Origin of the sequence: Acidicapsa acidisoli, from assembly GCF_025685625.1 — a bacterium.
Classification (GTDB): domain Bacteria; phylum Acidobacteriota; class Terriglobia; order Terriglobales; family Acidobacteriaceae; genus Acidicapsa; species Acidicapsa acidisoli.
This window is the reverse complement of the sequence record NZ_JAGSYI010000006.1, coordinates 57672-115342: the sequence shown is the minus strand read 5'-3', so window position 1 is coordinate 115342 and position 57671 is coordinate 57672. Positions and strand designations below refer to the sequence as shown.

The following is a 57671-nucleotide window of genomic DNA, read 5'->3' as shown; positions in this document are numbered from 1 at the left end:
ACGCCATCTGGTCGCCACAAACCGGGCTCCAGTCGGCGGGATAAAAGGCTAGAATGACCGGGCGTCCGCGCAAGTCGCTGAGGGAAAGCTTCTGGTCAGGCGTAACTCGCAGGGAGAAATCGGGCGCTGGTGTTCCCGGGCTCAAAACTGTGGACATGGTAATCTCCGTTCGATTTCTGACTGATGGGTGCAGCCTTATTAGAAGCTGCCGGATGTGGCGTCGGCAAGACTCGTAGCCTGATTTATTTCGACAGCCTGTCCGCAGGCCATCGCGCGGGTGGGAGCCCGGGTGGGAGTAAGATCACTGAGGTGCTTCGCCAAGTCCGAGTCAAGTCCGAGAGGTTAACTGTCAATTCGAATGACAATATTGAAGCCTCCGCGTTACCTCTCTGGAACGATCATTTACCTCAGCTTTGCCGCCACAGGGGTAGGGATGGCCCTGCCAGGTTCTGTCTTGCCGATCCTACTGGCGCAATGGTCTCTTGCTGACCGTCAGGCCGGATTATTGCTTTTCCTCGGCTGGCTCGGCTCGTCGCTCGGGGCATTGGTGGTTAGACCCTCCCGGGTGCGTTCACTGGCTGCGGGAGCATTCCTCGCGGCAATCGGCGCAGTCGGCATGGCCTACAGTTCCAGTTGGAGCTGCTTCTTGTGCATGGCAGTCTTTGGCCTGGGACTGGGCTTGACGATGACATCGACAAGCCTGCTTCAGGCAAGCCGTCATCCTCTGCGCCGCGGGGCTGAACTGAACCGCCTCAACCTGGTCTGGGCGCTCGGGGCCTGTATCTGCCCCACCCTGGCGACGCATTCGCTACGGATTGCCAGTGCGAGAGCCATCTTTTCATTCCTGGGCCTGTTTTTTGCTCTCGTTGGCCTGTGGACTCTGCTCTTTGAACCGGATTCGATCGCGGATTCCACGAATCGAACGCCATTGAGGAGCAAATGGAGCCTGGCCCTCTGGCCGCTAACGCTGGTGCTCGCGATAGGTCTGCCAACGGGCATTGAAAGCTCAATGGGTGGATGGATCGCAGCCTATGTACAACGTACGCAGCAGACGATTTCCACAACAGTAACAGCGGGCTCCTGCTTCTGGGTAGGGTTGATGCTGAGCAGGATGCTTGCGTCGTCAATTCTGATGCGGCGGCGGTCGGAGCGGCTGGTTCTGATCCAGAGCCTGTGCACAGTTGTAGCGGGAACGCTCATGCTCATCGCCAGCAAAGCGAGTCTTGGAATGCTGGCAGGGGTCTTCCTGGTGGGCTTCGGACTGGGCCCGGTTTACCCACTGCTGCTCGCCATCGCGCTGCAGTTCTCCGACAACTCGGCGATTTTTTTTGTCGCCGGCCTTGGGTCAGCTTTCTTTCCCTGGCTCACGGGGATTGTCTCCAGTTCGACGTCCTCGCTTCGGACCGGTCTGGTTGTGCCGTTGACCGCCTCGGTGCTGATGCTCATTCTAGGTCTGCGTCTGGCCCGGCTTACTGACCCGGTTGGCTTACAAAAATGAATTAATTCAACCGCAACCCAGACCTGCCCGATTGCTAATTTTTCTATTAGAAGAGTAGTGCAATTCAGGATATCGAATTCATTGTTTAGCCCTCTACGATTGGCTTTTCCCGGCTCTTTGCCGGAGCGGTGAAAGTGCTCAAAGCGTTGAACTTGACGATCGTTATTCGGGGATGGTATCACTTATAGCCGTTGCGCAATCGCTTGCGCAAGGTAGTTGTCGCAAACTCCGCAGCGAGGAACTCTGGCGGCAGCGATGCGAATGAAAAAGACCAAAAACGAGAAATTGCACGAGCAATTCCTGCACCGAATTCACGGAGGACAGATGCAACGCACAGATGCAACACAAGTAGAGACGAAATCCAGCGCCATATTAGCGCGCGAAATTCTGAACGAGACAGGTCGAAACGGAACAGCCTGGGCCGCATGGATAGCCATCACGCTACTCCTTCTCCTCGCGCCCATGGCTCAGGCCCAATATCGAGCTTCGATTCAAGGGGTGGTGAGTGATAGCACCGGCGCCGTGATTCCAGGGGCAAAACTCACGCTCACCGACATTGGAACCAAGGAGACTCAAGTCCGTACCAGCAATGCCGATGGAATCTTCAATTTCAACGCGCTGCCACCTGATACATTTACGCTGGTCGTCGAAAAGGATGGATTTCAAAAGAAGGTTCTCGACCAACTGGTACTGATCCCGGAACAGGCCAATGCGGTCAATGTAGCCTTGGAAGTCGGCGGAGCAGCACAGACAGTGACCGTAAATGCCTCCACTGAATCCGCGATCGATACCGAGACTGCGAACAACGGAGCGAGCATTTCCGAGAACGAAGTCCAGCACATGCCGACCTATGAGCGCGACGTCACCAGCCTCATCCAGTTGGCTCCCGGAGTCCTGGCCGATGGTTCGCAATCGGCGGGCGGCGGCGGCTTTCAGTCTCCTGGCACGCAGACCGGAGCCTCATCCGGCGGCGGCGGCAATCTGGGACACTCAAGCAGCATCTTTGCCACAGAGAATGGCGCCTCGGCCAGCGCCAACGGCGGCCAGTTTGAAACCAACGGCTACACCGTCGACGGCATCAGCACGGTGAGCGCCGTCTGGGGCGGAGCGACCATTGTTACCCCGAGCGAGGACTCGGTGAGCAACGTGAAGATCGTCACGAATGCTTACGACGCCGAAAATGGCCGCTTCTCAGGTGCGCTTACCGAAATCACCTCGAAGAGTGGTACCAACGATCTTCATGGAAGCTTTTTCGTGCAGGTCAATCGCCCGGGGCTGAACGCTTATCAGCGTTGGAATGGTCCTCAGTCGGTAGATGCGTATAACGCCAGCGGACAGAAGCTTACACCCGCGGCACGCGGCCTGCTCCGGGATGAAGACCGTTACAACCAACTCGGTGGCAGTATCGGCGGTCCAATCTGGAAAAACAAGATCTTTGCCTTCTTCAACTACGAGGGCCAAAGCCAGACCGTTCCTCAGACAAGCACCCAATGGTTTCCAACCTCTCAACTTGTAGGATTGGCCCCCGCAAACAGCATTGCCTCCACTTACCTCAATTTCAAGGGTGCGGCTGTTCTGGGAACAGTCATCGCCTCTGCAAACTGCGCGGACGCCAACCTCACTGAGGGAGTCAACTGCAGAACCATTGCGGGACAAGGCTTGAATATCGGTTCGCCGCTCACCACCGCACTCGGCACGCAGGATCTGACCTACGTCAGCGCCAGCACTCCCGGCGTCGGCAGCGGACTCTCGAACATCCCCGATATTGCGCAATACAGCATCAGCAACCCGACGAGCAGCGACTTCAAACAGTACAACGGACGTCTCGATGCTGACGTAACCCAAAAAGATCACGCCAGTTTCGCGATCTACTGGGTTCCGGCGAGCACAACGACGTACAACGGCGGTCTGGGGTATCAGCTCTTCAACCATGACCAGGTCAACGATGCCTTCTCGGTCATCTGGAATCACATCTTCTCGCCGACCTTTCTTAACGAGGCCCGCGCCAATGCCGCCGGCTGGCGTTACAACGAGCTTGCGAGCAATCCCCAGGCCCCGTTTGGCTTGCCCCAGGACCAAATCACTGCGATTGGCAGCATAACCTTGGGCAATCTCGGCGTGTCGGCCCCGGCTCATTACGATCAGTGGACCTACGGCTACAAGGACGTGGCCACCAAGGTTCTGCGTACACAGACCATGAAATTCGGCTTCGATCTCACCCGGCTCTACTATCTGAATGATCCCATCGGAGCGCCGAATTACACCTTCTACAACATCTGGGACTTCCTGAACGATGCCCCCGAAGCGGAAGGCGGTCCGTTTCAGGCAAAGACCGGCATCCCCGGCGGATACCGCAATGACAACCGCGAGACTCTGTACGGCATCTTCTTCCAGGACGACTGGAAGGCTCGTCCCAACCTTACTCTGAGCGCCGGACTGCGTTACAACTATTTCGGACCGCTCACCGATAAGGACAACAACATGGGAGTCCTGAGCTTCGGCAGCGGTTCCGACCTTTTGACCGGGATCAACATACGCACGGGAATCAACGCCTGGCAGGCGCAGAAGCTAAACTTCGGACCGCAGGTCGGCTTCAACTGGAGTCCCACGGCCTCTCATGGCAGGATCGTATTTCGCGGCGGTTACGGCCTGAACTATAACCAGCAGCAGATCGCAACCGCCAACAACTATGACGGCAACCCGCCCGGAACCAGCTCTGTTCCGGGCTCGAGCAAGAACCCGGCCGAGATCAATCCGAATATCCTCTACGCGGTTTCGAGCAGCCCGACCGATATCTTCGGCTTTCCACCGAACCCGAGCGCGATTACTACATTTAACTCCGCCGGCCTGCCGACGGTGGGTAACGCGAACCTCGGCGGCCTGCCCGGCACAATGCCCACCGAGTATTCGCATCACTACTCAGTCGACATGGAAATAGACCTGACCCACTCGTGGGTCGCGAATCTCGGGTACGAGGGCAGCTCCAGCCACCACACGCTGTACAACTACGATGCGAACGCCCTCGGAGATATCCTGGGCGCTCCGCTGAATCCCCTCGTCAACAGCGTCAATACCTTCGGCAGTCAGGGTAAGTCGAATAACAACATGATGCTCGCAGGGCTCAAGCATCAGTTCTCGCATACCTTCTCTGCAGAGGCTCAATATACCTGGGCGCACAGCATGGATACCGACTCCGGCCCGTACTTCCGCGATCCCTATCTGTACAACCCCAAGTACTCCTACGGACGGTCGGATTTTGACATCAACAGTGCGTTCAAGCTCTTTGGCGTCTGGGAACCTGTGATCTTCCACGGAAGCAATAACTGGGCTGAGAAGTTCGCTGGTGGTTGGTCGCTCAGCGGCATCCTGACCCTTCACACAGGCTACGGCTGGACGCCGGTCTATCAGGAGCCGCACCAGATCTACTGCAATACCTGTAACTACGGGTACCAGAACCTGCGTCCCACCTATCTTGGAGGAGGCGGCGTCAGCACAGGCAACAATGCCTTCAAAACCGGCAGCAATTTCACGAATCCGGGCACTGCGATTACAGGCACCAACAACGACCAATTCAACAACAACTACTTCTCGGTTCCGAACTACTCGGCCGCCATCACGGACACTGCCGGACAAGCGACAACGAACTTCATTCCTCCGCCGGGAATCGATCGTAACTCCTTCTCCGGCCCCGGATACCGGAATGTTGATATCACAGCGGCCAAAGCATTCGGTCTGCCCAACATACGTGTTCTGGGGGAACACGCGCAGGTTGAAATCAAGGCCAACATATTCAACCTCTTCAATTTCCTGAACATCAACCCCAGCAGCCTCTCGACCAACATCGCAAACTCAGGCCTCGGTCAGGCGCATAGTGCGCTTGGCTCACGCACTATCGATTTCCAGGCTCGCTTCAGCTTCTAACCTCCAAAACTCAAAACGCTAAGAAGATGGTCCGGAAGTCTCCGGACCATCTTTCATTTGGAACGCCGCCTTTGCGCGGAATTACGCTTGATTCATTCACAATGAAAGCAGTGGCCCAATCAAATTTCGAGGAAGGCGGAAGCTGAAGGGTGCAAAACAGATGCAAATAAATGTACAAAAATGCCCTAAAAACAGCACTTTTTCGCACTTGACAATCGGATCAAGCTATTTAGAATCTGCAATTTATCAGAGATTTCGATGTACCCCCCCCCGGGGGGGGGTATTTTTTCGCCTTCGCAGACTGCGAATTTTCGATTCGTTCTTCGTTGCAGGATCCACAGTGTTGCACGCTTAATGCGACAATCGGGCCGTGGATTTGCGAACCACGAGCTCCGAGTACACCGTGATCACAGAACCCGGAGCCATCCTTCCATCTCCTTGAATCAGGCCAAGGAGCGTAGTAGCAGCCATCTGCCCCATCTGCCGCAGCGGTTGCCGTACTGTAGTCAGCGGTGGATGACTCGTTGCCGCAAATAGCACGTCATCGAATCCGACAATCGAAACATCGCGTGGAACCTGCATTCCAGCCTCGCGAAGCGCGGTGATTGCGCCGATGGCCGAGACATCGTTGAAACTGAAGATAGCGGTGAACGGGCTCTTACGGTTGATCAGCTCCTGCGTAGCCAGATGACCTGGCTCGGGACTAGGGTCCGCGCTCCGCAATTGCACAACTAAATCCGGATACAGCGTGATACCGAGCTTACCTGCGACCTCGCGGATGGCCTTCCAGCGGTGGCTCGTGTCCGAACTGAAAGCCTGGCCCTTGATGAAGGCGATGCGTTGGTGTCCCAGTTTTTGCAGGTGTTCGAGAGCTTGGTGTGCTGCCAGCCGGTGGTCCAGCTCAACGCTGATCATGTGCTGACTGTGCCTGTGCCCCGAGATTGCAACGACCGGCACAGGGATGTTTTCGCTGACCTTGGTGTCAACCGCAATGATGCCATCCACGGCGCGTGAGATCAGCAGGCGCGGATAAGCCTCCAATAACTCGGCATGATGCCGGTGGCTGGCGACAAAATAAAACAAGCCTTCTTTGAGGAGCGCATCTTCGATACCGCTGAGTACAGCCGTCGAATAGCCCTCGCTGATTTCCGGCACCAGCACGCCAATGGTAAATGTCCGCTTTTGGCGTAGGCTGCGGGCAATGACGTTCGCTTCATAACCAAACTCAGCGGCTGCGGCGAGCACGCGGCGCTGCGTCTCTTCTGAGATTCGGTGTGCCTTGGCTCCTCCGTTGATAACGCGCGAAACAGTTGACTGGGAGAGCTCGAGATAAGCCGAGAGTTCCTTGAGCGCGATCGATTTTCGTCCGAAAGAGTCGTCGATCATCGCTGGGGATTTTGGTTTGGCGAGGTTGGCATTCGGCTTCTTGTTCATCGTCGCAGTCAGCTCTGAGAATTGTGTCGTCCGCGCAAGCCTGATCATCAAGCAAGCGCGGAGACAGCAATTCCGCAGAGAGAATCTCCAGGGCTTTCAATGCCCAGTCCAGCCAGTTCCGTGAGTGTCGGTTGCTGGGCCAATTTTATCCCAGACTTAGTCGAATCATGTTGTCATTCGTCCGGGAACAAAACCTGCTTTCTTCATAGCGTTCTCAGCTTCGGGATTGCGCATAAAGGTTTCCCAGATCAGACCACTGCGCAGATTCTCTGCCATGATGACAGAGATCCCCTGATCGATCCCTAGCACATCCGGGTCATACCAGTTGGCGGCGGGATGGAAAGCATCAACAAAACCGTAACGTCCCCATGCCTGCTTGCCCCATTTCTCTTTCATCGCACGCAACACATGCAGGCAATCTGCGGGAACAAATGCGAGCGAGCCTGCGGCCGCGTTCGGAACAACAGTTCCGTCGATAGGGCCTTGCGGCGGCGGTCCGCCCCACGCGGTATAGCCACCTTGATAGTCAGAGGCGCTGATGCCCCAATAGTCTTCGGAATACCACTTGGGCATTGAGAGGCAGAATGCCTTGTGGGCGCGTGTCGCCGTCATCGAGTTTTCAAAGTAGTCGGCGTAGCGGTCATGTTTGGAACGGAAATCGAACCACGCGTGCGAGTACTGGTGCGTAAAGATCGGATCATGGCCGCTAATGTAGTGGAAACCTGCGTAGTCAACGGTCGGGCGCGTCCATGCATCCCAGGCGCTGGGCGCAACAGGATGCGTTGGCGAGCCGATCGCGAGGAGATATATCATCATCAATTCGCAGAAATGCACCCAGCGTGCTTCGAGGAAGCCTTTGTTTGGAAACCATCCCATCGAGAAAGTGGGACCGCCATTCAGCATCCAGGGCCAGTCAACCCGCTCGTAGATCTGAGTGGCAAGCGCGTGGATCTTTTCGTCCTTGAAATAGGCGCGGGCTGTGAGTACTCCGCAAAGCAGCAGCGCCGTGTCGATCGAGGAAACCTCAGAGCCAGGGAAGGGAACTCCGGTCTCGATATCCGTAAAGTGGTAGTAGAAGCCGTGCTCGTGGTGAAAATGGTTGAGGTGCCAGTCGAGCGTGTTTTTGACGCGCTCGACGATCTGCGCATGCGGCAGGTAGCCGCGGCGATCGGCAATGCAGAGCGCAGTCAAACCGAAGCCCGTCGCCGCAATGCTGGCCATTTTGCGTGGATCACGCGTACCGCCTAGATCGTTGCGTGCGCGGTCCAATACCTGCCCGGTCACCGGGCTGGCCTGCTCCCAGAAGAAGAGACATGCGCGCTTTTCGAAATCATCCAGAAACAGCTCATCTTCGTGCGTGAGCGAATACTTGCCTGACGATGCGGCGGCGCGGGCGATGTGGGCCGGAATAAGAGGAGCGATGGCGGCGCCACCCAGGAGTGCAAGCATCCGGCGGCGGCTCATGGATGACTCCGAGTCTGGCGCGCCGGAATAAATCGGAGGATTGTCATACTGCATAACTCGTGTCCTACTTTCTTTGATTGCCAATATTCTGACCAGGACTTTACCTGGTAGGTATCGTGATGATTGCCAGGCCGTTCACTGGAAGTGTGATTTTTAGAGTTCTGCCGCTCAGTTTTTCCTTGGTAGGGGCAGGTAGCGCCGATGCCTCGTTCAGCTTTGCAATCTGCGTTTGCGTCGGATAGCGAGGGCTGCCCATTGCGAGGTACGCAGGCAATGGGTTGCCGTGTTCCGCGTCGATTCGCTGCACGGTAGCCGTGCGGCCAGAGTCTATGCCTTCGAAGTTCAGTTGCACAGTCTTGGCTGAGCCTTGAGCTGCGTGATCGAGATCGACGAGGTTCCAGGCTGCGATCACAATCGCCCCGTCTTTGCGCCGGGTTACGAGGATGTCGTCGGCTTTATTGGCCAATCTCTCATCGCCCAACTCGTGAAGGAGGGAAAAACCATAGAAACTAGGTTTCTTAATTCCTCCGGCGGCAATCAATCCGAAGCCGCCATGGAATGGATCTTGGACCACGCCGCCTTCCTCGAAGACATCATCAAAGGTCCAGTAAGACATCATGTTTACCTGTCCGTCGCAGTCATGAATATCCTTCGCCAAGGCTGCTCCGACGTACCAGTTGTCCCGCGCATTGAGGTCGCCGTACGAAGGAACATTCCATTCGGTCCAGAAAAGCGGAAGCGAGGGCGACGGTGAATTGGCGATCTCTCCATGCACCTTTTGGATTGCGCGGCAGACGCGGTCCCGCATCGGGATATCCTCGTGAGTGCCGAACATGTCTTCCACCGAGTCATCGGCATAGCCGTGTGTGGAAACGAAGTCTACGGGTACATGCTCCTGCGATGTATGGGCGAGAAACTCGGGAATCCAATGCGCAGCGGCAGTTGCTGGGCCGCCGACTCTGAGGCGCGGATTTACAGCTTTGAGACTGCGCGCCGTGTGATCGTAGAGTTCGAAGTAAGTTGCCTGCTTAGGATTGCCAGCCCAGAAGTCGATGTTCGGCTCATTCCATACTTCGAAATACCACTGACTGACCTCATCGATTCCGTAACGATCGATCAGATGCTGCGCAAACGCGTGAATCAGCGCGTCCCACTTCGCATAATCCTTGGGCGGGGAGACATTCTGCTTGTACCAGAAAGGATGGATTGCGTCCTTATTGGAGGCAAGCTTTCGCGGCATGAAACTGATTTCGACAAACGGGCGAACGCCACGTTCCAGCAGTCCGTCGTAAATCTGATCCACGTAGGAAAAGTTATAGACAGCCTGGCCCTTTTCATCTTCGTCATAGACGCCGACTTCATCGTGGAGAATGGCGTGGAAGCGGACATAGCGCATTCCTACCTGATCGTGAACGTCGCGCAGGTCTTTCCGATAGCCGTCGCGAAGTGAAAGAATTGCGCGGCCTGAGCCGAACATGGTTTCCCAGAAGTGCGGCAGAGGTGTTACCGCGGCGTGTGTGTCGATTGGCAGGACTTCGGCGGGAGTCTGTGTAGGTGCAGAGCTGACAAGAGCGAAAGAAAGTATAGCGAAGGTAAGTTTCGATAGCAGTGACATAGGGAGCTTCCTGATTGAATGTTTAAGGGCCTGGCGACAAAAGCATGAGCCGGTTGGAGACGCACGGCACATAATGCGCAATCGTTTGCGCACAGAGTGTTGATACCACCTGCAACGTATTGATGTCAAACAGTAATCCTCCAGGGTAGCGCAGGTACCCTGGAGGATTTGTTGCTGCTCGCATGAGCGGAAATCTAAGGCAGAGAGAATGCCACGTATTCGCCACCCGACGGGGATTTGGGATCTCTGCCGCCGCCAGTGGCAATCACCACATACTGCTTGCCGTCGATCATGTACGTTGCCGGCGTGGCAACCCCGGCGTAGGGAAGGGTTGTTTCCCAGAGCAGCTTTCCGGTATGGCTGTCGAATGCGCGCATTTTTTTGTCAAAGACCGTTGCTCCGATAAAGAGCACACCGCCAGCGGTAACGATGGGACCGCCATAGTTCTCCGAGCCTGTGTTCTTCATGCCCGCAGCCGCCAACTCGGGATACTCACCGAGAGGAATCTTCCATAGATATTTGCCGGTGTTTAGATCGACGGCATTCAGGGTTCCCCACGGCGGGCTGATGGCGGGATATCCATCCTGATCGAGGAACTTCCGGTAGCCGGTGAACTGATATCGCAATTCGCTGCTGTCTGCGCTGGCCGCGGAATCGATGGTTGGGACAGATCCAGTCGCCGAGACACCCATGTACTTCAGAAGCGAGTCGAGATCCGGATCAGTAAGTCTGGTGAAACCGGGCATTCGTCCCTTACCTTTTTGAATGATCTCGATTGCTTGCTGCTTTGTCATGCGGTTGCCAAGTCCGAGGAGCGCGGGGAAGGATGGGGTAATGCCTTCCCTGTGGTCGCCGTGGCAGATGGAACAGTGTGCCTGATAGGTTGCCGCTCCTGCTGGATTCTCTTCCGCGACTCTCTTCGCCTCCGGCGTCGCGCCGCTCATCTCCTGCTTGTCTCCGCTTGCGACAGCCGCCTCAGTGCTCTTGAGATAGGCAAGAAGCGATGGCATGAGAGTGTCGTCGATGTTTGGAAATCCGGGCATTCTTCCCTTGCCCTGGTGGATTGCAAGAGCAATGTCCTTGTCCGAGAGACGCTTGTCGATTCCAGTCAAGGCCGGAAACGCAGGCGGCGCTCCTTCGCGGTGTACTCCGTGGCAGACGCTGCATAGATTCCGATAGGCTCGCTCGCCGGGAGTGCCACCGGTTTGCGTCGCGGTGAGACTTGCAAGCCACGCCATCTCATTTTCATTGACGTATAGGACATCCGTCGACGGATCCAGAGCAGAGCCGCCCCATTCCGCGCCACCGTCGAATCCCGGGAAGATCACTGTCTCCTTGTCGACCGTGAAAGGCTGGAATTGGCCGTTGCTGCGAGCGGCTTTGAATTTATTGAGGACAAACTGGTGCGCCTCGGCGGTGCGATTGGTCAGCATGTCCTGTGTAAGAATTTGTCGACCGAAGGGCTCCGGCGCAAGAGGCAGTGGCTGGGTTGGTGAGGTCACTTCGCCGGGAACGTCGCTTGGCGGATATGGCCGCTCTTGGATCGGAAACAGTGGTTTGCCCGTGACGCGATCAAAGAGGTAAATGTATGCCTGCTTGGTGGTCTGAGCCACGGCGTCCACTTGCTTTCCGTCCCGTGTTACGGTTACGAGAGTTGGCGGGGATGGAAAATCGCGATCCCAAATGTCGTGATGGACGCCTTGAAAATGCCAGATGCGCTTGCCTGTGTTTGCGTCGAGCGCGAGCAATGTGTTGGCGTAGAGATCGTCGCCGATGCGATCGGCTCCGTAGAAATCGAATACCGCCGAACCGGTGGGTGCATAGACAATCCCACGTTCCACATCGACGGTCATTCCCGCCCAGTTATTCGCCGCACCGGTCTTCTTCCATGCATCGGCAGGCCATGTGCTGTAGCCTTCTTCGCCTGGATGCGGGATGGTATGAAAGCTCCAGCGCATTGCGCCTGTGTGAACGTCAAAGGCGCGAATATCGCCTGGCGGAGCAGGATGAGTTTCCGGGTTGCGGCCGCCTACTATGATGAGATCCTTGTAGATCACTCCCGGCGTGGTGAGGGCAATCGATTGCTTTTGATAATCTCCGCGCAGTTGCTTGCGAAGATCGATTTTGCCGCCTTCGCCAAAGCCTGGGATGGGTTGACCGGTCGCTGGATCGAGAGCGTAGAGGTAGTTCATGACGCCGGCAAAGAGGCGGCTCTCTTTGTCGGTGTGCCAGTAGGTGAGTCCGCGCGCTGGCTGCGTTCCCGCGATGCCGGAGTCGAAGGTCCAAAGGAGCTTGCCTGTAACGGCATCGATGGCAATTACCTTTTGTGTCGGTGTATATCCGTACAGAGTGCGTCCGACGATCAGCGGGCTGCACTGCATGCCGCCTTTTTCGCGCGTATCGAAGGTCCATGCGACTTGCAGCTTGCCGACGTTGGAACGGTTGATCTGCGTGAGCGCGGAATAGTGATCGTTTGCGGCTTCTCCGCCGTAGATGGGCCAGTCTGCATCCCGCTTGTTGGTTTCTGCGTGCTTTTCAGCTTTGGCCTTCTCGGCTGCTCGCACCGCGGCAGGCGGATTGCGCCAGAGGAGTGCTGCTACTGGCAGGGCGCAGGCTATCGCGATCGCTATTGGTTTCATCACCAGGCTTTACTCGATCTAAAATTTCATTGCGTTTACGGCGAGGAATCTATCCTCTGATCCATGCGCCGTTGATTGAGCGCCAGGTATTGGGATTCTGAAGCGTGTTGCGCAGAACGGAAGGAAGGCGATCTTCCCGCACGCCATCGTAACACTGCAGCATGGCAAACCGTGTGATGGAACCAGGAATGCCGACAGCAGTGAATCCAGGATGCGATGTTGCAGGGAAGGGACCGCCATGCTGCATTGCGGGGCTTACGGCAACGCCGGTAGGCATCTTGTCATTCAACAGACGGCCGACTTTGTGCCGTAGCAGGGGTTCAATTCTCTTATATAGATCATCGTCGACCCCCGATTTCGCGGAGTAAATTGATCCAGTGAGATTGCCTTCGAGCAGTTCCAGGATGGTAATGAGTTCTTCCGTATCATCCAGCGTGACGGCCATGGTTGCGTTGCCGAAGACTTCGCGTTCCAACTCGTCGGGCTTGTTGAGGAACTGCCTGCTTGTGACGCGAAGAACGGTGTGAGCGTAGCGGTAGCCCGGCCCCTCGACGGGATGCCCACCTGTAACCAACTGAGCTCCAGCGTCGATGAGAGATGTTACTCCGGATTGCAGATGGTGTTGCCCTGCGAGCGAGAACAGAGGTTGCGGATTGCGCTGGTCAAAGATGTTGGCGAGATTCGTCAGAAGGCTCTCTGCTTTGGGACCTTGCCAGAGGAAAAACAGGTTGGGGCTGGTGCATTGCTGGCCCGCTGCCGCAAGACAGCTATCGGCCAGGTCGCGCGTCAGGCGATCCTCCTCTTCGGCCAGGGCGCCGGGAAGAAAGATGACGGGATTGATGCTGGACATTTCCAGATAGATTGGCTTCCCAGCGCTGTCTGCGGCTCGCTTGAGATTCAGGCCAGCGGCGCGGCTTCCCGTGAAAGCGATTGCGCCAACGCGGGGATCGCTTACGAGTCGGAGACCGTTTTCGTTGCTGATGTGATAGATCATCTGCACCGTGCCGCTGGGCATTCGTGTTTCAGCTACCGCCTTGCGCGCCTCTTCCGCGAGCAGGCGCGAGGTGTTGGGATGCAGAGGATGCGCTTTGGCGATCACGGGATTGCCGGCTGCGATCGCGGAGACAAAATCCCCGCCGCTGATGCCGTTGAAAGCCAGCGGAAAGTTGTTGGGACCGAAGACGACGACCGGTCCGATGGGGCCAAAGCACGAGCGAATATTGCGCTCCAGATCGAGCGTTGGCCGCTTCCACGATTCTTCCCGCACCTCGGACGCCGCCAGACGCAGTTGCAGCACGGTCCGCGGCAGTTCATTGTCCTTGAGGCGCGGAGAAACGGCCAGCCCCGTCTCTTCGTTGGCTGCCGTCACGATGACCTGCGAAGCCGCTTCGAGATTGGAAGCGTAGGTATCCAGGAATGCGGCGATCTGTTCCGGCTCGAGCCTGCGCATTTCATCGGCAGCCAAGGCTGCGGCGGAAAGCGCAAGGTCGCAGTCGCGCCATTCGCTGATCGGGAAAGGCGTTGGCAGAGTTTCCCCGGTTGCGGGATTGGACGCATGAAAGGTAGCTTCCCCGGATGCTTTTTGCCATTTGCCGTCAATCAATATCAGAGCGGTTTCCATAATCCACCCCTCCAGGAGTCTTGTATTCAAGTTAGCAAAGCCGGGTTATTCGACGTGGTTGACCAGCGTGCCGATGCCGGTAATCGAGATGCGAATTTCATCGCCGCTCTGCAGGGTGAAGGAGTCAGGAGGAATGATGCCGGTGCCGGTCAACAGGAAGCATCCGAGGGGAAAACTCTGATCGCGATAGAGGTAGTCGACGAGAGTCTGCGGGTCGCGCTTCATCTCGCTGAGACTGATTGCCGCAGAGAATTGTTGAGCGCCGGAGCGGATGATTTCCATCGCAATCTCTGTGGACGGAGGCATCGGCTCTTTGCGAATCAGGATTCCGGGACCGAGTGCGCAGCTGCGGTCGTACACCTTGGCCTGCGGCAGATAGAGGGGATTGGCTCCTTCGATATCGCGTGAACTCATGTCATTGCCAATCGTATATCCGACGATCTGTCCACGGGGATTGATGACCAGAGTCAGCTCGGGTTCGGGAACGGACCACTTCGCATCGCTGCGGATTCGCACCTCTGAGTCAGGGCCTGCCACTTTGTGGGCCACAGCCTTGAAGAAAAGCTCAGGGCGCTCGGCGGAATAAACGCGGTCATAGAAGTCGCCGCCTCCGGCGTCCTTGGACTCTTCAATGCGGGCGCTGCGGCTGCGGTAATAGGTGACACCGGAGGCCCAAACTTCCTGATGCTCAATCGGCGCTTCGAGCAGCGATGAGTCGATTGGTTCCTGCGGAGTTCCGATGCTGGTGATGGAAGCAAGATAGCCTTCCAAATCTTGGCGCGCAAGGAGCGCGTTCAACGAATGTTCGCCGATGCGGTAGAACTGATTGTCCTTTTCTACGATGAGGCCGCTTTGGGTACGATACAGGATCAAGGAACTGCTCCTTTCAGAGGTGCATGCTGCCTGTGTTGATTGAGAGTGATTCTTCGGGCTGGCGTCCGCGATTAAGGAGCGAAATAATTGCATCTGCGTCGTAGACACAGCCGCCCCAGATGCCACCACTCGCTTGCACGAGCGCTGCCCAGAGCCGGGTGTCGTCGGGCAGATCGGGGTGTGGTTGCAGGTCCTTGCGAGGTTCCCGTTCAAGCAGAACCCGGTTGCCCTGTTCTGCTCCCATCCTTTGCGTCGATGTTCCGACGAAGTTGACGGCGCCGGTTAGATTTGTTCTGTCGATGACGATTTCGATTTGATCGCCGTCCTGAAGCTTGCCGATTTGGCCGCCTGCGAGCGCTTCGGGAGAGATGTGTCCGATACATGCGCCGGTTGAGACGCCGCTGAAACGGGCATCGGTCAGGACCGCGACATGCTTGCCGAATGGCAAGGTTTTCAGTGCAGCCGTAATCTGATAAATTTCCTGCATCCCTGCTCCGGCGGGTCCGCTGCAGATAAGCACCAACACGTCGCCCGTTACGATTCTGCCGGTCTTGATAGCTTGAATAGCCGCTGCCTCGGTGACGAATATCTTTGCTGGGCCGACGTGCCGATACTGGCCTCTCTCGTCGATCAGGGTTGGATCGATCGAGGTGCTCTTGATCACCGACCCTTCAGGCGCGAGATTGCCTATCGGAAAACAGACGGTCGAGGTCAACCCGCGCGAACGTGCGCGATCCGGGCTCATCACGACGTCATCGGGATCGATGCCGTCCAGATCGATCAGATTCTTCCTCAGCGCTCGCCTTCGCGAGCTTTGTTCCCACCAATCGAGACTCTGGTTGAGCGATTCGCCGGTGACGGTGGTGACGCTGGTATTCAGCAATCCGGCGCGGCGCAAATGCAGCATGACCTCAGGCGCGCCGCCTGCCAGGAATACCTGCACGGTTGCATAGTTGCGTGGACCGTTGGGCAGCGCATCGACGAGGCGCGGCACCTGACGATTGATGTGAGCCCAGTCCGCGGCAACAGGACGCTTCAGCCGGGCCGCGTGGGCGATGGCGGGAAGATGCAGCAGAAGATTGGTAGAGCCCCCAAACGCGGCGTGGACTACCATGGCGTTCTCTATTGCGGCCTGGGACAAGATATCGGCGGTTCCTAATTCAAGCTGGCGCAGCCGCAGAACGGCCCGGGCCGAGCGTCGCGCCGCGTCCAGCCAGATAGGCTGGCCAGAGGGCGCAAGGGCGCTGTGCGGCAGCGCGAGGCCAAGAGCTTCGGCAACGACCTGGGATGTTGCGGCAGTGCCGAGGAACTGGCATCCGCCGCCGGGCGTGGCGCATGCGCGGCATCCCATCTCTGCGGCGTATTCGAGCGTGATCTGCTGCTGCGCGTAACGGGCGCCTATGGTCTGAACCTTGCCCGCGTCCTCGCCGTTTTCGGGAAGCAGCGTTACGCCGCCGGGGATGAGCACTGTCGGAATCCTGCCTGCGGAAGCCAGAGCCATCATCATCGCCGGCAGGCCTTTATCGCAGGTGGCAACGCCGAGCACGCCTGCTCTGGTTGGCAACGAGCGCATCAGTCTGCGAAGTACGATTGCCGCGTCGTTGCGGTAGGGCAGAGAATCAAGCATGCCGGTCGTGCCCTGGGTTCGACCATCGCAGGGGTCAGTGCATGCGCCGGCGAATGGGACGCCTTGCAGCGCGGTGAGTTCACGCGCCGCCTCGGCTACGAGCAGGCCTACTTCCCAGTGGCCGGTATGGAAACCCAAAGCGATTGGGGTTCCGTCCGGGGCGCGAACGCCTCCGTGTGTGCTCAGGATCAGCACCTCCGGACCCAATACGCGTGCCGGATCCCAACCCATGCCGACATTCATGCTCAGACCAAAGAGATTCCCGGACGGCTGTGCCAACAGCATCTCGGGAGTGATAGGCAGTTGACCGGTGGGGCCTGGAGCGTGAGTCGCCACAGCGCTCAAATGCAGGTCTTCCGATTCAAGAACGGATGTAATGGTTATCGGCTGAATGGAAGCGATCCTCATCCCAAAGTGTAGTCGAAGGTGGCAGCCATAGTTGGCCTCCAACTGCGAAAAGTCGCATGTCATTCCTCCCGTAGATTCAGGGGAAGAGTTGAGAGCGTGTTGCTCGAAACAGTATGCAGGCAGAAGATGAGGATGCCCGAGAGCACGAGCGATATGGACATCAGAAGAAATCCAGCGCGCGAATTGCCGGTGCGGGCTTCGAGCAATCCTACGAACCAGGTTCCGGCGAATCCGCCGAGCGCGCCGCAACTATTGACGAGAGCCGTAACTTCCCCGGCTACGTTCTTGGGTAGTATCTCCGGAACAATGGCAAAGAATGGACCGTACGGTGCATACATCGTGCTTCCAGCCACGATCAAAAAAACATAGGACCACCAGAAGCTTTGGCCAGCAACCAGGTACGAGCCGAAAAGAGCGATGCCGGAGATGGTTAAGAAAGGCCAGATGAATCGCTTCCGCCGGAAGCTTCTGTCGGAGAAGTAGCCAACGAGCAGCATCAGGAAGACGGCGAAGACGTACGGCACTCCGCTGAGCAGGCCGGTGATCGCGATGCCTTTGGCCGCGCCCTTTTGGATGACGGTCGGAAGCCAGAGGACGAAGCCGTAGACGCCGACGCTCCAGAAGAAATACTGGATTGACAGGAGAATCACGCTGGGATGGCGGAGCGCCGAGGTCATGTCCGCGACCTTGGGCAGTAACCATTGCTCGCGCTCCAACTGGTCGTTCAGGGCGCGGCAGCTTTCGTGTGGCATCCACGGCGCTTGATGTGGATGGTCGCGAATTACTACGAGCCAGACGACGCCCCAGAGGATGGATGGTATGCCCTCCAGAACAAAGGTCATCTGCCATCCGAAGGCTCGGATGAGGTACCCGGTTGCAATTGACATCCAGACGACCGTAACGGGGTTACCGAGAATGAGAAGCGTGTTGGTGCGCGAGCGTTCGGCCCGCGTAAACCAGTTGGTGAGCAGGATCAACATCGCCGGGAGTATGAAGCTTTCCGCAACTCCCAGAACAAGTCGGTCTGCGGCAAGCAACCAGAAGTTTCTGATCACTCCTGTCAACGAAGCAAGAACTCCCCAACTGACGAGGGCGAAAAACACGAGGATGCGTGCACTCTTTCGACGGGCAAACGCCGCACCGGGAATCTGAAAGAGAAAGTATCCAAGAAAGAAGAGCGAACCCAGCAATGCGGAACGCGATCCGCTGATGTTCAGGGTCTTTGCCAGTCCCGCCGCCGCACCGAATCCGTAATTTGCCCGATCGAGATATGCGAGGCTATAGGTCACAAAGACAGACGGCAGGATGTAGAGCCATCGTTTCGCCGACGCTGTGTCTGCGCGGAAAGAGTCTTGCGAAGTTTCTGCCGCGGTCGAATTGAGGGTGCTCTTCATGGGTCCGGGATCGATCCTCATCGAAGTACTTACGGCTCGTTACGCTAAGTCGCCATTGCGATGCGTTCCGTTTGATCGGGTTGACACAGCTTCAACCCAAACTTTATCTTTCTCTCGAACTCAGACAAGGGGATTCGATGCAAACCGCGAAGCGGAAATGGATTGTGGCCACATGCCTGTGCGCCATTCTGATGTTGGGCGTTGCCCACGCGCAACAAGTCGATCATTACACTCCCGGCTCGCTGCTGGAGCAGGCGAAACCATTGCAAGAGAAAGCCGAAACCTCGACAGGATCGGCCAGCGAGACGCTGCAAAAGTATGGCGTCGATTTCACCATGCTGAGCTTTCGCAGCAAGGACGGGCTTCCGGAACTTCATGAGAAATTCGCGGATATCTTCGTCGTCGTTGACGGCAGCGCGACACTGCTCTCCGGAGGCGAACTCGCTAATCCCACAACGATCGGCCCCGGCGAGATGCATGGAACGGCCATTCTCCACGCCACAACGACCGCGCTTGCCAAAGGAGATATTGTTCATATTCCAGCGAACACACCGCATCAGTTGATTATTCCGAAAGACAGTACTTTTACTTACTTTGTCGTGAAAGTAAAAGAGAAGGATTAGTGCGAATCCTGAGTGATTTGAGACCGCGAGACAACGGAGCCACAATCGATCCCGGGGAATCGGCTTTTGGATGCTGTGATGCGTCTCATTCCGCTGTCTACGCATAAATCGCTTTATTTTAGAGAAAAGCAAGCGAAAATCAATGTAGCTGGCGAGGCTATGAGTTGTAAACAGATTTCGCGGCGCGCAGCCAGGCTGTCAGGAATTCGCGCAACTCCGCAGGGGGACGGAGCCATGCCTGCGCGACGCTCGGGCGCCAATTGCGCCGAACAAGGACCGTCAACCCTCTGCCATTCAGAGCCTGAAAGGCATCCTCGTCGGTTACGTCGTCACCGAGATAAGCGACCGGCGCAGTTGAAGGAATCTCAGCCAGGATCATGCGGACCGCGTCGCCCTTGTCGCACCCGATTCGCAGCTCAATACCTCCGTCAAATTGCAAGAGCCTCACGCCGTTCGTATTTGTAAATGGGAGGAGGGCGTTCAAAGCGCGGCTTTGTATTGACTGTATGAAGCGAACTGGCTTGCCGCGCCAGTGTACGACAACGCCATTCCGCTTTTCCTCGACTCGCGCATCTGGAAGTGCTATGCGTACCCGCAATCTCGCGGCTTCAAGCAAAGACTGATCGCTGGCTGGAAGCTCTTCCCGCACCCAGCTGCCATCAACACTGAGCCTCTCGGCACCGTGCAGTCCCCATATTTCGGGTGCATCGCGCATTCCTAACTGCAGTACGACCTCATTCGCCGACCTGCCAGTGATGATGGAAAGCCGAGTGCGTCCCGATTCCTGAATCTCCTGGAGCAGGCGAACGACCCCTGCCCATGGGCGTACCTTCGATGGATCGACCCGCATGGGTGCAAGGGTTCCATCAAAGTCCAGCAATAATGCCGACTGGTTTGCTGTGGCCAGCGATTGGAAGAACGGCGCGAGACGGTTTAAGGATCGATCCATTCCCGAGTCGATCTGAATTGCAGGGAGTTCCAGCCTGCTTGCCATTTGACCCACCGCCTTGTCAAAGTTCTTCCTAGGCGAGCGTTCGCATTCGGAAACTGTCGTGACGCGTATCATGGCGCGACCATCCATATGCGCTACGTTCGCGAACCATGCGCGAGGACCTCATCTTCGATGCGCACGGCGCACACATCGGTAAGAACATTCGACGCCCATCGGTAAACATTGTGTTCTTTCACCTGAAGCCTCATGCGCTCCATGCGCAGTCGGCGCTCTCCCGGACTCATTTCAAGGCCAGTCCGGATTGCTTCAGCGACTTGCCGAATATCATAGGGATTTACCAACAGCGCATCTCTCAATTCCTGCGCTGCCCCCGTAAATCGACTCAGGATGAGCACGCCGTCGCTGTCTCTGCGGGCGGCTAGATACTCCTTTGCAACGAGGTTCATGCCGTCGTGAAGCGATGTTACGAGACATATGCCGGCGGCGCGGTAGTACCGCGACACTTCCTCATGACTGCATTGCCGTTCAATCAGGATCACCGGGCTCCAGCCCGATTTTTCAAACCGTCGATTGATACGCTCCACCGTTTCCTGCACTTGAACGCGCAAGGCGGCGTAGCTCGGAATGTGCGTGCGGCTTGGAGCGGCGATCTGTGCGAATACAACTTTCTCGATATACCACGGATGTTCCTCGAGCAGATGCTCAAACGCAAGCAGCCGCTCGACGATGCCCTTGGTGTAGTCCATTCGATCCACGCCTACTATGAGTTGTTTACCTTCGATGCCGAGTTCTCGATGCAACTCGGTGGCCGTGTTGTCGATGTTTTTGCTTTGTTCCTGTTCTGCGCTTGTCTCAGAGGAAGGCCGAACGGTGCCGTTGAATCGTTCTTCGACCGAGTTAGGAGTGTCGATGGAGTGTTCATCCCAGGCAACGCTGATGGGGAAGGGGCGAACCAGAGAAACGTGGCCATGCCGCCGAATGCTGAAATGTTCACGATCGGTTCTGGCTTCCAGCACACGGTCTACGGTGTCGAGGAAGTTGTTGCAGTGCGACTGGATGTGAAAGCCGATCACATCCGCCCCCAACAAACCATCCAGTAACTCGGCCTGCCACGGACATATCCCAAATGCCTCGGCATTGGGCCATGGTATATGCCAGAAGATGGCCACTCTGGCATCTGGCCGCGCCATCTTCACCAACCTTGGCAGCAACGCAAAGTGGTAGTCCTGAATGAAGACGATGGGATGCTCGGTCTCGCGCATTTCTTCAATCAGCACTTCCGCAAATTTTGCATTGACGCGCTGATAGTAGTCCCAGTCATTTGTGCGAAAGATCGGGCGTGTATGCGCGATATGGCAGAGCGGCCATATTCCTTCGTTTGCAAAGCCCTCGTAATAGCCTGCTTCTTCTTCAGGGCTAAGCCAGACCCGGCGCAGAGTATAGCGCGGGTCGTCAGGAGGGACGCGCAACCGGTCATATGCATCCACGAAAGCGGCGTCTTCATTGCCACTACCGTGTGCGATCCAGGTGCCGTCGCAGGCCTGGAGAACTGGCTCCAGAGCAGTGACAAGACCGCTGGGCGGCACAACGCATTCAATTGCTGATCCCTGTCGAACATGAATATAAGGCTCACGGTTGGATACAGCGAAGAGCTTGCCATTACCCAGGCGCTCACGAACATGTACCGCAAGCCGATGCGCGGTCCAGACGTGTTCCCCGGCGTCTCGCAGCTGTGCCTCGGTTTCCGCCGCTGCACGCGCGCGTGTGAGGTGTTCGGCAAGCGAAGTTACCTCATTGGCCAACGGAATGAGGAATCCAAACTCCTTCGCGCCGTCGCTCACCTCAGCTTTCCCTTGTCGCAGACGACGCAGCCACTCCGCGGCTCGGGTTACAGGCTGGAGGAGAAACCAGCGCACCATCAGCAACGTGACGACTGCAACCAGAACAACCATCGCGGCGATATTGAAAAAGCTGCGACGCCAGACGTCGACACCATCCCTGCGAATGTATTCGGCATCGGCCACCATGACCAATGCCCCTACGGTCCGCTGTCCGTTGTGCAGCGGGATAGCGTCCTCGTACCAAAGCCTTGCCGCCGCACCGGGCTGCGCAGGAGTTCGACCAGTGCTATTTGCTTCGCTACCTGTCGCTTGAGTGTCCGGAACCCTTACGAAGGCTGTGGCTTCTTTGCCTTCGATGATTGGGCGTTTCAGGAAATTTACCGGGAGGTTCCTTAATGCGAGGACATTACCCGTTTCTGCGAGTATCGTTCCGTTTGTGTCGTAGACCGCCAAGCCTGGTTGATCGGGATATTGGCGCAGGCGTGTGAGGAATTGTGGCAGTACCTCAGGATGATCGAGGGCCATCTGCTGTTCAACCTGCGGTTGCAAGCCGGCCCCCAGCCACTGCATGCGCCGCGCCAGATCGCTCCGCAACATATGTTTGTGCGCCAGAACATCAAAATAAGTAGACCCAACCGAAATGAGGGTAATGCCCACCAGAAGCGCAGCGACAAGGCGGATACGAAAGAAGTGCATAAATAAATTCTCCTTCTAGAGGGGAAGAGGGCAGGGGACGCGCGGCTCTCCATGAGAGTCTTCGGATCGCCAAGTCGATCTGCCCATTCACACATACCGAGGCACGCGGGTGGCCATTCAGGATCTAGTCTTTCAGATGCAAAGTAACCCGTATTCAACTCATCAAAAGGGTCATTTTTGCACACTTCGGTAAAATTTACACACCCCCTCCAGGGGCAACCGATGTGATCCCGCTGGTTGTTGAAGAAGGCATTTCTCCCAGCGTTGACTGTTAGGATAGCTTCAATCTCTGCTTCGGGAGCATCGAATGAAGGTCTGTCTCACATTTGCCGCACTCTTTTGGGGGCAAATTGTCCTTGGCCAAGCGCCTAATGCAACCCTGCCGGCGTCTCCTTCCACTGTCGTCTGGGGTTATTATTCTGCTAAGGCAAAACCAGTTCTTATCGTGCATTCGGGAGATACTGTTCGCATTCAGACCCTCTCCACATGCGGTTCTACGGAGCGGTTGGTCGGCGAGGGCGTCGCACCAACCGATATCCCCTCGTACAACGCCGACATTTATCGCGAAGTAAAGGACAAAGGCCCCGGCGGGCACATCCTCACCGGACCGCTGGATATTGCCGAAGCGGAACCGGGAGATGTGCTCGAGGTGCAGATTCTCAAAATTGACATCGATGTTCCATTTGCCTGTAACGGCTTCGGGACCGGGCGCGGATTTCTGCCCAACGATTACCCATACAGCCGATCGAAGATCATCCCGCTTGATCGCGACAAGATGGTTGCGCATTTTGCACCGGGCATTGATATTCCTTTGCATCCGTTCTTCGGCAGCATGGGTGTTGCCCCGCCTGATTCCGCAGGTCGTCTTGATAGCGCTCCGCCGTGGATGCATGCTGGTAACATGGACAACAAGGAACTCGTGGCTGGAACTACCCTTTACATTCCTGTTCATGCCAAAGGCGCATTATTCGAAGTCGGCGATGGTCACGCTGGCCAGGGCAATGGCGAGGTCGATATCACCGCAATGGAGACGTTCCTGACGGGAACATTTCGATTCATTATACACAAGGACCAACATCTGCTTTGGCCGCGCGCCGAGACTCCGACAAGTTACATCAGTATGGGCTTTAGTCCTGATCTGAAAGAAGCCACGACGCTCGCTGTGCGCGACATGATCAATTTTCTGGTGGAACAAAAGCACTTAAGCCGTGACGAAGCGTACATGCTCACAAGCGTGGCTGTCGACGTGGATATCACGCAACTTGTGGATGGCAATGTAGGTGTCCACGCCATGTGCCCGAAGAATATTTTTACCAAATAGCCGGTCTGCAACGAAGGATGAGTAGGCGAAACCCTCATCGCGGAAGAGCTTCGAGAGTTAACACCTGAAATGGTGCTAGATGGAATCGGTAAAGACTCCCGGCGGCTAGGTCGATGGATGACTGAGAAGCATCCTCAGTCCATGGGCTATGTGCTGAGTAGTGCAGCGCTGAGCCCATGGGCAGTTCGAATGCCTGGCTAATATCGACTGAAAAATCCTGCGGCCTGTCACTTGGATTGCGCAATGTCAGGATTCCTTTTTGCGGCGACCATGCAGCCCATCCATAGACAGAGAGCCAGCGCGGATCACCTCCGATCCAGTGAGTGTCTACCAGTGTAGAAGCATTTCGGCGCGACCATTTTGCCGCTTCCGCAAGAGTATCCCAATTTGCTTGCGAAAGTAGAGGTGGCGTGATGTAGAGTTCCTGCAACTGAGTTCCGGAGCCGAAGTAGGAGCGCACTTCATTGCGAAAGTCTCCATCGGGATCGGTCGAAAGATGAGGAGCCTTCTGTGCATAGACAATGCCATGCAGCATCAGAGAATTGAGAGGAAACAAACGGCCTGCCTTTACGACCTCGTCATAGGTGTCAGCATCGCGATATGTGATCCAACGTTCGCGGCTGGAACCGACACCGGCAAACTCCGTGTCATCTCCTCCACGCCAGATCGAGTCTGCATAGAATAGCCAGAATGGCGAAGGATAAGTCCCAGAAGTGAGGTTGATATAGAGGTCGGGCTTCAGTGTGCGAAGGTCCTCGATCAGATGAATGGCCGCATCAAAGTCGCTGCTGAAAGGGCTTCCCTTCACGACTTCCTCAGCATTCCCCGTGCCGTCCAGCTTGAACTGATTGACTCCATACTTCGTAACCATTTCTGTGACGGCGTCGTGAAACCGGGCGTAATACCTGGGATCCGATAATGCCAGTCCGCCATGGGCGATCTCATAGCCTGCTTTCTTCGCCGCAGCCAATCGCTCTTGTTTTGGCGGACCGTAACCACCCCAGGGTGATAGCCATATGCCCGGCGCAGTGCCGTATTCGGCGGCAGCACTGGTCAATGGTTCAAAGCCATCTTTGAAGTCGCTGCGAATCTTCCAAAGATCGTTGTGGTCGTCCCAGCCGTCGTCAAACAGATATGAGTCGAGAACCACACCGCGCTTCTTGTTTAGTTCTTCACCGATGGCGTGGATACGGTTGAGCGCGTCCTCTTGTGTGTACGGAGTGAAGAACCCAATGTCGAACCAGCTGTTGTAATGCAGAAAGGTTCGATAAGGGTGGGCGCGCTCACGTTCGATATAGCTGAGAAACGCGCGCCGCATTTGTCCCTGCGGCGCAATTCCGATGACGGAAGAGTACCGTGCCGACTGGCCTGCGCCGATCGGCGCTCCGCTATGGAGTTCGCTTACAGCGTGATCGCCGACGACGCTGCTTTGAGAGAGCGGCGACTCAAAGCCCAAGAAGAAGTTGCCTGCAACAAGCGGCGATCCCCTGACGAGACCCGCGCCTTGCGCTCCAGCTACACGCGCGTCGATCATACAAACGTCGTCTATAGGAAGCGCGTTGTTTTCGGATGTGATCATGAGGACCTGCCGGATGTAATGTGAATCCCGTCGCAGAATCAGTGCCCAATCAGCATGAAATAGCCCCTTGCTGTCCGCCAGAGCAATGTGCACAGCGATACCAGGCAAACGATCGGAATAACGAGACGCGGTAGGGTTTGGAATCAGGTTCTCCACTCTCGCAGCGCTATGAATCGTTAGATCGGAAGCCTGCAACACACCGATATCCTTCAGTTCGATGGAGAACGGTCCGTCGAGATGGACCGAGTGAATACCAGGAGACGCGGTAGCGCTTTTGTCGCGAATGACCAGACCCACGAGGTGTCCATCATGAATCTGCCAATCCGCCGCGATCTGGCGATTCTCAAGAGAGCCGCCGGTTCGCTCACTCAAAGTCACAACGGGGTCACCACTATCGCCGAAGTTAGAGCTTTGTGCAACTCCAGTCATGGCGATGGCAGGGTCGACGGATGCCAAAATCAAGACGAGGCGCAGGATAGGCCAACTTCGTTGCAAGTGTGCATTCCGCGGGAGCATGAGTATCTCGCTTACGTAGATTTATGAGTTGGATGGCATTGATTTCTGCCTACAAAAACAGCGGCCTCTAGCGTACCTGAGGGAAGCCAAGATCCACCTTGCTCGCGCCCGGGTTGGGCCAACGACTTGTCACGACCTTGGAGCGCGTGTAAAACTGCACGCCTTCCGGGCCATACATGTGCAGGTCGCCGAAGAGCGACGACTTCCATCCACCAAAACTGTAATAAGAAACGGGAACAGGAATTGGAACGTTGATGCCCACCATTCCTACCTCAACGTCAAACTGGAATTGTCGCGCAGCGCCGCCGTTCTGCGTGAAGATGGCTGTTCCATTGCCAAAGGGATTTTCGTTGATCAGCCGAAGGGCTTCGGCATAGGTGTCAACACGCACCACACTCAACACAGGCCCGAATATCTCGTGGTCATAGCAGCGCATTCCCGGTCTGGCATTGTCAATCAACGAGGGACCAAGGAAATAGCCGTCGCCAGTTGTCGCCGGGTCCAATCGGCCATCAACAGGAAGCGTCGCGCCCTCGGCAAGCGCCGCATCCAGATACGACGCCACGCGGTCGCGATGTTCGCGCGAGATCAACGGGCCCATTTCATTCGAGGGTTCATTGCCCGGACCTACTTTGATGCACCTCACTCGTTCGCGAATAGCCTCGATCAAGGGGTCCGCGACATTGCCTACCGCGAGCACGACGGAGATCGCCATGCATCGCTCTCCGGCCGCTCCGTAGCCTGCGGAGACGGCGGCGTCTGCGGCCATCGCAATGTCTGCGTCCGGCAGAACAAGCATATGATTCTTCGCGCCGCCCAGTGCCTGCACTCGCTTGCCGTTGCGTGTCGCCGTTTCATAGATGTACCGCGCAACAGGCGTCGAGCCGACAAAGCTGATTGCTTTGATCTCCGGGTGCTCCAGCAGGCGATTCACCGCAACCTTGTCGCCCTGCACGAGGGTCAGCACACCGTCGGGTACGCCTGCCTCCTTGGCCAACTCCGCAAGAAAAACGCTCGATGAGGGAACTTTCTCGGAAGGCTTGAGAATGAATGCGTTGCCACAGGCGATGGCATTCGACAGCATCCACAAGGGCACCATTGCTGGAAAGTTGAATGGAGTAATACCGGCTACGACGCCAAGCGGCTGGCGGATCTGGTACACATCAACGCCCTTGCTCGCCTGTTCAGAGTAACCGCCCTTGAGCATGTTTGGCACGCCGCAAGCGAACTCCACATTCTCGAGTCCGCGGGCCACTTCGCCCAACGCATCGGCACGGGTCTTGCCATTCTCGTGGCTGATGATTTCGGCGAGCTGTTCGCGATGCTCAACAATGAGATTGCGCAAGCGAAACATAACTTCGGCGCGTCGTGAGAGCGGAGTGGTGCGCCAGTCGAGAGCTGCTGTTTTTGCCGTTGCAACCGCAAGATTCACATCTTCCTCGGAGGCGAATCCAACCTGTGCAATGACCGCTCCAGTGGCAGGATTCGTGACAATGCCGCTGCGGCCTGATGTCGCCGCGACAGGCTTGCCGTTAATCCAGTGATTCACTGCCGATATAGCCAGAGTCTCTGTTGTGCCCATAACTCACTCCACCTTTCCAGCGTGTACAATTTTAATCATTGGAAGCAAACGCGCATCCGTTACGAGGCCCGAATCCAGTCGATGGTCTTCGAGGCGAGCCTGTCAAATGCTGCTATCGCCAGGGCGAGATGATCTTCGCGAGTATCTTCAATCCTGTTGTGGCTGATACCTTTCAGCGATTGCACAAACATCATGACAGTGGGAATTCCCGCACGCGAAACCTCGGCGGCATCGTGGAGCGGACCGGAGGGCATGCGATGCGAAGCGCCGGTAGTTTCTCGAATCACCTCTTCGCACAGTTCGATCAGAGTAGGATGAAAAGGTTCCGGAGCGATGTTCCAAATGCGTGACCATTCGACCGTGCATCCCTCCTCTTCCGCAAACTTGACGCTCTTTTCCTGTGCTTCGCGATACATCGTAGCCAGCACACCGGCGTCGAGATCTCGCTGGTCAAGTGTTGCTTCGCATCGCCCGACCACGGCGGTTACAATGCCCGGATATGTCTTGACGCTGCCCATAGTGCATACGGCATCAGGATGCTTCTTCGCGATGGTGCGTATCTCCAATGCGAGCTTCGCTGCCGCTGCCAGAGCATCACGCCGCGCAGTCATCGGGGTAGAGCCGGAATGTGCTTCCTGTCCATGGAAGGTGATGGCATGGCGCTCCACGCCTTTCGTTCCAAGCACCGCGGCCAGTGGAAGAGCCATCTGCTCAAGGACAGGCCCCTGCTCGATGTGCAGTTCCAGATACGATGAGGCATTGGCTCGCTCTTGTTGCGCATCTCCAATGCGATCGATCGCAACGCCGCACTGGGCGAGTGCATCCTCGAGATGAATTCCGTTGGCGTCGGTCCGCGAGCGGTCCGCTTCAATCGAATGCGTACCGGCGAAGGCGGAAGAACCGAATAGACTCCGCCCGAAACGCGCGCCTTCCTCATCGGCCCAATCAACCAGCCGGATTGTGACAGGAGGCTTGCCATCGAACTCGTGGGAGATGCGACGTAACACGGACAGGGCCGCGACCACTCCAAGGCAACCGTCCAGCCATCCGCCATTGGGCACAGAATCAAGGTGACTGCCCAGAATCAATGTCTTTTCGGAAGCGCCCGACAAAGTAGTCCAGCTATTGCCAGCCGCATCGTAATGGTGCTCAACCGGTAGATCACTAAGCTTAGAGAGAAACCACTCGCGTGCCTTGAGCCACATTGGCGTCCAGGCAAGCCGCTGTGCTCCGTGCTCGTCCGCAGTTACTTCGCGCAGCTCTTTCAGCAGCGATACCGCTGCTTTTGAGTCAACCGTGACCGCAATCCTTGCATCAGCGCACATGGGGCACCGCCTGCGCATGAGCCTTGGTAAGGTATTGCGGTTCGCGTCGCAGGAAACCTCCGCGGCCTGGCTCACCTACAAAGGCTCCGTCGCGTACCTGAATTTTGCCTCGAACAGTCACTATAGATGGCCTGCCGTCGATGGCAAAACCCTCAAATCCGTTGTAGTTGTTATTTGTGTGCTGGGAAGTGACGGAGATTATTCCCCGATAATTCGCGTCGTAGACGACCAGATCCGCATCCGACCCAACCTGAATTGCGCCTTTGCGAGGATACAGCCCGAAGAGTTTCGCGGCGCGCGTGCTCAACGCATCCACGAAACGGTGAATGTCCAGCTCACCGCGATTCACGCCGTAGGTATATATCAGGTTGACGCGCTCTTCGATGCCGGGGATGCCGTTGGGAATCTGCGTGAAAGCGCACGCTCCCAATAGTTTTTGTTCCGTATCGAAAGGGCAATGATCGGTGCCGACCGTATCGATCAGACCGGCCTTCAGAGCTGCCCATAGTGCTGTTTGGTTGCGTTTATCTCGCAGCGGCGGAGACATGATATGCTTCATTCCTTCGACACCCGCTCGTTCCGCAAAGGTCTTGTCCAAAAGAAAATGTGGGACAACCGATTCGACATGCAATCTGACCCCGCGCATCTTCGCTTCCATTGCGACGCGAAGGGCCGCGGCACAGGAGAGATGCACTACGTAGCCGGTAGCGTCCGTCTGCTCGAGGAAGGTAGCAAACCGCGTTGTGCCTTCTGCTTCGACCGCCTCGGGACGGCTTGGTTCATGCCACTCCGGTCCTGTCTTGCCTTTGGTTAACAGAAGTTGTTGCAGTTGGCTCACCAGCTCTGCATTTTCGCAGTGTGCGGTAGTGATCACGCCCAACTCAGCAGCTAGCTTGAGGGTGTGAAACATCTCTTCGTCTGTGACGCCGAAGAAGTTCTTGTAGGAAAGAAATATCTTGAAGGAGGTGGTCCCGTCCCGCACGATTTCTCGCAGCTGCCCTTCAGTTTTGGCGTCGAAGCGTGTCACTCCCATGTGAAACGCGTAGTCGCAGGCGCTGTTTCCTTCGGCCTTTTGCTTCCAGGTGTGATATCCCTCCAACGCGTCTTCGTTGCGCGAAGGGCAGACCATCTCAATATAAGTGGTTGTGCCGCCAATCAACGCGGCAACGCTGGCAGTCGCGTGCGTATCCTTTGCAAAGGTCGCCATGAAGGGCAGGTGGATATGTACGTGAGGATCGATAAAGCCAGGAAAGACCAGCTTTCCCGTGGCATCGATCACCTCGGCATCGGGCGGGGCAGCGATATTCTCCTGGATGCTAGTGATGACTTCGTCTTCAACGAGAATGTCGCCCAGGTAGCGAGCTTCCGCGGTAACAATCTCTCCACCTTTGATTAACAACGCCATTGGAAACTTCTCCGAACGAATGTTATAAGCCTCAGCATATTGCATGTCGAATTGGAGGCGGAATCACGAGCTAGTGAATATGAATCCCTACCTGTTCGCGGTACTCCTTCATCGCATCCCAGTCCTCAGTAATGTCGGTCCTCTGTTCCGAGAGTTCACTCCAGGTAACTGAGGACCGTTCTGCAGGTAATTCAACCATGGCAATGCAATTCTCTACCGGACATACGTTGTAGCAAAGCCTGCAACCCACGCAGTCCTCTTCGCGAACGACAGGGTGCGGACGCGTCTCCACTGCTTCCTGTTTACCATTAGATCGAATGTCGTAAGCGCCCGGTGCGACCAACTCACCTTGAGGTGAGACGAGGTCAATGCATTGATGCGCAGTATCGTTGCAGGCTACATAACAAAGGTTGCACTGGATGCACTTTCCCGCATCGATGCGGGCAACTGCTCGGTAGGAGAGGTCAAGGTTCTTGAACTCGGAGACACGATGCAAGCTCTGGCCGCAAACATCCGCAATGGTCGCGAAGCCCTTTTCATCCATCCAGTTGGAGAGTCCGTCACAGAGATCCTCAATAATGCGATAGCCATAATGCATCACTGCAGTGCACACTTGAAGACTCGATGCGCCCAACAAGAGGAACTGTGCCGCATCCTGCCATGTGGTTATGCCCCCCATGCCGGAGATCGGCAATCCTGAATTCGCGATGACTTTATCCGTGCCCAATGCAGCCAGCATATTCAGTGCAATTGGCTTTACGGCTGGCCCGGCATAACCTCCATGTCCGCCCTTGCCTGCGATACTCGGCGTCAACTCGAGGGTGTCCAGATCCACGCCGACAATCGAGTTGAGAGTGTTGATCAGGGAGAGCGCGTTGGCTCCGGCAGCAACGCCGGCGCGTGCGGGTAGAACAATGTTGGTGATGTTAGGCGTGAGCTTCATGATGACTGGAATCGTTGCCGCGTCCATGACCCAGCGCGTAATCTGCTCGCAGTATTCGGGAACTTGGCCAACCGCGGAACCCATGCCACGCTCGCTCATTCCGTGCGGGCACCCGTAATTCAACTCAATGCCGTCCGCGCCGGTATCTTCGATCTTTCGCACGATGTCGCGCCAGGCCTCGGGCTTCGCCTCGACCATCGCAGAAACAATAACGGCACGGTCTGGCCATGCACGTTTCACTTCGGCTATCTCGCGCAGGTTAATCTCGATCGGTCGGTCGGAAATGAGTTCCACATTGTTGATGCCCAGCATCCGCTGTCGTCCAAAATGCCACGCACCATACCGGTTTGACACATTCAGGACCGGTGCGCCGATCGTCTTCCAGACTGCGCCTCCCCAGCCCGCTTCAAAGGCTCTGTGTATCTGCGCGCCGGAGTTGGTCGGAGGCGCGGACGCGAGCCAGAAGGGGTTCGGCGACTTGATTCCGGCAAAGTTGATGCGAAGATCCGCCATGCTTACTTCACCTCCGTGGATGACGCAGCGGCCTCAATCTCAGTGAGTTTAGTCTCTTGGCCTAACTGCCTATGGACCGCCGCCGCTGCCAGTTTTCCATCCTGCACGGCCATCACGGTCGACGCCGCACCGCATGCACGGATGCAGTCGCCGATGGCAAATACCCCGGCGATATTAGTCTGGAAGTTCTCGTCCACGGAGATGAACCCTTTCTTTGTCGCAAGCCCAAGCAGCTTCGCCAACGTGGGCTTGTTCTGTCCAACAGCCTTGACGATCTGGTCCGCTTCAAGTACGAATTCCGAACCCTGCACCGGAACAGGCGCGGGGCGTCCGGATGCGTCCGGAGCTCCCAATTCGACACGGAGACATTCTAGGCCCACCGGTTGGCCATTCTCCAACAAAACGCGCGACGGCTGGCTTAGAAAGCGGAATTCGATCCCCTCCCTGCGGGCAAAATCGTACTCGTGTTCGTAGCACGTCATCTCGCGGTCGGTGCGCCGATACACCATGGTCACACGCTCAGAGCCAAGCCGCACGGCGATTGTCGCGCAATCCACCGCTGTGTTACCTGCGCCGATCACGATCACGTTTCGCCCCACGTTCAGAGCGTCACCGCCGGTTTTACTTGCTTCGATGAATTCCAGTCCATCAACAATTGCTTCCTCGCCATCAATTTCCAGCGTCGGCGTCCTACCCAGTCCGACGCTCAGCACAATGCTGTCGAAGTCACGCTGCAGGTCCTCGAGCGCTACGTCCGAGCCAAAGTTAATACTTGTTTTAATCTCAACGCCCATTCCGGCAATCATGCGCGCCTCGTCGAGAGCCACGTCGATGGGTTCGCGCAGAGCAATGATCCCGTAGGTCGAGAGTCCTCCCGGCAGATCGCGTCTTTCAAAAATAGTCACGGCATGCCCCAGTTTTGCCAGTTCGCCGGCGCATGAAAGGCCTGCCGGTCCGGCTCCAATGACGGCGATCTTTCTCCCGCTTGCGGTAGCCTTTACAACCGGATAATTGTCCGTTTCCCGGGCGTGATCCATCGCAAATCGCTGCAGTCGACCGATGGAAATTGGCTTGTGTTCCGCCCCAAGCACGCAAGCGCCTTCACAAAGTTCCTGCACTGGGCAAACGCGCGCGCAGGTGGCGCCCAGAAGGTTGGAGGCAAAGATAGTCGCCGCCGAACCCTTCAGATTGCCGGTCGCTATCTTCTTGATAAAACGTGGAATGTCGATGTGGGTCGGGCAGGCATGCGTGCAAGGCGCGTCATAACAAAACAGACAGCGGTCTGCCTCGACCGCGGCCTCATGCCGGGTCAGTGGTGGCAATTGTTCCGCCAGAGCGTTCCCGGTATCATTGAACTCCGATTCCATTGATCGACTCCTTTCCGTGATACTTCTTTCGCTTTCGTGCTCCCTGGCTGTCTGAAGTAATTGTGTCTACAAATCAGCCGCTCGGAGCAGATGCCAGTCAAGTGGGAGTTTTTATGCTAGCGCATATCCGCCAGAATGAAGAGACAGTTTGTTCAAAACGGGCAGATTGCTCATGTCGATGAGTCAGGATGTGCTCACCATTCCGACGGGTGGACTGGAAGTTGGCGGCTACGCAGCAGAGCTTCTCCCGCATACCCCTCTCGTTTCGCCGCACGTATCGCCTCGCCGAAATAGACGGAAGCCGCATCCGCATCCGATTCAGAAACCCGGTGATGTGGCTCTGCACGAGTGTGCCGGCTTTTCCATGTCAAGCGGTAGAACCCAATCCACTGCGCCGTTCCGGTCATCGATGGCATAGCTTGCCAGTGACTGGCGGCTGCGAGCCCCGCACGGTATTTATCGAATTCGAAATAAGCGGTGGTCTTGAAAAATCCCGTGCGGTGGAACATTGCCTCAATGGATGTAGGATGTTTTCCGGTTTGCAGAGGCTCCATGAGCGCAGACGGATGGAAACGGTCCCGTGGGCGATAACAAGCTGGAGCGACAACAACATCTGTTCAGACCATCCAAAATCCACATCTGGCATGCCGAGGATCTCGATTGAGGGGCCAGTCGTCGTTCAGTCTACTGGCGGAGATCATCCTTGCCTGTGTTGGAATCGTTGGCGGAGGATTCAGCCTCAACCCAGTCGGCCTCTGAATCCTATTGCAAATGTTTTTTGGAGGTGGTCTTGCGTTCGTTGAAATTTAATGTATCATCCAGTCATCTAGATGACATAAACCTTTGATCGGAAATTAACTCACGGAAGACATTCAGTAGAAGCTAAGTCTACCGACGTACGATTTTCTGCTTTTTGAGGCAACCCCAGAAACGTGCTTCTCTTGTCGGGATGCACGAATGACTCCCCGTTTGACCCTACGGGAGCTGTGCGTTTTATGGGAATTCACTTCGGTTCGTTCCCCAGGGGTGCGCCGAATGCCCATGCGGTTATCTCCGATGGGCTATCGGCTACTCCTGTTTCAAAAATAGACTGCCGGAACTTCTTGAGGAGGACAGGGTGAGGATTGTACGCAGCTTTTTGCGAGATGCGTCTTTGCGCGGACCAGGCGCGGGCTATGCGCGAATGCTTGGAGTCTTGCTAGCGTTTGCTATGTTGTTTGATTGTTCGTCAACTCTTGCGCAAACCATTACAGGCGCGGTGCGAGGCACCGTCACCGACTCGAGCGGAGGGGTTCTCGCCGGAGTCAGTGTCACTGCCACAAACGTCGCCACAAATGTAAAGACTGGCACTCTTACCAATCATGATGGCATCTACAATATCCAGTTCTTACCTATCGGTCCGTACGTCATCACAGTAACAAGCGCAGGCTTCGAGACTTCATCGATAGGCCCATTCACGCTGGAAATCGACCAGATCGCCAAGATTGACGCGCAACTGCAAGTCGGAAGCACCTCAGCCACGATCGATGTTTCATCGGACGTCTCGCCGCTGCTCCAAACCCAGGACGCCACGTTGGAATCGACCCTTTCCAGCAATACGCTCGCGAGTATGCCATTGAACGGGCTGAACTTCCAGTTCGCGACATTGTTTGTGCCCGGTGCGGTCAACCCCAGCCTTGCGAACATGGCCGCTGCAGACGGCAACGAGCGCGACCAAGACGCGACCGGGTCGCCCTCCTTTAATGGAAACCGGGCGCAAACCAACAACTACGTTCTCGATGGCGTCGAGATGAACGAGACGATCAACAACTTCGCGGCCTATAACCCCGCTCCCGACGCCATTCAGGAGATGAGGGTAATCACAGGCAACGCCAATGCCGAGTATGGGAACGTCAATGGTGGAGAGATTATTGTCGTCACCAAGGGCGGAACGAATCAGTATCACGGTAGCGCGTATGAGCTGTTCCAAAACAATTCGCTGGGCGCCAATTCCTGGGCCAATAACTATGCCAGCATTCCCGCCACCGCGTTTACGCAAAATCAGTTTGGCGCAACCATCGGTGGACCGATCAAGAAGGATAAGCTTTTCTTCTTCGGCGACTATCTGGGCTTCCGATATCATTCCGGAGGCGAGGCGGCAGCCACTGTGCCGACCGTCCGCATGCGCACCTGTACGCCGAACGGCGGTGTGACGACTTGCGACTTCTCGGAGCTATTGACCCAACAATTCGGAAACATCCAGCTTTATAACAACCAGAACGGGCACGGTTTCGCGAACGCCACTCCGTATGCCAACAATCAGATTCCGCTGGTCAGCCCAGCGGCTAAATTTCTGTTTGCCAATCCAACTGCCCTTCCGCTCCCCAATGCAACGCCCCGGCCCGGCGAAGGGGATTTGGACAACTACGATGGATATACTAAGGGCCAGACGCAGAACAATCAGGGCGATGTGCGCGTCGATTACAAGGCGACTGACAGGGACGCAGTGATGGGCCGCTATACAATCGGTGATGCCTTCGATTTCTACCCCAAAGCCCTTGCTCCTGTGTTTTTTCCAACGACCAACGACTATCCTTTCCAGAGTCTGGTCACCAACTGGGTCCACACATTTTCGCCTTCCATCGTGAATGAATTCCGTGCGGGATTTACGCGTACGGTGTTTGACAAGGGTGTACCGGGAGACCCTTCCGGCATATTCGGAACAGATGGCGACAACAAGATCGGACTTCCGTTTGCCAATCAGCCCTACCCCGGCTTCAGTGAAATGAACTTTGGCAGTTGGGAAAGCAACATCGGGACCACTGCGATCGTCACCCAGTTCCATGAGAACAATTTCTACTATGGCGATAACCTCACCTGGCAGCGCGGCGTACACACGCTGAAATTCGGTGTCCAGCTCTTGCGCTACCAGCAGAATATCTACTATGCAGGCAATGCTGGCGCCCTGGGTTCATTTGGCTATTCGGGACAGTACACAGCCGACGAGGCTCTCGGTTCGCCTGGCTATGGCTATGCCGATTTCGTTATGGATCAAGCCGGTAGCGCTCAGGTAGGCGGTGTATCCGGGGATAACGGGCAGCGCCAGTATCGCAATGCATACTATGCGCAGGATGATTGGAAACTGCGCTCCAACCTCACGGTAAATCTGGGCGTGCGCTATGCCCACGACCAGCCTATTTACGAGGTGAACAACAAGGAGGCCAGCGTTAACCTCTCCGATATGTCGGATATCTCGGCGTCGGGCATCGAATTTGCCGGAAGGGATGGCAACAGCCGAGCACTATACAACCCGACGTATACGGAGTTCATGCCGCGTCTCGGGTTCGCCCTCCAAGTCAGTCCCCGCTTCGTGATTCGTGGCGGATACGGAATGACCGACGACCTGGAAGGCACAGGCGTAAATTGGAGAATGACACAGAATGCGCCGTTCCAGAGCAGTTTTGTGGCCGCACCAACACCTCCCACGCCCACCAGCAGCGGCCTCACGCCATTGCCCCTGGAAAACGGCTTTAACCTGTCTTCTTCGGCCAATCAGGTGAGCTACTCCAATTACAACGCATGGGACCCGCATCTGAAGCCGGCGCTCATCCAGCAATTCAACCTGGCATGGCAAGTCATGATTGACAGCAAAACTTCCGCGCAGGTCGGATACGTAGGGGAGCTTGGCCAGCACTTAGTTACCCCAACGGAGGCCGACCAATTTACAACGCCTGCTTCTGGAGTTCTGGCGAATGGCGATTGCAGTGGCATTATCGCGCCTGCTGCGCCTGCCTGTAACTTGGTCGGCAACGAAGGAAATCTGCAAGTTACCGAGTCCGAGGGATACTCAAACTACAACGCGATGCAGGCCACTATTCGCCACCAGAATTCCAAGGGGCTTGAATACACCTTCAACTACACATGGTCGAGGGCGATGACCAACAATGCCGGTTTCTATGGTGTCTCCGGCGTTGCCGAAACCTCATCATTCTTTCAGGACTTTCGCAATCCCCATGGGGATTACGGCCCAGCCGGTCAGGATACCCGCAACGCATTCAATGGTTATTGGGCCTATCAACTACCCTTTGGCCGCGGACAGAAGTTTGGCGCCAACTGGAACCGCGCGGTGGATGAGGCGGTTGGTGGCTGGAAGATTTCTGGGAGCGTCGTTATGTACTCCGGTTTCCCTCTCACCATGGGCTCCTATGAGAACTACTACGTGAACAGCTGGGCCGCACATGCAATGCAATTCAGGTCGTTGAGGATTGCGCATCGGACGACACAGAACTGGTTCGGCACCGATCCATCCGCGAGCCCATGCCTGGCTGTCGACAGCAATGGCAACACGATTGACAACGGCACCTGCGCATACGGCGGTGAGTCATATACGCAATTTGGAAACGCGCAGAACGGTTCTGAGCGCGCACCCGGCTATCGCCAAGTGGACCTGTCCGCGTTCAAGACCTTTAACATCACAGAAGGGCAATCCCTTCAGTTGCGCGGAGAAGCTTTCAACGCTCTCAATATTGCAAGTTATGCACCGCCGAACAACAACCTTTACTCGCCTCAGTTGGGACTGATCACCGCTACGAATTCTTCTCAGCGAATTATGCAGGTATCGCTGCATTACAGGTTCTGATCGTGAGCCACCTGTAACCTTTAGATCGGAGGATTGCTCGGCAGAACAATCCTCCGGAACTTTCACGCGAATTGCTAGAGCGATTGTCCAATACAAACAGTCAATGAACGCTTAAACTTCAACTAAGTCTTATCATCACCAGGAAACGCACAATGGGTTTGAATGCGCTGGATCTTGGAGTCATCGTTGCCTACCTGGTGGGGGTGACGCTCTTCGGATTGAGTTTTGGACGCAAGCAGCAAACCCTAAAAAATTACTTTCTTGCGGGAAACACCATTCCGTGGTGGGCCATCTCGCTCTCCATTGTGGCGGCGGAGACCAGTACGCTGACCGTCATCAGTGTGCCAGGAATGGCGTATGACAAGAACTTTACGTTTCTCCAACTGGTGCTCGGCTATCTGATCGGGCGCACCGTCGTCACTTTCATTTTCATCCCGCAGTACTTTCGTGGCGAGATGGTTACCGCATATCAACTGATGGAGCGGCGCTTCGGTCATACATTGCGGACTCTGACCGCGGGGATGTTTTTGCTGACGCGGGCGGCAGCGGAAGGTGTGCGTGTCTTTGCCGTTGCGATTGTTGTACGCATCGCACTCGGCGCTTGGCTTACCGGGCTCGATGATTTTCAGCGCGATTTTTGCGCCATTGCCATCGTGACCGTGCTTACGTTGATCTACACATTTGAAGGTGGCATGGCGGCCGTGATCTGGACCGACGTTGTGCAACTGACGATCTATGTGGCAGGCACAGTGGTTGGCTTCTTCACGATTCTGCACTTGGTGCCTGGCGGCTGGGACACCGTGCATGCTGTGGCTGGTCAAGCCGGGAAGTTTCGCGTATTCGATCTCTCGTGGAATCTCAATACAACTTATACCCTGTGGTCGGGAGTGCTGGGCGGGGCCTTTCTAACCACCGCGAGCCATGGAACTGACCAGCTAATCGTGCAGAGACTTCTCTCTGCGCGTAACGCGCGGCAATCTCAGATAGCGTTGCTCTCCAGCGGGATCGTCATTCTCTTTCAGTTCTCGTTGTTTCTGTTGGTTGGCACAATGCTGTTTGTGTTTTACCGCGTCTTTCCTTCAACTGTAGCTTTCACCCGCACAGACACCATATTCCCGACGTTTGTGGTCACTCGCATGCCACACGGAGTAAGTGGGTTGCTGATCTCGGCCATTCTCGCCGCGTCCATGTCCAATTTAAGCGCCGCCTTGAACTCGCTCTCATCGACCACGATCGTTGATTTCTATGCGCGCCTGCGCCCCCACTCATCGGAGAAGCACCGCGTGCAGGTTTCAAGAATTGCCGTGGTGGGATGGGCTGCATTGTTGTTCGGGTTGGCGCTGCTCGCGCGCAATGGTGGCAAGGTGCTCGAAATGGGCCTCTCGATTGCATCGGTAGCCTACGGTGCACTGCTCGGGGTCTTTCTCCTGGGAGTCTTGACGCGCACGACCACCGAACGCGGCGCAATGATAGGGATGGTCGGTGGATTTGCCTTGAATCTCTACTTATGGCTATGCACGGGTATATCGTTCACCTGGTATGTGCTAATGGGCAGCGTGACAACATTCGCGATTGGTTACGGTGCAAGCCGTGTTATGCCTCGAAATGAAAACATAAGCCAGGCTGAGGAACTGAGATGAAATTGAAGAAACTGACAACAGAAAGCCGCAATCGTGATACGGAAAAACTCGATACCATGACCGCTCTCGAATTAGTTACGGCGATGAACCGCGAAGATGCAGCTGTACCGCGTGCCATCGAACGTGTGTTGCCGGAGATTGCAAAGGCAGTCGACCTCATTGCGGGCCGTCTGGCCACAGGCGGACGACTTATCTATGTTGGCTCAGGAACGAGTGGACGCATTGGGGCTCTCGACGCATCGGAGTGTCCTCCAACATTCAGTACGAACCCGGAGATGGTTCAGTTCCTCATCGCAGGTGGTGAATCGGCTCTGACGCAATCGTCGGAGGGGAGTGAAGACTCCGAGGAAATGGGGCGCAGTGACATAGCTGCACGCGATCCCGGCGATTGCGATGTTGTCGTGGGGCTTGCCGCCAGTGGGTGTACGCCATACACCATCAGTGCGCTCCAGTATGCCGGGAGCAAAGGAGCCACAACCGTAGCCATCGCCTGCAATCATGACTCCGCCCTCGGCAGGGCAGCCGACATACAGATTGAAGTTGAAGTGGGACCGGAAGCGTTGACCGGTTCGTCGAGACTGAAAGCCGGTACAGCACAGAAGCTGATCTGCAATATGCTGACCACTGGTGCAATGGCCAGGATGGGTTATGTCTACAGCAATTTGATGGTCAATCTACATTTGACGAATAAGAAACTGCTGGAGCGCGGCATCGTGATTCTGGAATCCCTGGCAAACGTCAGTCGCGATGCAGCTCTTCAAGTGTTGGAGACCGCGGACATGAGTGTTCCTGTTGCACTGGTGATGCTGAAGGCGAATGCAAACAAGAGTGAGTCGCTGGAACGGCTGCGCAAGGCAAAGGGCAATGTACGCAAGGCAATTGAGGGTTAATATGTTGAAATCGTTGAAGGTAATTCGGCGTTGCCGGAAGATATTGTGTCTCCTGGTCTTATCTCTCGCAGCAATTGGTCAGCTGCATCTCCTTGCGCAAAATTCGACGCCCGCTAAACAGTCGCGTTTTGCGGCGATCGACGTCATCATGGAAGAAGCTGTTGCCGAAGGGAATATCCCAGGTGGCGTCGTACTCATCGGACATGACGGCAAAGTTGTCTATCGCAAGGCGTATGGATGGCGTTCGATTGAACCGACGCGCGAGGTCATGACGCCAGACACAATATTCGACTTAGCGTCTCTGACCAAGTGCATCGCAACGACCTCGTCCGTAATGAAGCTCGTTCAAGAGGGAAGAATTCGCCTCAATGCACCGGTGGCCTCTTATCTGCCCGAGTTCGCGCAGAACGGAAAAGGGGACATCACCGTCAGAGAGCTATTGACGCACTTTTCAGGTCTGCGCCCCGACCTTGATTTAAAGGAGCCATGGCAAGGCCGCTACATGGCATATAACATGGCCATGCAGGAAAAGCCTGCTTTTCCTGCTGGCACACGCTTCGTCTACAGCGACATCAATTTTGAGACACTCGGTTTTCTGGTCGAGAAGGTCTCCGGCATGCCGCTAAACGACTACGCACAAACAAATATTTTTGCGCCACTGGGCATGAACGAAACGCGCTATCTACCCCCCAGCGAGTGGTCGTCGCGTATTGCTCCAACGCAATACGATGAGCAGGGCAAGATGCTGCGCGGCATAGTCCATGACCCAACGGCGCGGCGGATGGACGGCGTTGCAGGACATGCGGGCCTATTCTCTACCGCAGACGATCTGGCGAAGTTTGCACAAGAACTACTAGGCGGAGATAGAGTCCTTAGCCGGCTGATCGTGGAGAAGATGTCCACTCCGCAGCAGCCAGCAACAGCGCCAACACTGCGCGGATTGGGTTGGGATATCGATTCTCCCTTCGCCACCAATCGCGGGGAACTGCTGCCGGTGGGGTCTTACGGACACACTGGTTTCACTGGCACCTCGCTTTGGATCGATCCGGTCACGAACACTTACATTATTATCTTGACCAATGCTGTTCATCCCAACGGTCACGGATCAGTCGTTTCGCTGCGCACCCGCATAGCGAATGCTGTTACCGCGTCGCTCGAACTTACTGTCAGTGAGAAAGAAAAGCTTCGTCTTGCACGCATCACCGGATACAACGAATCCATCATGGCGGAGCGGCGTGTAACCGTGCGCAACGGTGAAGTAAAGACTGGCATCGACGTGCTGGAAGACCACGGATTCAGCGAGCTTCACCCGAATCCAAGCCATCCCATACGAATCGGATTGGTGACCAATCAGACCGCTTTGGATTCGCACGGCCAACGGACAGCCGACGCTCTGGCGCATACTCTAGGACTGCAACTCGCCGCGATCTTCAGCCCAGAGCATGGCGTTGCTGGCGCGCTTGACACAACGGAGATCGGCAACTCAAAGGACGCGGCTACCGGCGTGCCTATCTATAGCGTTTACGGCGACACGGATGCAAAGCGCAGGCCCTCGGAGACGCAACTCGCCGGTCTGGATGCGATTGTCTACGACATTCAGGACATTGGCGCACGCTTCTACACATACGAAAGCACGCTCGGCTATTTTCTCGAAGCAGCGGCGAAGTCGGGCAAAGAGGTTGTTGTACTCGATCGACCGAATCCGATCGGCGGCTTTGCAGTACAAGGTCCCATCGCCGATGCGGGACGTGAGGCATTTGTCAGTTATTGGAAGACCCCTGTGCGTCACGGCATGACGGTTGGAGAACTGGCGCGGATGTTCAACGGCGAGCGAGCCATCGGCGCAAAGCTAACCGTGGTTCCAATGGAAGGATGGATGCGCGGCGATTGGTACGACTCAACCGGTATGGTGTGGATCGACCCTTCTCCGAATATCCGTAGTCTTACCGAGGCGACGCTCTATCCCGGCATTGGAATGATCGAAGGCTCGAATATTTCCGTTGGCCGCGGAACCGGCACACCGTTTGAGTTGCTCGGCGCACCATGGGTCGATCCGGCGGCGCTTGCCCAGTATTTGAACGAAAGAGCGATAAATGGCGTGCGCTTTATCCCTCTTCACTTCACTCCCAATGCTTCTATCTATGCCAATCAAAAGTGTGGCGGCGTGAATATCATCCTTACCGACCGCGAAGCTCTCGATGCGCCTGAACTTGGGTTGGAGATCGCCAGCGCCTTGCACCATCTCTATCCCGGCCAATACAAAGTCACTGCGCTCGACGGCTTAATGCGCAACAAAGCCTCATTGGACGCGCTCACAGATGGGCAGGATCCAAGACGGATTGCCGAAGACTGGCAGGATGCTCTTGAGGTCTTCAAGCCCATACGCGCGAGGTATCTCCTCTACTGAGCCGCGCTATCGTACACCGAATACCGAATCGAAGTAAGCTTCCGTTCGGCTCAGGCAGTCGCGGTTTAACTAGGTTGTTTAAAGAAGGAGCATTGTGACCGTTACAAAATGTGTCTCTGGCGTTCCATGCCAGTCGAAGATCGCGGGTAACATCTCAATATTTGTCAAACGAACAAGCAGTCTTCTCACTGCCGGTATTTGGATCATTGCTTTGTTCATGCCGATGGCGCGAACTGGCTGGGCACAGGAGTCTGTTCCACATCCGAACTTTGTTGTGGCAAAGCCCGTCATCAATATGTTCGCGAAAGCGGAGGACAATAGCGAAGTCATATCGCAAACTATCTACGGGACGGATGTAGCGACGCTCGAAAAGCACGCAGACTGGTATAACATCCGCACTGCGGACGGATACACAGGATGGGTCGAGGCGTCCGGTTTGAAGGCACTCGATGCCGGAACGTACGCCCCCGACGATCGATTGGTACGAGTCGCGGGACTGAGCGTCAACATTTATCGCGATCCAGACGTGACCACACACGCCCCTGTGCTCCAATTGCCATGGGAAGCGCGTCTGGAGTTGACCTCTGAAAAACGAGATCGCTCCTCACGCTGGCTGCAGGTCCGCTTGGTCGACGGACAAACAGCGTGGGTACAACAAGGAGACGTAGCACAAGATGTCTCTCCGCTGACCATCGACGAGATGCTTCAGTTGGCGAGGAGATTTCTCGGCATCACTTACACCTGGGGTGGCGTCAGCAGCTTCGGTTTCGACTGCTCCGGGTTTACGCAAATGCTGGAGCGCCAGCGTGGAATCATCATGCCCCGCGACGCAGATATTCAAGCTGCCTGGAGCGGTGTGACAGCGGTTGAGCGCAAAGATCTGCAACCGGGAGACCTGTTGTTCTTTGGCGGGAGCACCGGCAAGATCACCCACACTGGAATGTATATTGGCGGCGGCCAGTTCATCCATGACACAACACACGAGCATCCAGGCGTTCAAATCAGCCGCCTGGATGACATGCCCTGGACAAAGATTTTGGTCGCGGCGAGGAGAGTAAAGTGATGAATAGACGAGATTGGATAAAGACTGCGGGTGCGGCTGGCCTGGCTTCGATGCTGCCAGCAGAGGTGATAGGGATGCAATCCAAGCCATCGCAGGATAAGTGCGACGTCCAGAGCGGCCTGAAGCGTCTGATGCTGCGCCACACCTGGACCACGACCATGTCTTCCAGCGCGTATCGAGATACGGTGCAGGTTCAGTACCGGCGAGATGGAATCACCGGTTATGGCGAGGGGGCTCCCATTATTCGCTACAAGGAATTTCCGGAAGAGGCCCGCAAGGCTATCGAAGCGATCGCTTCTCAGATCGTCGCGGGCGATCCTCTCATGTATCAAAAGTATCTTGCGCAGTTGCGCGGCTTACTCGGCAGTCATCAACACGCAGCTATGGCAGCCGTCGACATTGCTATCTTCGATTGGCTCGGCAAGAAGATGGGAGTTCCACTCTATCAATTCCTCGGACTTGATCCTGCCGATGCTCCGATCACAGATTTTTCCATCGGGATTGATACGCCCGAGATCACCCGCCAGAAGACCCGCGAGGCCGCGGACTTTCCCGTACTGAAGGTCAAGGTAGGGCTGCAATCCGACGAGGAGACGATCGAAGCTGTACGCAGCGTTACAAAGAAGCCGATTCGCGTGGATGCCAACGAGGGATGGATAGATAAGGAAGAGGCCATTCGCAAAATCAACTGGCTTGAGACGCAGGGGATCGAATATGTAGAACAACCCATGCCGGCACATATGATCGAAGAAACAAAGTATGTGCGCAGCAAGGTTCACCTCCCTATCTTCGCCGATGAAGCCTGCACGGATATCAATATGATTCCCCATCTTACCGAAGCCTTCGACGGTATCAATGTAAAGCTCGACAAGGCGGGCGGCATCCTGGAGTCCCTTCGATGGATTCAGGTAGCTCGGGCGATGAACTTGAAGGTGATGCTCGGCTGCATGGTCTCTAGTTCCTGTTCGATTACGGCAGCCGCGCACTTGTCGCCTCTGGTGGATCATGCAGATCTAGACGGCAACCTTCTGGTGGCAAATGATCCCTGGGTCGGTGTCCGAGTGGAAAAGGGAAAGCTTCTGTTGCCCTCGGGGCCGGGACTAGGACTGACCACGTCGCATGGCTAAAGAGACCGCGCGGTAAACGCCGCTCGAATGCCGAAGTGTCCGCCTATCCACGCTGCACTTCGGTAGCTTCAAGGATTACACCGATCTCTGGCTTAACTGATGCTCGTTCTATGGGAAGCGACTGGGTAGAAATCTTATCCGAGCTCGATTGATTGCTTCATTGGAATATCGCCTTTGTTCGAAATGGCTCCTCCGGGCTATGATGGATAGCACCGCCCTCAGTTCCATATTCATAAGTCGGAAAGAGTGGAATTCGTGTATACCGAGTCAGGGCGCTCTACCGGTTACATAGATCTTCATGAACTCTCACCACGGGTGTACCAGGAAGGCAAATGGACGGAAATAAGAAGCGACGCCCGTTACCGCTGGACCGCAGAAGCGGCATTCCTCTTTACCACCAGATTCAGCAGCGCTTGATGGATCAGATCCGATCTGGTGAGATCAAAGAGGGCGAACCTGTCCCTTCGATTCAGAAAATCGCCGCCCGGATGGGGGTCAGTCAAATGACCGTCCGCCAGGCCGTCAAGGCGCTGTGCGATCTTGGTGTGATTTACAGTCGTCAGGGCAAGGGCACATTTATCTCTGGGATAAAAATCGAGAGAGATTTCCGTCACGTACTCTCCTTCAGCGAAGAGATGAAAGATCGGGGCGCGACCCCTCACTCCGAGCTTCTGTCGTTCAAGATTCAGCTACCAAACCAGGAGACGAGAGATGCGTTGAGGTTGGGCGAGAAGGAAAAGGTCTTCTGCCTGCGCCGCGTTCGTTATGCGGATTCTCTGCCGATGGGGATTGAGTCCAGCTGCCTGCCCACGCATCTCTGTCCGAATCTGCTCGAGACCTACGATCCTGCTATGTCGCTGTACGAGGAGTTGGCCGAGCAATACGGGATACAAGTGATTGTCACGGATGAGGTCATTGAAGTGGGCAAGGCGAGTGCCGAAGAAGCACGGCTTCTTCAGATTCATCCGAGGAGCCCCATCTTCTTGTTTACCAGAGTTTCTTACCTCGAAGATGGAAAGCCGGCTGAGCACGTAAAGTCATCCTACAGAGGAGATCGCTATAGAATCGTCAATCGACTAATGCGCGCTAAACGCGAACTGACTCCTTCGCCGCTAATGACATGAGAACTACCAGGGCAGCATGGAAGGACGCATCGGAATTACAAAGACTACGAACCATGCCAGTGGAGATTTAACCGGGCATATGCCCGTTGTGTGATACGTCTCAATCGCTATGCGAAATTATGTCGGGCATGTTTTTCTGCCGCTTGCCAATCGTGCAATTTGGAGGAGATGATAAATATCAATGAACAGTCAATCATCTAGAGGTCTATTTCAAGCAGTGTTGTTGGGAATGTACTTTGGGTTTGCAACATACATTGCGAGCGCTCAACCGGTTTCCGAAAACCTCACGGCACAAGTTGATCAAATAGTCGCAGCCCATCAGGGGAAAGTTGCCCTCTATGCGGAGGCTCTGGCTACGCACCAAGTCCTCGCAGTCCATGCCGATGTTCCGGTGCAGACTGCGTCCGTTATCAAACTCGCCATGTTGTATGAAGCTCTGGAAGAGATCCGCGCTGGTAAAGCCCGTTGGGACGAACCCATCGTCTTGAAAAAAGAAGACCAGGTTGGAGGTTCAGGCATTCTCCAATTTCTAGATGCTCCTCTTACGCTAACCTTGCGGGATGTCTTGACTTTGATGATCGACCTTAGCGATAACACCGCAACGAACCTGATGATCGACCGCTTTGACGTGGCGAGCGTGAATACGCGCATGGAGTCGATTGGTCTGCCAAATACGCATCTCTACAAGAAGATCTTTAAGCCCTCCACCGAGCCAATGCCGGCCGATCAACCAAAATTTGGCCTGGGAAAGACAACCGCACATGAGATGGCTTCACTGATTACCCGTTTCAGCCGATGCGAGCTTTCCAGTGGCGCCCCGACAGCTTCCGACCTATCGCTCTGCTCCACAGCGGTCGAAATGCTACAGCATCAGTTCTATCGAGACGCCATCCCACGGTACCTGGAGTCGCTCGACAGCAGCGAACACGGAACAGCCATTGCGAATAAGACTGGCTCCTTAAATGCCGTACGCAACGACGTAGCTCTCATTGGAACGAAAAAGGGCCTTCTTGTTCTGTCTGTCTTCACCTACGACAATGTGGATCAGAGTTGGCAAAGCGATAACTCCGCCGAATTGATGATGGGCAGGCTGGCAAAAACAATTATCCAATCCTGGGCGCCCGATGGCCTTTCTCCGGATACTCTGAAACAGGTCCCAGCAACGCGCTAATCGACATTCGTATGCTGATCAATAAACTTCCACTTTGCCGCTCGTGATTCAGCCTTGACGAATGAGTTGGCGGTTTGGCTTCGACTGAAATTCAGGGGCAAAAGAAGGGATCATCCTTTTAGAGATCAGGAACATAATCCAATTATTCGTCGCCGGAGTTTTCATCCCGCTTTTGATGCAGCTAGCCAATTTCTAAGTCTTCTAGGTCGCCCAGTTACTAGTGATAGGTGTCGAGGCTGATCTTCAACTCCGCCGCAGCCTCCGCCTACGGGGTGCATGCCCCAACGAGGGAGCGAGCGTACGAATTGTGTCTTGGACTGCACGCCGTTTGTGGCGTGCGCTATCTCGGAGCCCGGTCCACGCTGCGTAGATTGTCCAGAATTGCTCCTCGAATGCGGATCTGTACATAACTGAAGTTTGGCGGCGTGCTGATGGGCGACATAGTGTGCAGCCCATATGACAAGCGCATAGGCCGACAAGGAGACGCAATGATTTTGGACTTATTTGACTGCGCCATGGGATAGCTGGTTTAAAAGCCTCCTGACGTTCGCCCAGGCCTGCGATGTCACTGCTGATTGGTCGTGCAAGACTGCTATGTGTCATATGTGCGAGTAGGCGCTTCTCGATGGAAATGTTCGCTATGCACAGAGCCCCTCTATCGGTCCGCAATGGGCCATATTCAGTCAAGAATTGAACCCTCATTCCTATTTGACCATCCAGTCAGTCAGCAGTATCATCATAGGCAGGGGATTCCGTGAGATACACAGCGACTGCCGAGAACAGACCTCATCGCACACAGACGCGGGACCGAGAGGTGACCGTGCCGGCTATTCTGGACGCGGCAGAGATTGAGTTCGCCACAAAGGGTTTCGCCGCGGCGCGAACGGAGAGCATCGCGACGCGGGCAAATGTGGTCAAGGGTCTGATTTTTCATTACTTCAAGAGCAAAGAAGGGCTCTATGAGGCGGTTCTCATGCGGGCCTACCAGCCACTTAGCGAGGCACTCGATAAGTCTCTCGAGAAGAACCTCAACGCCACGGATGCTTTGCTGAGTTTTATCGAGAGACTGCTCGCCGCAATGACGGAGCACCCATTGTCGCCCGTTATCTTTATGTTGGAGAGCATTCAAGGTGGGGGCGAGCACTTTCGCAAGTTAGGAATGCCTTCGCTCTATAGCCGAGTCGAAGTCTTGTTGAAGAAGGGGATTGCCTCGGGCGAGTTCAGAGAAATGGACCCCGGACATGGCGCCATCAACATTATTGGTCTGTGCGGCTTCTATTTTTGTGCGGCCAACAACCTCTCCCATATTCCAGGCAGAGGCCGTAACCCATTGAACAGGCAATCGTTGGCTAGGCATACAGCAGAAGTGATGGCCTTTGTCAGAAAAGGCACTACCTCGGGCAGCTAAAAAATGTGGAACTTTAATTGGTGTTGTCGCATCTTTTAGTTGACTAACCAGACAGTCAGTTGGCAATCAGGCATAAATCGCAATCGAAATTGATCGGCTGCCATTAGGGGATGACATCAAAAGCGTGCGGGGAAAAGTTATTGGACGATGGTGTTGACCGATACCTCGGTTTTGGTTAGGGAAGCTGATACCAAGGTATCGATCGATACCTTGGTCTAATGGCTTAGCCTCTGCGCTTAAGGCTTAATCTCAGCAGTTAGCACGAGTTTGATTCAGAAAAACGTGAACGACTTGATTCGTGTTCCGCGAGGTTCCAGTTGTATATCGGAGAGGCTTTCTCGATTTCCGCTAGCGCGGCTCACCAGTAGGAGGCGAGCTTCTTGCTGAAATCTACTGCGGCCGCGAAGCCACCAACTGAAACAAGGAAGAAATAGGGGGGATTTATGACAACCGCAGTCGCAGTAGCAACCATGAAAGCCGCCCAGGTGACCGCGGCTGGAGCCGGTCTTAAAATCGTCGAGCTGGAGATTCCCGATCCAGGCCCGGGACAGGTGCGCATCAAAGTTCAGGCCTGTGGCGTGTGCCGCAGCGATGCGATCATCGTCGAAGGCCGCCGGCCAGGAATTCCCTATCCGCGCGTTCCGGGCCATGAAGTGGCCGGCGTGGTGGATGCGCTCGGAACTGGAGTGGCTGAATGGCGAAAAGGCCAGCGCGTTGGCGTTGGCTGGCATGGCGGCCATGACGGCACTTGTTCCGAGTGCCGGCGCGGCGATTTCCGACTCTGCCGCAATGAGAAGAATCCTGGTATCAGTTATGACGGCGGCTATCAGGAGTACATGCTGGCGCCGGTCGAAGCATTAGTTTCGATTCCGGACAGTCTTAGCGACATCGATGCGGCACCGCTCTTGTGCGCTGGAGTTGCCACCTTCCAGGCTCTGCGGCGTGCGGGTGCACTGCCAGGCGACTTGGTTGTGGTGCAAGGGATCGGTGGACTCGGCCACCTCGGAATTCAATTCGCCAACAAGTTTGGCTACAAGGTGGCTGCGGTCGGGCGCGGCTCGCAAATTGAATCGCTGGCAATGAAACTCGGTGCCGATGTGTATATCGATAGCAAAGTGAAGAACCCAGCAGAGGAACTCCAAAAACTAGGTGGCGCAAGAGTCATTATCGCAACAGCGCCGGACTCCAAGGCATTGACCGAACTGATTGGCGGTTTGGGTCCGAACGGCAAGCTTCTCCTGATTGGCGTAACCTCCGATCCTATTGAGGTGGCTCCGCTTCAGCTCATCAGGGGCGGCAAGACTATTGAAGGATGGGCAGGGGTAACGCCGGCGGACTCGGATGACGCGCTTCGATTTGCCGAACTGCGAGGGGTACGCGCCATGATCGAAACCTATCCTCTGGAAAACGCTGCCGAAGCATATGCCCGCATGATGAGCGGCAACGCCGAGTTTCGCGTTGTGCTGACAATGTGATTGTGGCCAATTGCGACGAAGAGCAGCCTCACCTGCGTGGGGTCAGACGTCAATGCTCTGTCAGCAAGGGACAGACTCCCGCTTTTGGTTGACTGATCTACAGTCAATCAGTTGGGCGGGCTTAAACGGCGATCGAAATTGATCTGCTGTCATTAGGGGATGACACCAGAAGCGTTCGGGAAAAATTTAATGAGGATGGATTGTCCAAGAGCCTGGTATCGGTTAGCGGAGTGATACCAAGGTATTGGTCGACACCTTCGTCCAATGGATTTCCTTTCCCTCCTCATGGTGTGATCTTTCAAGAAACCTGTGCAACTTGTGATGACCTGCTTCCACAGAGCTTCCGAGGGATCGAACAGAGATGAATAACACTACAACAGACCTAAACGAAGAACCGGAGTTTCTCCAGCGAGGATCGGGTAAGCGGTACAGATACGGGAGTAAGCTTCTACTGCTTAGTTCTGCCCTTCTCTGCGGAGTAGGGGCTTCTGCGCAGTACAGCACGCCAGCCACGCCGGCGCCGTACAACCCGATTGCTCTAGCCGAGGTAACAGGAGCACCGCGAACAGCTGTTCAAGCCGGACAGACTAACGATCGCGCCTTGTCACAGAATCCGTATCTCGGAGGGGTTGCTGCGGGAAAACTCAGCGCAACGCCTGTGCAGCTTTCCCTTAATGACGCAGTCGCCTTCGGGCTGAAGCAAAATCTAGCTGGAGTTCTGGCTACGGATGCCGTTACAGACGCGCGGGGACAACGTTGGCAAGCGCTGAGCGAACTGCTCCCCCATGTCATCACCGATACAGGTTTCGGAGTTCATCAAGTCAATGTAAAGGCGGCCTTCGGTTTGACCATTCCCGGCGAACCTCCGATCATTGGCCCATTTGGCTATTTCGACTCGCGGGCGTATCTCACACAATCCGTCTTTGACTGGACCTCCATCGAGCGAGCGCGGTCTTCACAGGCGCTGCTGAAGTCGGCAGAGTTCAGCTCCAAAGATGCTCGCGAGCTTATCGTGCTTGTGATTGTTTCCAACTATTTGCTGGCGATCGCAGATCAATCCGAAGTTGAGTCTGCCACATCGCAACGAGACACAGCCAAGGCGCTTTTTCAACAAGCATCCGACCAGAAGACTGCGGGACTTGCTTCGACCGTAGACGTTCTGCGCTCTCAGGTCCAACTACAATCACGCGAGCAGAAACTGATTGTCGCGCAAAATAATTTAGCGAAGCAGAAATTGGTCTTGGCGCGAGCTATCGGCCTCCCATCTGGCCAAAAATTCGAGATAACCACCCAGATCCCTTACCAGGAGCTGACCCCCTCGGGGCTCGATGAGTCGATCCAGAGCGCGTACACGGATCGCGCCGATTTTCAGAGCCAGATGAATCAGGTCGGTTCGGCTGAGCTCGAGAGAAAAGCCGCTTCTGCCGAGCGGTATCCATCGTTAGGTGCAGAAGCCGACTACGGTCTATCTGGAGTCAACCCAGGCTCGTCGCACGGTACTGTTGATGCTGCTGCTACGCTCCGCATCCCTATTTTTCAGGGTGGCAGGGTACACGGAGATGTTCTCCGGGCTGACGCTTCGCTAACAAGGGAAAGGCAGCGACTGGAGGATTTACGAGCCAGGATCGATCAGGAGGTTCGTGACGCCTATCTCGATCTGGATGCGGCTGCGCAAGAAGTGTCTGTCGAGAAAAGCGCTGTAACGTTGGCCACTCGGAACCTTGAACAGTCTCGCGATCGATTCACTTCGGGAGTTACCGACAACATTGAAGTCGTTCAAGCGCAGGATGCGCTGGCAATCGCTAGTGACGCCTATATTGCCAGTCTTTACAGCTACAACCTTTCAAAAATATCTCTGGCGAGATCGACCGGCGTCGCGGAGTCACGCTTTGCTGAATACGTGGAGGGAAAATGAGTACGGCTGAGCAAAATCCAGTAATGAATACATCGCAAGCGATTCCGCCAGAGCAAAGCGCACCAGCGGACAACGGCGGCTCAGCTGACCAGTCGATCTCCGCTTATCCGAGGAGACGCTCTCACAAGCGTTGGATAATTCTTACCGCACTTGTTGTTCTGGCCGTTGGGGGCGCCTTCCTCTGGCGCTATCTTTCCGGCTTCGAATCTACTGACGATGCGCAGGTGGACGTCCATCTTTACCCTGTCAGCGCTCGCGTCCCTGGATACATCCAGAAAGTCAACGTAGACGACAACCAATGGGTCGATCAAGGTTCCACACTCGTGGAAATCGACCCAAAAGACTATGAAGTGGCGTTAGCAAGAGCCCAGGCAACGCTCGACACTTCAGAGGCTGCGGCGAAAAGTTCGAATATCGATGTGCCGATATCTTCCGTTGATACCTCAAGCCAATTGAAATTCACGTCCTCCGATATTAAGAATGCAGAGGCGGCAATCCAGGCCGCAGAAAAGCAAGCTGCTGCCGCACATGCCCGCGTTTTGGAAGCGCAAGCAGAAAATGTAAAGGCGCAAGATGACGTCGCCCGCTATCACTCGCTGCTCGCAAAGGAGGAGGTACCGAAGCAAGTATACGACCATGCTTATGCCGCTGCAGCGACGGATGTCGCCGCCATAGCTGCGGCAGAAGCTGACGAGGCCGCAGCCCAACAGGCTGTTGTCGAAGCGCGCAGCCGCCTGACCGAAGCTGAGGCGCGCTACGAAGATGCCCAGGCCGGCCCGCAGCGCGTTGGCTCAACGCGCGCCAAAGCCCTTTCTGCCACGGCAGATGTAAACCAGAAAAGGGCTGCTGTCGAGCAAGCGCAGTTGAACCTCGGATACACCAAAATATTTGCGCCTGTAGCCGGCGAAATCACAAAGAAAGTTGTCGTCGGATTGAATGTCGATCCGGGGGAACAGTTGCTCACTGTCACTCCTCTCGACCAGGTGTGGGTTACGGCAAACTTTAAAGAGACGCAGCTTAAGCATATGCGCGTGGGCCAGAAAGCGACGATTGAGCTCGACTCGAACGGCCGCACATACCACGCTCATGTCGACAGCATTGCGGGAGGAACGGGCCCCATTTACAGCTTGCTGCCACCCGAAAACGCAACTGGCAACTACGTGAAAATCGTTCAGCGTGTTCCCGTAAAGATCGTTCTCGAGCCTGGCGAAAATCGCGATCACCAGCTTCGGCCCGGTGAGAGCGTCGAAGCGAAAGTGTACCTGAGATGAGTGCCACAGCGCTGACTCTTCCGTCCGATCAGGTCGTCTGGCGCCCTAAGGTAAATCCTTGGGCGATTGCCGCCACTGTGTCGATGGCGGCGTTTATCGAGGTGCTGGATACGAGCGTTGCCAACGTTGCATTGCCTTACATCGCCGGAGGCCTGGGAGCCAGCTACGACGACAGCACCTGGGTACTCACCTCCTACCTTGCTGCGAACGCTATCGTCTTACCCATCAGCGGATGGCTCGCGGAGTTGATGGGCCGCAAGCGGTACTTCATGATGTCGCTAGCCATTTTCACTGTGAGTTCACTGCTTTGCGGGTTAGCGCCTAACCTGCCACTATTGCTGTTGTTTCGAGCTGTGCAGGGCATCGGCGGCGGCGGACTGCAACCGATGGCACAAGCCATTCTCAACGATACGTTTCCTCCGGAGCAGCGCGGCTCCGCGTTTGCTGTCTACGGCATTACTGCAGTTCTCGCCCCTACAGTCGGGCCGATGCTGGGAGGCTGGATTACTGATAACTATTCATGGCGCTGGATATTTTTCATCACGCTGCCCGTGGTGCTTCTGGCTCTTTATTTGACGCACACCTTGGTCGAAGATCCGCCGTTTCTCCGTCGCTTGAAGAGAGGGGGTATTCGGGTGGACTACATTGGAATATCCATGTTGACGTTGGGAGTGGGTTCGCTGCAGGTAGTTCTGGACAAGGGGCAGGAAGACGATTGGTTCGGCTCGCATTTCATCACGACCCTGGCGATAACCGCATCGGTTTGCCTGATCTCGCTGGTCATCTGGGAATGGTTCCGCAAAGAGCCGATCATCGATGTCCGCATGTTCAAGAGCTTCAACTTCGCGGCAGCGAACTTAATGATGTTCATGATGGGCTTCATGCTCTTCAGTACCCTCGTGTTGATTCCCGAGTTTTTGCAGACGCTGATGGGTTACACAGCAGAGCTTGCAGGTCTCGTTCTGTCCGGTGGCGGAGTTATCTTGTTGGTGATGATGCCCATTGTCGGCCGGCTTACATCAAAGATTCAAGCCCGATGGCTGATTGCGACTGGATGGCTCTGCCTTGCCATTGGGCTGTTCTATTGCGCGAACCAGATTGATTTATTCGTCAGCTTTAATTTTGCGATGTGGTTGCGTGTAGCCCAAGTGGTGGGAATTGGATTTCTATTTGTCCCTATCACGGCCGCGGGTTACATCGGAGTTCCTCCAGAGAAAGGCAATAGCGTCTCCGGCATGATCAACTTCATGCGCAATATCGGCGGCAGTATCGGAACTTCCGTCGTGACCACGATGATTGCCCGACGGGCTCAGTATCACCAGCAGATTCTCGTCGGCCATATCACTCCCGATTCCCCTGCATACCGTTCGGCACTCCATGCACTTGGCTCAAAAATCGGGCACTCCGGGCTTCGGGCAGCGGACGCTCACGACCAGGCAATTGCAAGATTCTACGAATTGGTGCATCAACAAGGCGGCGCACTGTCTTACATGGACATCTTTTGGGTCCTGGGCGCGCTCTGCTCCATCATGTTCGTTCTTGCGTTTTTCTTGAAGAAGAATGATCCAGGAGCGGGCGGAGATATCGCGGTGGGCTGAGGATAAATGCAATGGTTCAAGCTATAACAATTGAGCGCGAGTTCGGATGCGGAGCATCCGAAATTGCCAGTTTGGTCGCTGATCGTCTTGGATGGAGTCTGTGGGACGAACGGTTGACACAGGAAATTGCGCGACTCACCGAGAGTACGCCAGAGGCGGTCGAGCAGAGAGAATGGCGAACTGATCCCGTCGTGTACAGGATCTTCCAGGACTTCCTTCGTGGTGCGTTTGAGGGCGGCCTGCCGTCCGCCAACCGGTTGCACTTGCTCGATGCGCGCCGGATCGCGACTGTTTCACAAACAGCTGTCAAGACCGCACTGTCCAGCGGCCCGTCGGTAATTGTCGGTCGTGGTGCTCAGTATTTCTTACGCAATCGTAAAGATGTCTTCCATGTGTTTCTCTATGCGTCTCGCGATCACAAGATCCGCAGACTTATCTCCAGGGGCGAGAGTCAGGACAGAGCAATTGATCTGATTGACACAACGGACGAAGCACGAGCTGCGTTCGTCCGGCAGTATCTCGGGCTAAAATGGCCGGAACGCCACCTGTACCACGCAATGTTCAATACCGAGATGGGAGAGTCTTGTACGACCACGATGCTCGTTGAGTGTCTCCAACGGTTCGAACGTGACCGAGAACAGTCTCAATAGGCCAGAGCAAGAGAGTCAGACGTGGTTACAGCAGTTGTTTCCTGGCGCCGTGCTGTGTATTGCTCTCAAGTGCAATTGCTTCTTTTTTATGAAAAGAGCATGTATCTCAGGTGCGGTAAGGTGAGATTGATGCAAGGCAGTGTGTTTTTGTCTTAAGCTTTCAGTGATCGCTTGCCAGCCCGACAAGGTTCGATGAACTCTCAATCACTCAACGACTAAGGAGAGGTTCTATGGCGTCCATGGAAAGGCTTAACACTCATCAGAAAGCGCTCCGCGTCAATCTCGACCCGACCAGCTACGGCTCCTTTGCCGAAATTGGCGCTGGCCAGGAAGTCGTGCGATGGTTCCTGGTTGTAGGAGGGGCCTCCGGGACAGTTGCTAAATCAATCTCTGCGTATGACAAGGAAGTCAGTGACGATTTGTACGGTGCTGGTGCGCGCTACGTTTCCGGAGAACGCCTCCAAACCATGCTGGATAGCGAGTGGACTCAACTCATCAATCAATTGAACAAGAGCCGTGGATCGAACGCTCGCTTCTTTTCCTTTGTTGATACCATCTCCGCCCGCAACTACGCCGGAACAAATGAGCCTCACGGTTGGGTTGGCCTGCGGTTCCAACTGCAACCTGGCGGGCAGCCGAACGACATACTTCTCCATATCAACCTGCGCGATCCTTCCAACCCCCTCGAGCAAGAGGCTATCGGCATCCTGGGCGTGAACCTTATCTATGCTGTCTTCTATCAATTGGAGACGAAGGAATCCTTCTTTGAGAATATTGCCCAGGACGTCGAGAAACGTATTGAAATCGACTATGTGGAAGTGCGTGGCGCAGCCTTCGAGGGATGGGACCAGCGCGCGATTCTAGCTCACCTGGTTTGCGCAGGTCTTGCTGAAGCCGTCTGTTTTCCATGCAGTGGGCCGCCCGTGCCGCCGATGGAAGTCCTCCACAAGAAAGCTACCGTGCTCGCGCCAGGATCGTTCGAACACGTAGATTCCGATCATGCGGCAATCCATAATCAACTGCTGGCCGCAGGAATCCAACAACTCCGTGAAGAATTAGCTGATAAAGATCCCGCGCCTGTCGGTTACTTTTGCTTTTCCGCGATGCCGCTCAGGGAAGCGGATCCCCCTCCGGGAATCTCTGAACTGCTGGAAAGGATTGATGCGCTTCACGCGCATTGCGGGGATGTCTTGCTGTTCCGTGATCGCGAACTCTACAGCATGACCGCTTTCGTTAACCGCTACACCATGCAACCCATCCGCTTCGCTTTGGGCCTGTCTCTGCTGATTCGGGTATGGGAATATCGCTACAATGATCTCCCCGGCAGCTTCCTTGAAGCTTTGTCTCGCCTCTTGCCGCGAAACGTTCGCATTTACGCCTATCCGATGAAATCAAAGGACCTCCACCGAGCGCTTCAAAGCATCTCAGCCACCCACTGGCAGTGGACCGATACAAACGGATGGGTCTCTGCCCGCGAGCTCCATCCTCCACCGCCGCTCGATCACCTTTACGACTATGTCCTCGCCAGCAACTTCCTTGTCCCACTGGAGATTCCGACGGCTCTGAAAACCCAGGAGTAGCTGCGCGGGCCGGGTCTCAACACGACCCGCTGCAGAACTGAGATTAATTTGGTGCGGTTCTGGAAGGTGACTGCATTGCAGTGGTCACGCATTCTCTGACAAAACCGGATATCGCCTCAACGCGGCATCACGCGATCCGCTGAACCCATTGGCTCCGCCAGGCCGGCGCCTCAAAGGGATCCGCAAAATACTGTGTCTCATGCACGACCTTACCGTTGCGGAACTCCATAATGCTCACTGTATATGCTGGTCGCCCTTGGTAGTCGATTGTGTATTCCGTGATCCACAAGTCTCTCTCTCCGAGAATTCGCCTGACGTTGAAACCTGATGGCTTGCCGGGATGATGGCTCCGCAAGCTCTGCAAATTGCTTCGCCCGAAGATTCGCTCTCCTGACTGGGGATAATCGCAGATGGCATCGTCATCGTAAATGTCGTGCTCCGCGTTTGCATCGCCGGCTTCCGACGCCTGCCAATGCGCGTTCAAGGCTTCCTGTATTTGTTCCTCTTGCATTCGCCGCTCCAGATGTTGTTTGGCTTTCATGTTGATTTAACTCGCGGGATGAAGCCCGGGGTTCCG

39 protein-coding genes (2 of these 39 cut by a window edge) are annotated in these 57671 nt (G+C 55.6%); 19 read left to right on the top strand and 20 right to left on the bottom strand.

What is annotated here, in order from left to right; genetic code table 11:
• On the bottom strand, positions 1–157 hold the 5' portion of the coding sequence (locus OHL23_RS26880) for a redoxin domain-containing protein (RefSeq protein ID WP_263355141.1). 311 nt of this gene lie to the left of the window's left edge; 157 of the gene's 468 nt are visible here — the first part of the coding sequence; its start codon is at positions 155–157; its stop codon lies off the left edge, out of view.
• Between the two features lie 201 nt (positions 158–358).
• Here OHL23_RS26880 and OHL23_RS26875 point away from each other — a divergent pair, with 201 nt between their 5' ends.
• Positions 359–1498 carry an MFS transporter gene (locus tag OHL23_RS26875; protein ID WP_263355140.1) on the top strand — a complete coding sequence of 380 codons (1140 nt, stop codon included), beginning with the start codon at positions 359–361 and terminating at the stop codon, positions 1496–1498.
• Positions 1499–1822: 324 nt separating this feature from the next.
• Positions 1823–5419 (top strand): carboxypeptidase regulatory-like domain-containing protein, encoded by a 3597-nt coding sequence (locus tag OHL23_RS26870; RefSeq protein ID WP_263355139.1) that lies wholly within the window; start codon positions 1823–1825, stop codon positions 5417–5419.
• A 351-nt stretch (positions 5420–5770) separates the two neighbouring features.
• Here the strand turns inward: OHL23_RS26870 and OHL23_RS26865 are convergent, their stop codons facing one another.
• The 8 genes from OHL23_RS26865 to OHL23_RS26830 form a co-directional block, all read right to left on the bottom strand.
• Entirely contained in the window at positions 5771–6853 is a 1083-nt protein-coding gene (locus tag OHL23_RS26865; protein WP_263355138.1) for a LacI family DNA-binding transcriptional regulator, read from the bottom strand.
• Positions 6854–7018: 165 nt separating this feature from the next.
• Entirely contained in the window at positions 7019–8317 is a 1299-nt protein-coding gene (locus OHL23_RS26860; protein ID WP_263355137.1) for a glucoamylase family protein, read from the bottom strand.
• Between the two features lie 100 nt (positions 8318–8417).
• Entirely contained in the window at positions 8418–9932 is a 1515-nt protein-coding gene (locus tag OHL23_RS26855) for a GH39 family glycosyl hydrolase (protein WP_263355136.1), read from the bottom strand.
• Positions 9933–10126: 194 nt separating this feature from the next.
• Entirely contained in the window at positions 10127–12571 is a 2445-nt protein-coding gene (locus tag OHL23_RS26850) for a c-type cytochrome (RefSeq protein ID WP_263355135.1), read from the bottom strand.
• A gap of 49 nt (positions 12572–12620) precedes the next feature.
• Complete coding sequence (locus tag OHL23_RS26845) at positions 12621–14192, bottom strand: aldehyde dehydrogenase (NADP(+)) (protein ID WP_263355134.1); 1572 nt, start codon at positions 14190–14192, stop codon at positions 12621–12623.
• Positions 14193–14237: 45 nt separating this feature from the next.
• A complete protein-coding gene (locus OHL23_RS26840; RefSeq protein WP_263355133.1) occupies positions 14238–15065 on the bottom strand; it encodes a fumarylacetoacetate hydrolase family protein in 828 nt (275 codons plus the stop codon).
• Between the two features lie 13 nt (positions 15066–15078).
• Positions 15079–17163 (bottom strand): YjhG/YagF family D-xylonate dehydratase, encoded by a 2085-nt coding sequence (locus OHL23_RS26835; protein WP_263355132.1) that lies wholly within the window; start codon positions 17161–17163, stop codon positions 15079–15081.
• Complete coding sequence (locus OHL23_RS26830) at positions 17160–18494, bottom strand: MFS transporter (RefSeq protein ID WP_263355131.1); 1335 nt, start codon at positions 18492–18494, stop codon at positions 17160–17162. Before OHL23_RS26830 ends, OHL23_RS26835 begins: the two co-directional genes overlap by 4 nt.
• A gap of 137 nt (positions 18495–18631) precedes the next feature.
• On the opposite strand from OHL23_RS26830, the gene OHL23_RS26825 reads away from it, so the two are divergent.
• Positions 18632–19117, top strand: coding sequence for a cupin domain-containing protein (locus OHL23_RS26825; protein WP_263355130.1), 486 nt, complete (start codon positions 18632–18634; stop codon positions 19115–19117).
• Positions 19118–19274: 157 nt separating this feature from the next.
• On the opposite strand, the gene otsB is transcribed toward OHL23_RS26825, so the two are convergent.
• Both otsB and OHL23_RS26815 read right to left on the bottom strand, forming a co-directional pair.
• Positions 19275–20111 (bottom strand): trehalose-phosphatase, encoded by an 837-nt coding sequence (gene otsB / locus OHL23_RS26820; protein ID WP_263355129.1) that lies wholly within the window; start codon positions 20109–20111, stop codon positions 19275–19277.
• A gap of 92 nt (positions 20112–20203) precedes the next feature.
• Entirely contained in the window at positions 20204–22606 is a 2403-nt protein-coding gene (locus OHL23_RS26815; RefSeq protein WP_263355128.1) for an alpha,alpha-trehalose-phosphate synthase (UDP-forming), read from the bottom strand.
• Positions 22607–22913: 307 nt separating this feature from the next.
• On the opposite strand from OHL23_RS26815, the gene OHL23_RS26810 reads away from it, so the two are divergent.
• Positions 22914–23927, top strand: coding sequence for an acetamidase/formamidase family protein (locus OHL23_RS26810; RefSeq protein ID WP_263355127.1), 1014 nt, complete (start codon positions 22914–22916; stop codon positions 23925–23927).
• Between the two features lie 34 nt (positions 23928–23961).
• Here OHL23_RS26810 and OHL23_RS26805 read toward each other — a convergent pair whose 3' ends face one another.
• From OHL23_RS26805 to OHL23_RS26775, 7 genes are all read right to left on the bottom strand, one after another.
• Entirely contained in the window at positions 23962–26001 is a 2040-nt protein-coding gene (locus OHL23_RS26805) for an alpha-amylase family protein (protein WP_263355126.1), read from the bottom strand.
• Positions 26002–26089: 88 nt separating this feature from the next.
• Entirely contained in the window at positions 26090–27604 is a 1515-nt protein-coding gene (locus tag OHL23_RS26800) for a CoA-acylating methylmalonate-semialdehyde dehydrogenase (RefSeq protein WP_263355125.1), read from the bottom strand.
• A 59-nt stretch (positions 27605–27663) separates the two neighbouring features.
• Positions 27664–28929 carry a Zn-dependent hydrolase gene (locus OHL23_RS26795; protein ID WP_263355124.1) on the bottom strand — a complete coding sequence of 422 codons (1266 nt, stop codon included), beginning with the start codon at positions 28927–28929 and terminating at the stop codon, positions 27664–27666.
• Positions 28919–30334, bottom strand: coding sequence for a dihydropyrimidinase (gene hydA / locus OHL23_RS26790; protein WP_263355123.1), 1416 nt, complete (start codon positions 30332–30334; stop codon positions 28919–28921). The genes OHL23_RS26795 and hydA overlap by 11 nt, the downstream gene beginning before the upstream one ends.
• 70 nt (positions 30335–30404) lie before the next feature.
• A complete protein-coding gene (preA, locus tag OHL23_RS26785; RefSeq protein ID WP_263355122.1) occupies positions 30405–31790 on the bottom strand; it encodes an NAD-dependent dihydropyrimidine dehydrogenase subunit PreA in 1386 nt (461 codons plus the stop codon).
• Between the two features lie 2 nt (positions 31791–31792).
• Positions 31793–33157 carry an NAD(P)-dependent oxidoreductase gene (locus OHL23_RS26780; protein ID WP_263355121.1) on the bottom strand — a complete coding sequence of 455 codons (1365 nt, stop codon included), beginning with the start codon at positions 33155–33157 and terminating at the stop codon, positions 31793–31795.
• Positions 33158–33351: 194 nt separating this feature from the next.
• The gene (locus OHL23_RS26775; protein WP_263355120.1) at positions 33352–33666 is read right to left on the bottom strand and encodes a hypothetical protein; all 315 of its coding nucleotides are present in this window, start codon (positions 33664–33666) and stop codon (positions 33352–33354) included.
• 608 nt (positions 33667–34274) lie between these two features.
• Here OHL23_RS26775 and OHL23_RS26770 point away from each other — a divergent pair.
• The 15 genes from OHL23_RS26770 to OHL23_RS26700 all read left to right on the top strand — a co-directional run bounded on the left by OHL23_RS26770 (position 34275) and on the right by OHL23_RS26700 (position 57094).
• The gene (locus OHL23_RS26770; protein WP_263355119.1) at positions 34275–37775 is read left to right on the top strand and encodes a TonB-dependent receptor; all 3501 of its coding nucleotides are present in this window, start codon (positions 34275–34277) and stop codon (positions 37773–37775) included.
• A gap of 152 nt (positions 37776–37927) precedes the next feature.
• Entirely contained in the window at positions 37928–39415 is a 1488-nt protein-coding gene (locus tag OHL23_RS26765) for a sodium:solute symporter (protein ID WP_263355118.1), read from the top strand.
• A complete protein-coding gene (murQ, locus tag OHL23_RS26760; protein ID WP_263355117.1) occupies positions 39412–40305 on the top strand; it encodes an N-acetylmuramic acid 6-phosphate etherase in 894 nt (297 codons plus the stop codon). The genes OHL23_RS26765 and murQ overlap by 4 nt, the downstream gene beginning before the upstream one ends.
• A 1-nt stretch (position 40306) precedes the next feature.
• Positions 40307–42712, top strand: coding sequence for an exo-beta-N-acetylmuramidase NamZ domain-containing protein (locus OHL23_RS26755; protein ID WP_263355116.1), 2406 nt, complete (start codon positions 40307–40309; stop codon positions 42710–42712).
• Positions 42713–42806: 94 nt separating this feature from the next.
• On the top strand, positions 42807–43775 hold the full coding sequence (locus tag OHL23_RS26750) for a C40 family peptidase (RefSeq protein ID WP_263355115.1): 969 nt from the start codon (positions 42807–42809) through the stop codon (positions 43773–43775).
• Positions 43775–44902, top strand: coding sequence for a dipeptide epimerase (locus OHL23_RS26745; RefSeq protein WP_263355114.1), 1128 nt, complete (start codon positions 43775–43777; stop codon positions 44900–44902). The genes OHL23_RS26750 and OHL23_RS26745 overlap by 1 nt, the downstream gene beginning before the upstream one ends.
• Positions 44903–45234: 332 nt before the next feature.
• Positions 45235–46026, top strand: a complete 792-nt coding sequence (locus OHL23_RS26740) for a GntR family transcriptional regulator (RefSeq protein ID WP_263355113.1) — start codon at positions 45235–45237, stop codon at positions 46024–46026.
• Positions 46027–46207: 181 nt separating this feature from the next.
• Positions 46208–47197 (top strand): serine hydrolase, encoded by a 990-nt coding sequence (locus tag OHL23_RS26735; protein WP_263355112.1) that lies wholly within the window; start codon positions 46208–46210, stop codon positions 47195–47197.
• A 754-nt stretch (positions 47198–47951) separates the two neighbouring features.
• On the top strand, positions 47952–48605 hold the full coding sequence (locus OHL23_RS26730; protein WP_263355111.1) for a TetR/AcrR family transcriptional regulator: 654 nt from the start codon (positions 47952–47954) through the stop codon (positions 48603–48605).
• 443 nt (positions 48606–49048) lie between these two features.
• Positions 49049–50080, top strand: coding sequence for an alcohol dehydrogenase (locus tag OHL23_RS26725; protein WP_263355110.1), 1032 nt, complete (start codon positions 49049–49051; stop codon positions 50078–50080).
• Positions 50081–50441: 361 nt separating this feature from the next.
• Positions 50442–51995, top strand: a complete 1554-nt coding sequence (locus OHL23_RS26720) for a TolC family protein (RefSeq protein WP_263355109.1) — start codon at positions 50442–50444, stop codon at positions 51993–51995.
• Positions 51992–53266, top strand: coding sequence for an HlyD family secretion protein (locus OHL23_RS26715; RefSeq protein WP_263355108.1), 1275 nt, complete (start codon positions 51992–51994; stop codon positions 53264–53266). Before OHL23_RS26720 ends, OHL23_RS26715 begins: the two co-directional genes overlap by 4 nt.
• Positions 53263–54864, top strand: coding sequence for a DHA2 family efflux MFS transporter permease subunit (locus tag OHL23_RS26710; protein ID WP_263355107.1), 1602 nt, complete (start codon positions 53263–53265; stop codon positions 54862–54864). Before OHL23_RS26715 ends, OHL23_RS26710 begins: the two co-directional genes overlap by 4 nt.
• An 11-nt stretch (positions 54865–54875) precedes the next feature.
• On the top strand, positions 54876–55514 hold the full coding sequence (locus OHL23_RS26705) for a cytidylate kinase-like family protein (RefSeq protein ID WP_263355106.1): 639 nt from the start codon (positions 54876–54878) through the stop codon (positions 55512–55514).
• A 230-nt stretch (positions 55515–55744) separates the two neighbouring features.
• Positions 55745–57094 carry a hypothetical protein gene (locus OHL23_RS26700; protein ID WP_263355105.1) on the top strand — a complete coding sequence of 450 codons (1350 nt, stop codon included), beginning with the start codon at positions 55745–55747 and terminating at the stop codon, positions 57092–57094.
• A 127-nt stretch (positions 57095–57221) separates the two neighbouring features.
• Here the strand turns inward: OHL23_RS26700 and OHL23_RS26695 are convergent, their stop codons facing one another.
• On the bottom strand, positions 57222–57605 hold the full coding sequence (locus OHL23_RS26695; protein ID WP_263355104.1) for a nuclear transport factor 2-like protein: 384 nt from the start codon (positions 57603–57605) through the stop codon (positions 57222–57224).
• Between the two features lie 26 nt (positions 57606–57631).
• On the bottom strand, positions 57632–57671 hold the end of the coding sequence (locus OHL23_RS26690; protein WP_263355103.1) for an aldo/keto reductase. The gene runs 905 nt beyond the window's last position; only the last 40 of its 945 coding nucleotides appear in the window; the start codon falls outside the window, past its right edge; its stop codon occupies positions 57632–57634.

What these genes read in the sequence shown, in the direction of transcription:
- murQ (WP_263355117.1), top strand. Translation starts at nt 39,412, where the DNA reads ATGAAATTGAAGAAACTGACAACAGAAAGCCGCAATCGTGATACGGAA.
- OHL23_RS26860 (WP_263355137.1), bottom strand. Translation starts at nt 8,317, where the DNA reads ATGAGCCGCCGCCGGATGCTTGCACTCCTGGGTGGCGCCGCCATCGCT.
- OHL23_RS26775 (WP_263355120.1), bottom strand. Translation starts at nt 33,666, where the DNA reads ATGTTCCACCGCACGGGATTTTTCAAGACCACCGCTTATTTCGAATTC.
- OHL23_RS26700 (WP_263355105.1), top strand. Translation starts at nt 55,745, where the DNA reads ATGGCGTCCATGGAAAGGCTTAACACTCATCAGAAAGCGCTCCGCGTC.
- OHL23_RS26740 (WP_263355113.1), top strand. Translation starts at nt 45,235, where the DNA reads ATGGACGGAAATAAGAAGCGACGCCCGTTACCGCTGGACCGCAGAAGC.
- OHL23_RS26875 (WP_263355140.1), top strand. Translation starts at nt 359, where the DNA reads ATGACAATATTGAAGCCTCCGCGTTACCTCTCTGGAACGATCATTTAC.
- OHL23_RS26765 (WP_263355118.1), top strand. Translation starts at nt 37,928, where the DNA reads ATGGGTTTGAATGCGCTGGATCTTGGAGTCATCGTTGCCTACCTGGTG.
- OHL23_RS26745 (WP_263355114.1), top strand. Translation starts at nt 43,775, where the DNA reads ATGAATAGACGAGATTGGATAAAGACTGCGGGTGCGGCTGGCCTGGCT.
- OHL23_RS26795 (WP_263355124.1), bottom strand. Translation starts at nt 28,929, where the DNA reads ATGTGCGCTGATGCAAGGATTGCGGTCACGGTTGACTCAAAAGCAGCG.
- OHL23_RS26870 (WP_263355139.1), top strand. Translation starts at nt 1,823, where the DNA reads ATGCAACGCACAGATGCAACACAAGTAGAGACGAAATCCAGCGCCATA.
- OHL23_RS26725 (WP_263355110.1), top strand. Translation starts at nt 49,049, where the DNA reads ATGACAACCGCAGTCGCAGTAGCAACCATGAAAGCCGCCCAGGTGACC.
- hydA (WP_263355123.1), bottom strand. Translation starts at nt 30,334, where the DNA reads ATGGCGTTGTTAATCAAAGGTGGAGAGATTGTTACCGCGGAAGCTCGC.
- OHL23_RS26715 (WP_263355108.1), top strand. Translation starts at nt 51,992, where the DNA reads ATGAGTACGGCTGAGCAAAATCCAGTAATGAATACATCGCAAGCGATT.
- OHL23_RS26755 (WP_263355116.1), top strand. Translation starts at nt 40,307, where the DNA reads ATGTTGAAATCGTTGAAGGTAATTCGGCGTTGCCGGAAGATATTGTGT.
- OHL23_RS26835 (WP_263355132.1), bottom strand. Translation starts at nt 17,163, where the DNA reads ATGACATGCGACTTTTCGCAGTTGGAGGCCAACTATGGCTGCCACCTT.
- OHL23_RS26695 (WP_263355104.1), bottom strand. Translation starts at nt 57,605, where the DNA reads ATGCAAGAGGAACAAATACAGGAAGCCTTGAACGCGCATTGGCAGGCG.
- OHL23_RS26800 (WP_263355125.1), bottom strand. Translation starts at nt 27,604, where the DNA reads ATGGGCACAACAGAGACTCTGGCTATATCGGCAGTGAATCACTGGATT.
- OHL23_RS26720 (WP_263355109.1), top strand. Translation starts at nt 50,442, where the DNA reads ATGAATAACACTACAACAGACCTAAACGAAGAACCGGAGTTTCTCCAG.
- OHL23_RS26850 (WP_263355135.1), bottom strand. Translation starts at nt 12,571, where the DNA reads ATGAAACCAATAGCGATCGCGATAGCCTGCGCCCTGCCAGTAGCAGCA.
- OHL23_RS26710 (WP_263355107.1), top strand. Translation starts at nt 53,263, where the DNA reads ATGAGTGCCACAGCGCTGACTCTTCCGTCCGATCAGGTCGTCTGGCGC.
- OHL23_RS26825 (WP_263355130.1), top strand. Translation starts at nt 18,632, where the DNA reads ATGCAAACCGCGAAGCGGAAATGGATTGTGGCCACATGCCTGTGCGCC.
- OHL23_RS26705 (WP_263355106.1), top strand. Translation starts at nt 54,876, where the DNA reads ATGGTTCAAGCTATAACAATTGAGCGCGAGTTCGGATGCGGAGCATCC.
- OHL23_RS26830 (WP_263355131.1), bottom strand. Translation starts at nt 18,494, where the DNA reads ATGAAGAGCACCCTCAATTCGACCGCGGCAGAAACTTCGCAAGACTCT.
- OHL23_RS26780 (WP_263355121.1), bottom strand. Translation starts at nt 33,157, where the DNA reads ATGGAATCGGAGTTCAATGATACCGGGAACGCTCTGGCGGAACAATTG.
- OHL23_RS26855 (WP_263355136.1), bottom strand. Translation starts at nt 9,932, where the DNA reads ATGTCACTGCTATCGAAACTTACCTTCGCTATACTTTCTTTCGCTCTT.
- OHL23_RS26845 (WP_263355134.1), bottom strand. Translation starts at nt 14,192, where the DNA reads ATGGAAACCGCTCTGATATTGATTGACGGCAAATGGCAAAAAGCATCC.
- OHL23_RS26865 (WP_263355138.1), bottom strand. Translation starts at nt 6,853, where the DNA reads ATGAACAAGAAGCCGAATGCCAACCTCGCCAAACCAAAATCCCCAGCG.
- preA (WP_263355122.1), bottom strand. Translation starts at nt 31,790, where the DNA reads ATGGCGGATCTTCGCATCAACTTTGCCGGAATCAAGTCGCCGAACCCC.
- OHL23_RS26735 (WP_263355112.1), top strand. Translation starts at nt 46,208, where the DNA reads ATGAACAGTCAATCATCTAGAGGTCTATTTCAAGCAGTGTTGTTGGGA.
- OHL23_RS26815 (WP_263355128.1), bottom strand. Translation starts at nt 22,606, where the DNA reads ATGCACTTCTTTCGTATCCGCCTTGTCGCTGCGCTTCTGGTGGGCATT.
- otsB (WP_263355129.1), bottom strand. Translation starts at nt 20,111, where the DNA reads ATGGCAAGCAGGCTGGAACTCCCTGCAATTCAGATCGACTCGGGAATG.
- OHL23_RS26810 (WP_263355127.1), top strand. Translation starts at nt 22,914, where the DNA reads ATGAAGGTCTGTCTCACATTTGCCGCACTCTTTTGGGGGCAAATTGTC.